General features: G+C 64.0%; 41 protein-coding genes (1 of these 41 running past the window's edge). 17 read left to right on the top strand and 24 right to left on the bottom strand.

Annotated features, from left to right (window positions below; all coding sequences use genetic code 11):
* Positions 1–3,038, bottom strand: partial view of an efflux RND transporter permease subunit gene (locus F4U95_RS00205; protein ID WP_120253016.1) — the 5' portion only. 115 nt of this gene lie to the left of the window's left edge; the window shows 3,038 of its 3,153 coding nt (coding positions 1–3,038); its start codon is at positions 3,036–3,038; its stop codon lies beyond the left edge, outside the window.
* A gap of 10 nt (positions 3,039–3,048) precedes the next feature.
* On the bottom strand, positions 3,049–4,179 hold the full coding sequence (locus F4U95_RS00200) for an efflux RND transporter periplasmic adaptor subunit (protein ID WP_172598871.1): 1,131 nt from the start codon (positions 4,177–4,179) through the stop codon (positions 3,049–3,051).
* 355 nt (positions 4,180–4,534) lie between these two features.
* On the opposite strand from F4U95_RS00200, the gene F4U95_RS00195 reads away from it, so the two are divergent.
* Together F4U95_RS00195 and F4U95_RS00190 are read left to right on the top strand one after the other, a co-directional pair.
* A complete protein-coding gene (locus F4U95_RS00195) occupies positions 4,535–5,266 on the top strand; it encodes a response regulator (protein WP_120253015.1) in 732 nt (243 codons plus the stop codon).
* Complete coding sequence (locus F4U95_RS00190) at positions 5,263–6,630, top strand: ATP-binding protein (RefSeq protein ID WP_120253014.1); 1,368 nt, start codon at positions 5,263–5,265, stop codon at positions 6,628–6,630. The genes F4U95_RS00195 and F4U95_RS00190 overlap by 4 nt, the downstream gene beginning before the upstream one ends.
* Here F4U95_RS00190 and F4U95_RS00185 read toward each other — a convergent pair.
* From F4U95_RS00185 to F4U95_RS00175, 3 genes are read right to left on the bottom strand one after another with little or no spacing between them, the layout of a single operon-like run.
* A complete protein-coding gene (locus F4U95_RS00185; RefSeq protein WP_120253013.1) occupies positions 6,627–6,947 on the bottom strand; it encodes a DUF3325 family protein in 321 nt (106 codons plus the stop codon). The two genes, F4U95_RS00190 and F4U95_RS00185, sit on opposite strands and share 4 nt — an antisense overlap.
* Positions 6,944–8,452 carry a PepSY-associated TM helix domain-containing protein gene (locus tag F4U95_RS00180; protein ID WP_120253012.1) on the bottom strand — a complete coding sequence of 503 codons (1,509 nt, stop codon included), beginning with the start codon at positions 8,450–8,452 and terminating at the stop codon, positions 6,944–6,946. Before F4U95_RS00180 ends, F4U95_RS00185 begins: the two co-directional genes overlap by 4 nt.
* A complete protein-coding gene (locus tag F4U95_RS00175) occupies positions 8,449–8,757 on the bottom strand; it encodes a ketohydroxyglutarate aldolase (RefSeq protein WP_120253011.1) in 309 nt (102 codons plus the stop codon). Before F4U95_RS00175 ends, F4U95_RS00180 begins: the two co-directional genes overlap by 4 nt.
* A gap of 245 nt (positions 8,758–9,002) precedes the next feature.
* On the opposite strand from F4U95_RS00175, the gene F4U95_RS00170 reads away from it, so the two are divergent.
* From F4U95_RS00170 to F4U95_RS00140, 7 genes are all read left to right on the top strand, one after another.
* Positions 9,003–10,481 carry a carboxylesterase/lipase family protein gene (locus F4U95_RS00170; RefSeq protein ID WP_120253010.1) on the top strand — a complete coding sequence of 493 codons (1,479 nt, stop codon included), beginning with the start codon at positions 9,003–9,005 and terminating at the stop codon, positions 10,479–10,481.
* Between the two features lie 12 nt (positions 10,482–10,493).
* On the top strand, positions 10,494–11,255 hold the full coding sequence (locus F4U95_RS00165) for an SDR family NAD(P)-dependent oxidoreductase (RefSeq protein ID WP_120253009.1): 762 nt from the start codon (positions 10,494–10,496) through the stop codon (positions 11,253–11,255).
* A gap of 278 nt (positions 11,256–11,533) precedes the next feature.
* Positions 11,534–13,618 (top strand): TonB-dependent receptor, encoded by a 2,085-nt coding sequence (locus tag F4U95_RS00160; RefSeq protein ID WP_232016230.1) that lies wholly within the window; start codon positions 11,534–11,536, stop codon positions 13,616–13,618.
* Between the two features lie 4 nt (positions 13,619–13,622).
* Complete coding sequence (locus tag F4U95_RS00155) at positions 13,623–15,026, top strand: FAD-binding oxidoreductase (RefSeq protein ID WP_120253008.1); 1,404 nt, start codon at positions 13,623–13,625, stop codon at positions 15,024–15,026.
* Between the two features lie 81 nt (positions 15,027–15,107).
* Positions 15,108–16,436, top strand: a complete 1,329-nt coding sequence (locus F4U95_RS00150; RefSeq protein WP_232016228.1) for an MFS transporter — start codon at positions 15,108–15,110, stop codon at positions 16,434–16,436.
* A 57-nt stretch (positions 16,437–16,493) separates the two neighbouring features.
* Positions 16,494–17,261 carry an AraC family transcriptional regulator gene (locus tag F4U95_RS00145; protein WP_120253546.1) on the top strand — a complete coding sequence of 256 codons (768 nt, stop codon included), beginning with the start codon at positions 16,494–16,496 and terminating at the stop codon, positions 17,259–17,261.
* Positions 17,258–17,977 carry a FadR/GntR family transcriptional regulator gene (locus tag F4U95_RS00140; RefSeq protein ID WP_120253007.1) on the top strand — a complete coding sequence of 240 codons (720 nt, stop codon included), beginning with the start codon at positions 17,258–17,260 and terminating at the stop codon, positions 17,975–17,977. The genes F4U95_RS00145 and F4U95_RS00140 overlap by 4 nt, the downstream gene beginning before the upstream one ends.
* 18 nt (positions 17,978–17,995) lie before the next feature.
* Here the strand turns inward: F4U95_RS00140 and F4U95_RS00135 are convergent, their stop codons facing one another.
* Entirely contained in the window at positions 17,996–19,111 is a 1,116-nt protein-coding gene (locus tag F4U95_RS00135; RefSeq protein WP_120253006.1) for an NAD(P)-dependent alcohol dehydrogenase, read from the bottom strand.
* A gap of 217 nt (positions 19,112–19,328) precedes the next feature.
* Positions 19,329–20,414 carry a helix-turn-helix transcriptional regulator gene (locus F4U95_RS00130; protein ID WP_150424406.1) on the bottom strand — a complete coding sequence of 362 codons (1,086 nt, stop codon included), beginning with the start codon at positions 20,412–20,414 and terminating at the stop codon, positions 19,329–19,331.
* Positions 20,415–20,500: 86 nt separating this feature from the next.
* On the opposite strand from F4U95_RS00130, the gene cysD reads away from it, so the two are divergent.
* From cysD to F4U95_RS00105, 5 genes are all read left to right on the top strand, one after another.
* Positions 20,501–21,412, top strand: coding sequence for a sulfate adenylyltransferase subunit CysD (cysD, locus tag F4U95_RS00125; RefSeq protein ID WP_150424388.1), 912 nt, complete (start codon positions 20,501–20,503; stop codon positions 21,410–21,412).
* Between the two features lie 129 nt (positions 21,413–21,541).
* Complete coding sequence (gene cysN / locus F4U95_RS00120) at positions 21,542–23,443, top strand: sulfate adenylyltransferase subunit CysN (RefSeq protein WP_150424387.1); 1,902 nt, start codon at positions 21,542–21,544, stop codon at positions 23,441–23,443.
* Positions 23,440–24,222: a 3'(2'),5'-bisphosphate nucleotidase CysQ gene (locus F4U95_RS00115; RefSeq protein WP_150424386.1), complete on the top strand. Its 783-nt coding sequence runs from the start codon at positions 23,440–23,442 to the stop codon at positions 24,220–24,222. Before cysN ends, F4U95_RS00115 begins: the two co-directional genes overlap by 4 nt.
* Before the next feature lie 103 nt (positions 24,223–24,325).
* Entirely contained in the window at positions 24,326–25,978 is a 1,653-nt protein-coding gene (locus F4U95_RS00110; RefSeq protein WP_150424385.1) for a M28 family metallopeptidase, read from the top strand.
* A gap of 93 nt (positions 25,979–26,071) precedes the next feature.
* Positions 26,072–27,970 carry a bifunctional sugar phosphate isomerase/epimerase/4-hydroxyphenylpyruvate dioxygenase family protein gene (locus F4U95_RS00105; RefSeq protein ID WP_150424384.1) on the top strand — a complete coding sequence of 633 codons (1,899 nt, stop codon included), beginning with the start codon at positions 26,072–26,074 and terminating at the stop codon, positions 27,968–27,970.
* Between the two features lie 143 nt (positions 27,971–28,113).
* On the opposite strand, the gene F4U95_RS00100 is transcribed toward F4U95_RS00105, so the two are convergent.
* From F4U95_RS00100 to F4U95_RS00060, 9 genes are all read right to left on the bottom strand, one after another.
* The gene (locus F4U95_RS00100) at positions 28,114–29,418 is read right to left on the bottom strand and encodes a carbohydrate porin (RefSeq protein ID WP_150424383.1); all 1,305 of its coding nucleotides are present in this window, start codon (positions 29,416–29,418) and stop codon (positions 28,114–28,116) included.
* Entirely contained in the window at positions 29,415–30,308 is an 894-nt protein-coding gene (locus tag F4U95_RS00095; protein ID WP_150424382.1) for a shikimate dehydrogenase, read from the bottom strand. The genes F4U95_RS00100 and F4U95_RS00095 overlap by 4 nt, the downstream gene beginning before the upstream one ends.
* Positions 30,309–30,333: 25 nt before the next feature.
* Positions 30,334–31,686 carry an MFS transporter gene (locus F4U95_RS00090; RefSeq protein ID WP_150424381.1) on the bottom strand — a complete coding sequence of 451 codons (1,353 nt, stop codon included), beginning with the start codon at positions 31,684–31,686 and terminating at the stop codon, positions 30,334–30,336.
* Between the two features lie 153 nt (positions 31,687–31,839).
* Positions 31,840–32,742: a LysR family transcriptional regulator gene (locus F4U95_RS00085; RefSeq protein WP_150424380.1), complete on the bottom strand. Its 903-nt coding sequence runs from the start codon at positions 32,740–32,742 to the stop codon at positions 31,840–31,842.
* Between the two features lie 137 nt (positions 32,743–32,879).
* Positions 32,880–35,021 (bottom strand): TonB-dependent receptor, encoded by a 2,142-nt coding sequence (locus F4U95_RS00080; RefSeq protein WP_150424379.1) that lies wholly within the window; start codon positions 35,019–35,021, stop codon positions 32,880–32,882.
* Positions 35,022–35,127: 106 nt separating this feature from the next.
* Positions 35,128–36,279, bottom strand: coding sequence for a hybrid sensor histidine kinase/response regulator (locus F4U95_RS00075; protein ID WP_150424378.1), 1,152 nt, complete (start codon positions 36,277–36,279; stop codon positions 35,128–35,130).
* Positions 36,276–36,851, bottom strand: a complete 576-nt coding sequence (locus tag F4U95_RS00070) for a chemotaxis protein CheB (RefSeq protein ID WP_150424377.1) — start codon at positions 36,849–36,851, stop codon at positions 36,276–36,278. The genes F4U95_RS00075 and F4U95_RS00070 overlap by 4 nt, the downstream gene beginning before the upstream one ends.
* A complete protein-coding gene (locus F4U95_RS00065) occupies positions 36,848–37,702 on the bottom strand; it encodes a CheR family methyltransferase (RefSeq protein ID WP_211363923.1) in 855 nt (284 codons plus the stop codon). The genes F4U95_RS00070 and F4U95_RS00065 overlap by 4 nt, the downstream gene beginning before the upstream one ends.
* On the bottom strand, positions 37,687–41,130 hold the full coding sequence (locus F4U95_RS00060) for a response regulator (RefSeq protein WP_150424376.1): 3,444 nt from the start codon (positions 41,128–41,130) through the stop codon (positions 37,687–37,689). The genes F4U95_RS00065 and F4U95_RS00060 overlap by 16 nt, the downstream gene beginning before the upstream one ends.
* Positions 41,131–41,360: 230 nt before the next feature.
* On the opposite strand from F4U95_RS00060, the gene F4U95_RS00055 reads away from it, so the two are divergent.
* Entirely contained in the window at positions 41,361–43,478 is a 2,118-nt protein-coding gene (locus F4U95_RS00055) for an ATP-binding protein (RefSeq protein WP_150424375.1), read from the top strand.
* Here the strand turns inward: F4U95_RS00055 and maiA are convergent.
* Together maiA and F4U95_RS00045 are read right to left on the bottom strand one after the other, a co-directional pair.
* Positions 43,475–44,128, bottom strand: coding sequence for a maleylacetoacetate isomerase (gene maiA / locus F4U95_RS00050; protein ID WP_150424374.1), 654 nt, complete (start codon positions 44,126–44,128; stop codon positions 43,475–43,477). The two genes, F4U95_RS00055 and maiA, sit on opposite strands and share 4 nt — an antisense overlap.
* A 43-nt stretch (positions 44,129–44,171) precedes the next feature.
* The gene (locus tag F4U95_RS00045) at positions 44,172–45,251 is read right to left on the bottom strand and encodes a CaiB/BaiF CoA transferase family protein (protein ID WP_281347224.1); all 1,080 of its coding nucleotides are present in this window, start codon (positions 45,249–45,251) and stop codon (positions 44,172–44,174) included.
* A 69-nt stretch (positions 45,252–45,320) separates the two neighbouring features.
* On the opposite strand from F4U95_RS00045, the gene ppk2 reads away from it, so the two are divergent.
* Positions 45,321–46,349: a polyphosphate kinase 2 gene (ppk2, locus tag F4U95_RS00040; protein ID WP_246171453.1), complete on the top strand. Its 1,029-nt coding sequence runs from the start codon at positions 45,321–45,323 to the stop codon at positions 46,347–46,349.
* 25 nt (positions 46,350–46,374) lie between these two features.
* Here ppk2 and F4U95_RS00035 read toward each other — a convergent pair whose 3' ends face one another.
* Together F4U95_RS00035 and F4U95_RS00030 are read right to left on the bottom strand one after the other, a co-directional pair.
* On the bottom strand, positions 46,375–46,821 hold the full coding sequence (locus F4U95_RS00035) for an Lrp/AsnC family transcriptional regulator (RefSeq protein WP_150424371.1): 447 nt from the start codon (positions 46,819–46,821) through the stop codon (positions 46,375–46,377).
* Positions 46,822–48,744 carry an isoaspartyl peptidase/L-asparaginase gene (locus F4U95_RS00030; protein WP_150424370.1) on the bottom strand — a complete coding sequence of 641 codons (1,923 nt, stop codon included), beginning with the start codon at positions 48,742–48,744 and terminating at the stop codon, positions 46,822–46,824.
* A gap of 168 nt (positions 48,745–48,912) precedes the next feature.
* Between F4U95_RS00030 and F4U95_RS00025 the strand changes: the two genes are divergently transcribed.
* Positions 48,913–51,705, top strand: a complete 2,793-nt coding sequence (locus tag F4U95_RS00025; RefSeq protein WP_150424369.1) for a TonB-dependent receptor plug domain-containing protein — start codon at positions 48,913–48,915, stop codon at positions 51,703–51,705.
* A 21-nt stretch (positions 51,706–51,726) separates the two neighbouring features.
* Here F4U95_RS00025 and F4U95_RS00020 read toward each other — a convergent pair whose 3' ends face one another.
* From F4U95_RS00020 to F4U95_RS00005, 4 genes are all read right to left on the bottom strand, one after another.
* Positions 51,727–52,710: a transporter gene (locus tag F4U95_RS00020; RefSeq protein ID WP_246171452.1), complete on the bottom strand. Its 984-nt coding sequence runs from the start codon at positions 52,708–52,710 to the stop codon at positions 51,727–51,729.
* Positions 52,711–52,758: 48 nt separating this feature from the next.
* A complete protein-coding gene (locus F4U95_RS00015) occupies positions 52,759–54,363 on the bottom strand; it encodes an inorganic phosphate transporter (RefSeq protein ID WP_150424368.1) in 1,605 nt (534 codons plus the stop codon).
* A 125-nt stretch (positions 54,364–54,488) separates the two neighbouring features.
* Positions 54,489–54,983 carry a Csu type fimbrial protein gene (locus tag F4U95_RS00010; RefSeq protein WP_120252987.1) on the bottom strand — a complete coding sequence of 165 codons (495 nt, stop codon included), beginning with the start codon at positions 54,981–54,983 and terminating at the stop codon, positions 54,489–54,491.
* Between the two features lie 11 nt (positions 54,984–54,994).
* Positions 54,995–57,301, bottom strand: a complete 2,307-nt coding sequence (locus tag F4U95_RS00005) for a fimbria/pilus outer membrane usher protein (RefSeq protein ID WP_246171451.1) — start codon at positions 57,299–57,301, stop codon at positions 54,995–54,997.
* Positions 57,302–57,671 lie beyond the last annotated feature (370 nt).

Genomic DNA, 57,671 nt, shown 5'->3' with positions numbered 1-57,671 from the left:
ACCGTCGCGGTCGTCATGCCGCCGATCACCGCCGTGCCGATCGCGACGCGACTCTGGGCGCCGGCGCCAGTGGCGATCGCCAGCGGGATGACGCCGGCGATGAAGGCCAGCGACGTCATCAGGATCGGGCGGAAGCGCAGTCGCGCCGCCTCCAGCGCGGATGTCCACGCATCCTTGCCCTGTTTGTGGGCCAGTTCGGCAAATTCGACGATCAGGATCGCGTTCTTTGCGGCCAGCCCCATGGTGGTCAGCAGACCGACCTGGAAGAAGATATTATTCTCCAGGCCTCGCGCCCATACGGCCAATACCGCGCCGATCAGACCCAAGGGAATGACCAGCAGGACGGCGAGCGGGATCGACCAGCTTTCATAAAGGGCAGCGAGGCAGAGGAAGACCACCAGCACCGACAGGCCGTAGAGAAGGGGTGCCTGACCACCGGATAGTTGCTCCTGATAGGACAGGCCGCTCCAGGCGTAGCTGGTGCCGGCAGGCAGTTGCTTTTGCAGTTCGACGATCCGGTCCATCGCGTCGCCGGAACTGGCGCCTGCACCTGCTTGTCCCTGTATTTCGAAGGAGGACAGGCCATTGAAACGCGACATCGTGCTTGGCCCCATGGTCCAGTGCGTCGTCGCAAAGGCGGAGAAGGGCACCATTTCGCCGGTGCCGGTCGATCGCACCATCCAATTGTCGATATCGGTGGGCAACGCACGATAGGGCGCATCGGCCTGCATATAGACGCGCTTCACGCGGCCGCGATCGACGAAGTCGTTGACATAAGTGCTGCCCCAGGCGGAGCTGAGGACCGCATCGACATTGGCCTGGGTCAGGCCCAGCACGGCCAGCTTCTCATTGTCGATATCGACCTTGAGCTGCGGCGTATCCTCCAGCGAGGCGGCACGGACGCCTGCCAGCATCGGATCTTTCGATGCCGCTTCGATCAGCTGGTTGCGCAACTCCAGGAAGCGTGCGCGGCTGAGGCTGCCATTATTGAGCAGTTCGAAGGTGAAGCCGTTCGACTGGCCGAGGCCGCGAATGGCCGGCGGGGTCATGCCCAGCACCTTGGCATCGCGGATCGCCGCCAGTTGCTTGGTGGCGCGGCCGGCAATCGCCGTCGCATTGTTCGCCGCCCCCTTGCGATCGTCCCAGGGCGACAGGTTGATGAAGCCTTGCCCCACATTCTCACCCTGACCCTGGAAGCTGAAGCCGGTCATGATGAAGGCGAAGGCGACATTGTCCTTTTCGTCATTCAGGAAATAATTCTGCACCTGGTCGATGACGGCAGCGGTGCGGCTGGACTTGGCACCAGCGGGCAGGGTGACCTGCACCATGACCTGTCCCTGATCCTCGACCGGCAGGAAGCTGGACGGCAGGCGCACGAAGACCAGCACCAGCAGGCCCAATATCAGGATATAGACGCCCCAGAACAGCTTGCGCCGGCCCATCACCTGCTCGGTGCGGCGGACATAGCCGTTCGTCATCCGCTCGAACCAGCGATTGAACTTGCCGGCCCATCCCTTGTCGCGATGCTCCTCGCTCGCGGGTTTGAGGAGGGTGGCGCAGAGCGCGGGCGACAGGATCAGCGCGACGACCACCGAGAGCAGCATGGACGACACGATGGTGATGGAGAATTGGCGGTAGATGACGCCGGTCGACCCACCGAAAAAGGCCATGGGCAGCAGCACGGCGGACAGGACCAGAGCGATGCCGACCAGCGCGCTGCCGATCTCCTCCATCGACTTGATCGTCGCCTCGCGCGGGGAAAGCCCTTCCTCCTCCATGATGCGCTCGACATTTTCGACCACGACGATCGCGTCGTCGACCAGCAGGCCGATGGACAGCACCATGCCGAACAGCGTCAATGTGTTGATCGAATAGCCGAACAAAGCGAGGATGCCGAAGGTGCCGAGAAGCACCACCGGCACGGCGATGGCGGGCACCAAGGTCGCGCGCCAGCTTTGCAGGAAGACGAACATCACCACCACGACCAGCGCGACCGCTTCGAGCAGGGTCTTGATGACCTCCTCGACCGACAGCTTGATGAAGGGGGTGGTGTCGCGCGGATAGACGACCTTGTAGCCATGCGGCAGGCTGGACGAGAGTTCGGCAACCTTGGCCTTGACCAGTTCGGCGGTCTTGAGCGCGTCGGCGCCCGGCGCCAGCTGCAACGCGACGCCCGAGGCCGGATGGCCGTTCAGCCGCGCCGCCGTGCTGTAGCTTTCATTGCCCAGTTCCACCCGCGCCACATCGGACAGATGGACGATCGACCCGTCGGTCTGCGTCTTGACGATGATATTGCGGAATTGCTCCGGCGTCTGGAGGCGTGCCCGCGCCGTCACCGTGGCGTTGATCTGCTGGTTGGCGGGTGCGGGGTCGGCGCCGATCTGGCCGGCGGACACTTCGACATTCTGTGCGCGGATCGCGGTTTGGACGTCGGACGGCATCAGCTTGACGGCGGCCAGCTTATAGGGGTCCAGCCACACCCGCATCGCATATTGCGACCCGAAAATCTGGGTCGCGCCGATGCCGTCGATACGCGCGATCGGATCCTGGAAATTATTGACCAGATAGTCGGCGATGTCCGCCTGCGTCGCGCTATCCGTCTCGTCATAGAGGCCGACCAGCATCAGGAAGTCGGTCTGCTGCTTGGTGACGGACAGGCCCTGCTGCTGCACCGCATTGGGCAGGCGGCTCAATGCCTGCTGCACCCGGTTCTGCACCTGCACCTGCGCGGTGTCTGGATCGGTGCCCTTCTGGAAGGTGACGGTGATGCGCGCCTGCCCCGTCGCGGTGGACGAGGAAGAGAAATACATCAGGCCGTCAATGCCGGTCAGTTGCTGTTCCAGCACCTGCGTGACGCTGGTTTCCACGGTTTCGGCCGACGCGCCGGGATAGGTCGCGCTGATGCCGACGCCGGGTGGGGCAATATCGGGATATTGGGCGATCGGCAGCGACAGCATCGCCCCCAGGCCCGCCAGCATGATGCCGATGGCGATGACCCAGGCGAAGATCGGACGTTCGATGAAATAGCGGCTCAACAAGGGACGGCTCCTACTTCGTCGACTTGACGGCGACGGGCTTGACGACGGCGTCGGGCTGCACTTTGTCGGTGCCCTCCACGATCAGCCGGTCGCCGGCCTTGAGGCCCGCCGTGATCAGCCATTTGTCGCCGATCGCCTGTGCGGCGGTGACGGTGCGGCGTTCGACCTTATTCGCCTTGTTCACGACCAGCGCGGTGGCGTTGCCCTTGGGATCGCGGCTGATACCCTGTTGCGGGGCGAGAATCGCGCCGGGCACCACCGATTGCGGCGCGACCACGCGCACGAACATGCCGGGCATCAGCAGGCCGTCGGGATTCGGAAAGCGGGCACGCAATGTCACCGTGCCGCTGTTCACGTCCACGATCGGTTCGGCAAATTCCATCCGGCCTTCCTGCGGATAGTCGCTGCCATCGTCCAGCTTCAGCCGGATGGTCGCGCTGGCCGGCAAGGTCTTGCCCGCCGCCAGCGATCGGCGCAGCGCCAATATCTGCGAACTGGACTGGGTCACGTCGACATAGATGGGGTCGAGTTGCTGGATCGTGGTCAGCGGATCGGCCTGGCTGGTCGTCACCAACGCGCCGGGCGTGAAGAGCGTGCGGCCGATGCGTCCGCTGATCGGCGCACGCACCAGCGTGAAGTCCAGGTTGACGCTGTTCGTCTGAAGGCTGGCGCGGGCCTGCTGTACCGCGGCCTGCGCCTGCCGCGCGGTGGCGATCACATCGTCGCGATCCTGCGCGCTGACCGCTTCGGTGTCGCCCAGCGTGCGATAGCGCTGCGCCTTCGCCTGAGCCGCCACGGCGGTTGCCTGCGCGCTCGCCAGACTGGCCTGCGCCTCGTCCCGCGATGCGCGATAAAGACGCGCGTCGATCTGATAGAGCGGCTGGCCGGCGGTCACCATCGCGCCTTCGGTAAAGAAGCGCTTCTGGATCAGGCCCGCCACCTGCGGACGCACTTCCGACATCATGGTGGACACGGTGCGGCCGGGCAGTTCGCTCGACACCGTGGTGTTCTGCGCCGTCAGCGTCACGACGCCTACTTCCACCGGCCCCTTTTCCGGCGGCTTTTGCTGTCCGCATGCCGCAAGGCTGAACGCCAGAGCGATGGGAGCGACCCGAAGAATATGCAGGGTGGCGATAGGCATGGCTGAACGTTCATCCTCGTCGACGGGTCTGACTGGCCCCTGCGATGCCCACCGGCGCAACGGTGAAACCGTCCCGGACGCACAAGGGGGAGGGAGGGGATGTGCGCGATCGGGCGGCCCGCTGTACCGGATCCCGACCAAGATGGCAGGGACAGGCATCGCAAGGACTCTCTTGTGTCGGCGGGGGAGGCCGACAGCGTCCTCATCGCGGCTTTGTCCGTCACATGATAGAGCGAGTTATTTTCCAATTGCCACGATAAGTTGCCGATCCGCACTTCTGCGTATCGCTTTGTATCGGCCTGTATCAGCGGCGAAGAGGCGCAGACTTTTAAAGGATCGCGCGTTAGGACGGGGCATGGCCGATGCATCCTCCTTCCGTCCCGCCACCGTACTGGTGGTCGATGACGACGCCGATATTCGCGACCTGATCGTGGGCCAGTTGCGGCAGGAAAATTACCGGCTGCTGGCCGCCGCCAACCTTGCCGAACTGCGCCAGACGCTGCGCGACGAGGATGTCGACCTGATCGTCCTCGACCTCAACCTGCCCGATGGCGACGGCCTTTCGCTATGCCGCGAACTGCGGGCGGACGGGTCGGACGTGCAGATCATCATGGTGACGGCGCGGGGCAGTGCGATCGACCGGGTATTGGGGCTGGAATTGGGCGCGGACGACTATCTGACCAAGCCGTTCGAGCCGCGCGAATTGCTGGTCCGCATCCGCAATCTGCTGCGCCGGGCGCGAACAGGCCCGACCACACGCCCCGCCGCGACCATGCGCTACGCCCATATCGGCCCGTGGCGGGTCGATATGGTACAGCGGCGGCTGATCGCGCCGGACGACCGGCTGGTGATGCTGTCTTCTGCCGAATTTCGCTTGCTCAGCCGCTTCATCGATGAACCCAATATCGTGCTGGACCGGGAGACGCTGCTCCCCGAACGCCGCGCCACCGCCGCGTTCGACCGGTCGATCGACCTTCAGATCAGCCGGCTGCGGCACAAGCTGGCGACGCTGCCGGGTGGCGAAGACCTGATCCTGACGGTGCGTGGCGAAGGCTATGTCCTGGCCTGCACGGTGGACCATTCATGATCCGGACGGCGATCGGGCGCGCCCGCAGCTTCTTCCGATCGATGGCGGGGCAGATTTTCCTGATCCTGACGCTGGGCATGTCGGTCGCGGCGATCGTGGCTCTGCTGGTGGCGGAACAGACCCGGCATCATGATTTCGAGCGCATCCGTCGCCAGCGCGTGCTGGCCAGCGCGCTCGATGTCGCGGAGCGCTTTCGCCGTGATCCACGGCGGATCGAGACGATGATGGCCACGCATAATATCATCGGCGCCTCCCCAGCGCCGGAAGGCATCAGCCTGAACGAACAGGATGCCGACCTCGAAACCCTGCTGCAATCGCGCCTGGGACCGCAATCGCAACCCGAAGCGGGGCAGGTGCCGATCGGCCTTTGCTATCCCGATCGCTACAAGACGAAGGAGTTGCTGGCCGGGCTGGTCGACGCGCCGCGTCCGGACTGTTGGGTCATCCGCTATACCGACGGGATCGGACAAAGGCGGGCGATCGCGCTCAGCTTCCCGCGCATGGCGAAGCCGCCCAGCACCGTCTTCAATCCGCTCTATCTGATCGTCATCATCGCATCGTCGGCGGGGCTGGCCATATTGGTGGGTCGTATCGTGTCGAAACCGCTTCGCCGTCTGGAGCAGGCGGCGGAAGCATTTTCCGTGTCGCTCGATCCGGAGGAAATTCCGGAGAAGGGGCCGGAGGAAGTGCGCGCGGCGCTTTCCACCTTCAACCTGATGCAGCGCCGCGCTCGCGCAGGCTTTGCCGAACGCACGCAATTGCTGGCCGCGATCAGCCATGATCTCCAGACACCGCTTACCCGGCTGCGGTTGCGGCTGGAACTGGTGGAGAATGAGGAGTTGCGCGCGCGCCTGCTGGCCGATCATCAGGCGATGCAGACGCTGGTGCGCGAAGGGCTGGATCTGGCCAGCAGCATAGAGGCTCGAGAGGAATGGTCTTCGCTCGACATCGATTCCCTGCTGACCAGCATAGCCGAGGATGCCGAGGAACTGGGTGCGCCGGTGCGCTTCCTGACCGGATGCGGCGGCACCGTGCGGGTGAAGCCCAATGCGCTGACCCGCTGCATCGCCAATCTGGTCGATAACGCCGTCAGATATGGCGGCAGCGCGGAAATCAGTTGCGCCCGAACCGGTGGACGGCTGTTGATCCATGTGCGCGATCATGGCCCCGGCATTCCCGCCGACCAGCTCGACCAGATGTTCGAACCCTTCACGCGCGGACCCAGCAGCCAGCCGGGTGGCCGCCATGGTACCGGTATTGGCCTCACCATCAGCCGGTCGCTGGCGATGAGTTTCGAGGCGTCCGTGCGGCTGCGCAACGCCGAGGATGGCGGCCTTATCGCCACCATCGACATGAAGGGTTAGACCAGCAGACCCGCGACCAGCAGCAGGCCGGCAATCGGGACACCGGCGCGGGGGATCGCCGGGCGATAGGTCATGCCCAGCAACAGGATCCCGCCGAGCAGCGGCAGCAATCCGATCCAGGCGACCAGCGCCATGCCGCTATCCTGCCACAAACACAGGCTGAGCAGCGACAAGCCGAACAAGGTCCAGCCTGCCAGTTCCAGATGGGCGACGAAGGGCCGTTTCTGCCATGTCGTCAGTAGAAGCGGGCGATGCCGCTGCATCCGCGCCGCCAGCGCGAACAGGGATAGATAGAGCAGGCCGGCGGTCAGCATCATGCTGGCACCACCCTGCGGCGAACCGGGGTGGGCGCACTGCGGCGGCGGATATGTTTCCACACCAGCAGACCGAGCGCCACCGCCGTCGCCATCAGCATAGCGTTGCCTGTCACCAGCATGACATCGCTCGCCCAGATCGGCGCCAGAAAGGCGGCCAGCACGCAGAGCAGCGACAACAGGCCGAGCAGCAACGGCCAGCCCAGCTTCGGCGTGAGGGCAAGGCCCAGCAACAGCGCCGCGCCTGCGCTCCACAAGGCAACCGATACTTCGGCTTCGGCCCGCGCGGTCATGCCCAAAGGCAGCAGGCGATTGGCGACGAGGAAGGCCACCATGCCGATCGGGACGCCCACAAGGCCACCGACGTTCAGCCGTTCCAGCATCCGGTTGCCGATCGACAATGGCGCCCGCTCGCGCCGCTTGACGATCCATAGAACCATCCCGCTCGCAACCGCCAACGTCAGCATCGCGCCGCCCAGGAAATAGAGCCAGCGGGTCAGGAGCGGCGCGAAATGCGCCATGTGCAGGCCGTATATGGTCTGGTAGGTGCGGATGGCCGGGCGTTGCTCCGTCCAGGCCTTCAGCACTGTGCCCGTAGCGCCGTCGAAGCTGATTTCGGCAGGCAGATAGCCGATCGACGCGGTTTCGACCGGATAGACGGTCACCACCGCACCTGTGTCACCCGGATTGAAGATATAGACCCGGCCCACCGGTGCGCCGGCGAAATGGCGCTGCGCTTGCGCCAGCATCGGGCCGATAGGGGCGAGCGGCGCCTTGGTTCCGGTCGGCGCCTTCGTTACCGCGCCGGGGGTCAGGTCGCTGTAGAGCGCCATGAGATTCTCGCCATAGCCCGCCGTCATGCCCCAGGGCATGTTGAGCGACGCCAGCGTCAACAGACCGGTAAAGGTGATCATGATGTGGAAGGGCAGGGACAGGACGCCCAGCGCATTATGGCCGTCCAGCCAGGAGCGTTGCCCCTTGGCCGGGCGGAAGGTGAAGATATCCTTGAAGAAACGCTTATGCGCGATGATGCCGGTAATGATGGCCACCAGCATCAGCATCGCCGCCAGCGACGCGAGCAACCGGCCCCAGGGATAGGGCAGTTCCAGTTCGAAATGCAGGCGATAGAAAAATTCGCCACCCAGCGTGTCGCGCGCGACGGGGGCACCGCTCAGCGGATCGAGCGCGCGGCTGAAATAGGCGCCGCCGCTGTCATAGGTCGCCTCCACCACGTTCGAGCGGCCATCGGGCGCGGCCAGATACCAGCCGGCCGACCCCGTCGTATTCGCCGACAGCCAGTTGGTCGCGGCGTTGATGGCGCGGATCGGATCAGACTGCCCGCTGACTTCCGGGCGCATCCAGCGACTGATTTCCGGCCTGAACACGCTGAGCGTGCCGGCAAGGCACATGATGAAGAGGATATGGCCGAGCAGCAACCCGGTCCAGCCATGCAGCCACGCCATCGCCTGCCGCGCCCCGTCGCGGATCATGGCGCTCGTTCCGCTCATGCCGGCTGTCCTGCGATCCAGCCGACGCCGCCCAGCAGCAGCGCCGCAATCCCCACGCCGGCTAGCGCGCGCCATGGTCCGCGCGCCAGAAAGGCCCAGATGGTAACGGCGGGCGCCACCAGATAGGCGATCAGTGTCGCGATCGTCACCGCCTCCACCCGCGCCATCGGCAGGGTTCGGGCCAATGCCGCCGCCGTCAACGCCGCCACGCCATAGGCGCCGACCGTCCCGGCCAGCGTGCGCAGCGCGACATTGGCGCGATAGCGCCAGCCGCTGCGCACAGGACGGGCGGCTGCCTTGCTCAACCCGCCAGGGTCCAGAATGTGGCCGGAATGGATCGGACAGAAGCGGGCATGCAGACGATTTCCATGGGTGCTTCGGCCGGGTAGCCGAGCAGCCCGATGCAAGTCAATTGCATTAGCGAAGGAGCAGCCACCGTCTTCGCCGCATCCGCTGAGCAGCGTCGCCGTGCCGCGCGGCAAAGCTATTTCGCTCCTCCATGCGTTGGTCCCGCTTTAAACTGCGCCCCAAAGCGAAGAGGAGCGGATGGATGGACATGATCGTGCCCACGGTGGCTGGGCCGGTGCGGGGCGCCGTTCATGACGGCGTTGCCCGCTTCCTGAGTGTCCCCTATGCGGCGCCCCCGGTCGGCGATCGTCGCTTCGCCCTGCCGCAACCGGTGCCGGCGTGGAGCGGTGTGCGGGATGCGCTGGAGCCGGGCGCCACCGCGCCGCAACGCGTGCGCGCGGTACCTGGCGTCGATGTCGAGGCACTGGTGGGCAATGGCTGGAACCCGGGCGACGATTATCTGACGCTCAATATCTGGAAGCCCGCCGGCGATATGACGGGCCTGCCGGTCATGGTCTTCATCCATGGCGGCGGCTTCGTGGTCGGCAGCAAGGATGCGCCGGTGCAGGATGGCAGCGCCTTTGCGCGCGACGGCGTTCTGCTGGTGGCGATCAATTACCGGCTCGGCGTCGAAGGCTTTCTGCCCATTCCCGGCATCCCCACCAACCTTGGCCTGCGCGACCAGATTTTCGCGCTGCAATGGGTGCGTGACAATATCGCGGCCTTTGGCGGCGATCCGGCCAATGTCACCGTCTTCGGCGAATCCGCCGGGGCCATGTCGGTCGCCAATCTCGTCACCTCGCCACTGGCGAAAGGCTTGTTTCGCCGGGCCATCGTGCAAAGCGGCCATGGCGCGATGACGCGCGATATCGGTGTGGCGCAGCGGTTGGTCAAAGCGCTGGCAAAGCGGCTGCGAATCTCGCCGGACGCAGACGGCTTCCGATCGATCGCGCCCGGCGATATGCTGGATGCGATCGAGAAGGTCAGCCAGCCGACGGCGCGGGTCGACCTGCGCGACAAGGATGGGCGCGAGCCGGTGTTCGGCATCAGTCGCTTCATCCCGGTCCATGGCGACGATGTACTGCCGCATAAGGCGCTCGCCGCATTGAAGGTCGGTGTGGGGGCGGAGGTCGACCTGCTGATCGGCACCAATGCAGAGGAGATGAACCTTTATTTCATCCCTACCGGTGTTCGGGAAAAGATCGGCCGGCTGCTCGCCACCTGGTTCGTGCACAAGCATCAGCCGCATGCGCGCAAGCTGCTCAGGGCCTATGGCATGGGGGCGGCTGGCAAGAAGCCCGGCCATGCCTTTACCGATGCGATGCACGATCTCGTCTTTCGCTGGCCCGCTCGCCGCTTTGCCGAGGAGCATCGCGGGCGCACCCATATGTATGAGTTCGCATGGCGATCGCCGCTCTTCGGTGGTCTGGGCGCGGCCCATGCCATGGAACTGCCCTTCGTCTTCGGTACGCTGGCCAGCGTGACCGGGCCGGAGGGGATGTGCGGGGAGGCGCCGCCGCAGGCGCTGGCGGATAGCGTGCATCGCATATGGGTCGATTTCGCCACCGACGGCCGCCTGCCTTGGGCGCCGTTCACCCAAGACGACCGGCTGGTCTATCAACTCGCGGCGGGGGAGGCGGTGCAGGAAGCGCCCATGCCCGCCGCGCCCTACATGCCCTGAAGGACTGACCCCATGTATCTGGAACGATTGAAACTGGATGGACGACGCGCACTCGTGACCGGCGGGGCGAGCGGCATCGGCCTGGCCTGCGTCGAGGCGTTGGGTGAAATGGGCGCGGCGGTGACGATCGCAGACCTGAAGCTGGAGCAGATCGACGCGGCAATCGCGAGCCTGCGGACAAAAGGGCTGGATGCCGAAAGCGTCGTGATGGACGTGATCGACAGCGAGGCGGTAACGGGTATCGCAGACCGGATGGGCGCGATCGACATCCTCGTCAACAATGCCGGCATCGCGCGCAGCGACACGCCAGCGGAGGCGGTCGCGGATGACCATTGGCGAAACGTGCTGGACGTCAATCTGAACGGCACCTTCTGGTGCGCCCGTGCCTTTGGTCGGCACATGCTCAAGCGGGGGCGGGGCAGCATCGTCAATGTGGGGTCGATGAGCGGCTTCATCGTCAACCGGCCGCAACCGCAAAGCTATTATAATGCGTCCAAGGCAGCGGTGCATCAACTGACCAAGAGCCTGGCGGCGGAATGGGCCGACCGGGGCGTGCGGGTCAATGCGGTGGCGCCCACCTATATCCGCACGCCGCTCAACGAGTTCGCAGACAAGGAAGGGCCTATGTATCGGCGCTGGATCGATTCGACGCCGATGGGCCGGCTGGGCGAGGTGGAGGAAGTGGCGTCGGTCGTCGCCTTCCTCGCGTCCGACGCGGCCAGCCTGATGACCGGCAGCATCGTATTGGCGGATGGCGGCTATAGCTGCTGGTAACGTTGCGTACCTAGCTTTCGTCATTGCGAGCGCAGCGAAGCAATCCACATAGCGCTACGTGGATTGCTTCGCTGCGCTCGCAATGACGATGTGCAAGAAATGCCGGGCAACCAATGCGACAGCGAGTTGGACAGATAAAAGCTCGATCCGATCCGCGAAGCGATCGACCCGAACGGCATAATCGACTATCTCCCCAAACCTATCTGAAAGCTGTACCTATCAGATAAGCCCAGATAAGATCCGAAGGACATGATTCCCTCGGGCAGCGGGAGGAGAGAATGATGAAGTTGAAGGCTATGCTATTTGCCGGTGTCGCGATCGCCGCGTCCCTGCCCGCCGCAGCCCAGGCGCAGGGCGCGCCAGCCGCCACGGCAGATGGCAATTCCGATATCATCGTCACCGCGCGCAAGCGACAGGAAACGCTGCTGGACGTGCCGGTCGCGGTGACCGCGATCAGCGGCGACACCCTTGCACGGCAGAATATCAACAGTGTCCGTGAAGCCGCTGCTTTGTCGCCCGGCCTCAATATCTCCAGCGATGGTGCGGGACGCGCCTTCGTGTCGATCCGCGGCGTCGGCGTCACGCTGGTGCAGACGGTGCAGCCGGGCGTGGGCCTGTTTATCGACGGCATCTATCGGCCCAACACCGCCTATCTCAACAACCCGCTGCTCGATGTCGAGCGGATCGAGGTGCTGCGCGGGCCGCAGGGGACGCTTTATGGCAAGAATACGCTGGGCGGCGCGATCAACGTCATCACCCGCCAGCCCGGCAATGATTTCGAGGCGCGCGGCGCGGCCAGCTATGCCGGCCCGGACAATAGCTGGCTGGTGTCCGGCTCCGTGTCCGCCCCGATCGTACAGGACAAGCTGGCCATCCGCATCGGCGGCGCCCATCGCCAGCAGGACGGCTTCATCCGCAACACCACCGTGGGCGGGCACAGCAACAGCCTGAACACGGATTCGGTCAGCGGTACGCTGCGCTTCACGCCGGGCAATGAGGTGGTGGTCGCGGTCAACGGCTATTATGACTGGATCAAGGGCCACAACGTCCCCTATGCTTGGGTCAGCGGCCCGACCGATTATTCCCGCAACAATAATTTCAACACGACCGGCATCACCACCTATAAATATCGCGGCGTCAATGCCCGGATCGAGGCGCCGATCGAGGCGATCGATACCCGCGTCACGCTGCTCGCCGCTTATGATGCGCGCGACACCAATTCACCCGACAGCGACGGCGATTTCGGCCCGGCCAATGTCGTCCGTTCGAGCGGCAAGGATCAATTGCGCACAAAGACGGTGGAACTGCGGTTCGACACCACGCTGAATGAGCAACTCTCGACGTTGTTCGGCCTGTTCTACAGCCGCGAAACGTTCGACGCGGCGGGCGCCAACACCATCGTGCCCTTCGGCCTGGTGCTGCCGTCGTCCGACCATCGGGTCGGGGACACTTATGCGGCCTTCGGCACCGTCTTCTGGAAGCCAACCAGCGATTGGGAAGTCGCGCTCGGCATGCGTTACGATCATGAGAGCCGCCGGGCATTGGGCGCGCCGCGCCTGAAATCAAACGAGGTGGAACCGCGCCTGTCGATCACCCGGCACTGGAACCCCAGCCTGATGACCTACGCCTCGGTCGCGCGCGGCTATCGCGGTGGCGGCTTCAATGCGCCCACGGCCCCGGTCCGTACTTATCAAGGGGATAGCGCCTGGACTTATGAAGTGGGCACAAAATATGCGACGTCCGCCTTCAGCCTGTCGGGTGACATCTTCTTCAGCGATTACAAACATTATATCGGCCTGAACAGCGTCGCGCCGAGCAGCACCGGCGGGCTGGTGACGGTCGATCTCAATGCCGGCCATGTCCATAGCTATGGCGCGGAGCTGGAAGCGCGGGTGCGGCCGACCGACAATTGGACCATCTCCAGCGGCCTGACCTATATGCACGCCCGGCTGGTCGACTCCTCGGAATATACCGACGTCACCAACCGGACCTTGTCGAGCGACCATCTGACCTTCCAGCCCGACTGGCTCTATAATATCAGCAGCGACTATGTCGTGCCGCTGGGCGACAACAAGCTGACCTTCAACGCCAGTCTGAACGGCAAAAGCAAGCGGCTGGCCGCGACGCTGAATCAGACCACGCCGACTTTCCTGAAGGGCTATGCCGTGGTCAACGGTTCCATCACCTTCGCCACGGCGAAGGGCATCGAATTCGCGGTGTTCGGGAACAACCTGTTCAACAAGAAATATTTCGACTCCTATATCGAAAAGACGACGTTGCAGCTGGCCGGCCTGCCGGCATCGGACCTGGGCATTATCGGCGATCTGCGCCGCTATGGCGTCCGCGCCAGCTTCAAGTTCTGATCCGATGAGCGCCCACACGCCCCTGCTGCCGCGCAAGCCCCTGCCGGACGGTTTCCTCGATCGGGTCGGGGCCCTTGTCGGGGACCGGCTGGCCACGGGGGAGGCGATCCGCCTGCAACATGGCCAGAGCGAAGCCCATTTCGAGCCGGTGCTGCCCGATGCGGTGGTCTTCGCCGCGACGACCGAGGAAGTGGCGGCCCTCGTCAAGCTGTGCGTGGGGGCGGGGGTGCCGATCATCCCCTTCGGCGCGGGTACCTCGATCGAGGGTAACACGATCCCGGTCATGGGCGGAATCACCATCGATCTCAGCCGGATGGACGCCATTATTGAGGTCAATCAGGAGGATTTCGACTGTACCGTGCAGGCGGGCGTGCGGCGCGAACAATTGAACGAGCATCTGCGCGATCAGGGCCTGTTCTTCCCGATCGATCCGGGGGCCAACGCCACCATCGGCGGCATGGCGGCCACGCGAGCTTCAGGAACGAATGCCGTGCGTTACGGGACGATGCGCGAAGCCATTCTGAGCCTGAAGGTGGTGACGCTGGACGGCAAGATCATCCGGACGGCGCGGCGCGCGCGCAAGTCTGCGGCCGGCTATGACCTGACCCGGTTGATGATCGGCAGCGAAGGGACGCTGGGCATCATCACCGAAGTGACGTTGCGCCTGCATGCCATCCCCGAAGCGATATCTTCGGCCGTATGCAGTTTCGACAGCTTGCAGGGCGCGGTCGACACGGTGGTGCAGTCGATCCAGATCGGCGTGCCGCTGGCGCGAGTGGAGATATTGGACGATGCGCAGATGCGCGCGGTCAATCGCTGGTCGAAGCTCGACTATCCGGAGCTGACCACCCTGTTCTTCGAGTTCCACGGGTCGCAATCCTATGTGGACGAGCAGGTTCGGACAGTGGAAGAAATCGCCGCCATGAATGGCGGGGGTGAATTTCGCTGGTCGAACCTGCCCGAACAACGCTCCAAATTATGGAAGGCCCGGCACGAGGCCTATTATGCCGCCGTCAACATGCGGCCCGGCGCGATCGGATGGGCGACGGACGTGTGCGTACCGATCAGCCGGCTCGCCGAATGCATCACTCAAACGCGCGAGGATCTGGACAAGGCCAGCCTGCCCGCGACGATATTGGGCCATGTCGGCGACGGCAATTTCCACGTCATCTTCTCCATCGATCCCAACGCGCCGGAAGAGATGGTGGAGGTTGAAGCGATCAACCAGCGGCTGGTCGACCGGGCGCTGGCGATGGACGGCACCTGCACCGGCGAACATGGCATCGGCCTTGGCAAACAACATTGCCTGGTGGATGAACTGGGTGAGGCGGTCGACCTGATGCGCGTCATCAAGCGGGCCTTGGACCCGCAGAATCTGTTCAATCCGGGCAAGATTTTCACCTTCTGAGACAGGCATGTTTAGCCGGGGGGCTAAACTGCCCGGCCGCGCCGGTTCCCCTTGGCGCGGCCGGGCATCACAGGAAAAAGGATGGCCATGACCAGTCTGCCGCTCGTCGATCCGGCGCTTCGCCCCATGTCGGGCGCCCACAGTCCATCCTTCCTGCGCATCCTGCCATCCTTGCTGATCCTGGCGCTGGCGATGGCGGCCGGCTTCACCATGATGGGATCGTTCAGCATGGTGCAGGAGGGCGCGAAGGCGGAAATGGCGCTCAGCGACTTTCAACTGTCGCTGGTGCAGGGCGTTGCCGCCGCCGTGCCGCTGCTGCTCTTTTCCATACCCATCGGGTTATTGGTGGATCGCACCAACCGGCTGCGGCTGTTCATCGGCCTGGCTATGGTCTGGACGGTCGGCACCTTCCTGACCGCCACGGCCCAGAACGTCGCCATGCTCTTTCTTGCGCGCATGCTGGCGGGCATCGGCACCACCGGCGCGCTGACTGCTGCGTTGTCGCTCTGCGCCGACTTCTGTCCGCCGCATCAGCGGGGCAGGGCGCTGCTGATCGTGACCCTGGGCAAGGCATTGGGGCAGGCGGGGGCCTTCGCGCTGGCCGGTTGGCTGCTCAGCCTGTTCCTGCATCGCGCCGCCGGGGCCCTGTTCGCCGACGTCGCCCCCTGGCGCGCCACCCATTATGCGCTGGCCGCGATCAGCGCCGCGCTGGTCCTGCCGATGTTCCTGCTGCGTGAACCTGCACGGCGCGAAGTGGCGGCGGGCATCCATGCCCCCTGGCGTGTCGTGGTCGCCGAACTTTGGTCGCGTCGCGCCTTCCTCGCCCCGCTGTTCATCGGGCAGGTCAGCGTGGTGATGGCCGATGCCGCCGCCGCCATCTGGGCCTCGCCGGTCCTGTCGCGCAGCTATGGCCTCGCCCCGCCCGATTTTGCCGGATGGATGGGCAGCCTCATCTTCCTGACCGGGGTGGTCGGATCGGTCCTGGGCGGCGTCGCGGCCGATATCGGGCAGAAGAGCGGCCGAAAGGGCGGCCTGCTGATCGGGGCGGTGATTGCCGCTGGCCTCGGCATTCCCGCCGCGCTCTTTCCGATCATGCCGGGTATCCCCAGCTTTGCCGTGGCTCTGGGCGCGCTGATGCTGTGCGGCACGATTACCGGCCTCATCACGTCGGTCGCGCTAACGGTGATGTTGCCCAATGAGGTGCGCGGCCTGTGTATCGGTGCCTTCATCGCGCTGGCCGGGCTGATCGGTTTCGGCGTTGCGCCCACGCTGGTCACTGCGATCAGCGGGCTGCTGGGTGGGGAGGCGCATCTGGGTGAGGGGCTGGCGGCGGTAGGCGTGACCGTCAGCTGCATATCGCTCGGCGCCTTCTGGCTGGCCATGCGGCGATCTCCCGTCAAACCTATCTGATAGCTATTGCCGAAAGCTATCAGATAGGTCATGATGCTGGATAAGGAGAGGATGTTCATGGACCGAATCATCATATCGCCCGAAATGATCGCGCTGATTGGGCCGGGAATGGCGACGCCATCGAATGACGCCGGCCTGACCACCGCCTTCATCCTGGGCTTTGGCGCGGTGGGGCAGGCGGCATCCTTCCGACTGGTCGATCGGCCCACGCTTGACGATCTGAATGACGATCGGGGCAATCGCCTGATCCTGCTGGTATCGCCCGATGCCTGTGCGCGGGTGGCGGATGGGGCCGTGCCGATGCTGCCGGGCGTGGCTTATTATCTGCCGGCACCGCTGCGCGCCATCGCGCTCGCCATTCGCGATTGCACCCTGCATGAGGCCGCCGCCACCCCCTATCGCCTGGCCAAGAGTATCGAGTTGCTCTGCGACCTGCTGCGGATCGGACGGGAGGAGGGCTATGTCCCGATCGGTCAGGATGCGCTGCTGTCCCGCGCGGATAGCGAGCGGTTGCTGAGCGCGCGCCGCATGATCGAGGATCGCTGGGCGGAAAAACTGACGCTGGACGGCATCGCGCGCGCCTGCGGCCTCAATCGCGCCAAGCTGACGCGCGGCTTTCGCGATATGTTCGGTTGCACCGTGGCGGATGCGATCATGGCCCAGCGGCTCGACCGGGCGGGCGCCATGCTGATCGCCACCGAATTGCCGATATCGTCGGTCGGCTATCGTTGCGGCTATCTCAACAATGCCAGCTTCACCCGTGCCTTCGCCCGCCATTTCGGCGTTGCGCCGACGCAATATCGTGCCCACAGGCTGGCCGCATGATGGCGACGCGGGCGGTCCAAACAAACGGGGGCGAAGATGGCGGCTCCCTGGTCAACCGGGCCATCCAGGCCGTGCGCGACCATATTCGCGACCATGGGATGAAGGTGGGCGACACGCTGCCGGGCGAGGGCAGCTTCGCCGCCGATCTGGGCGTCAGCCGCGCGGTGATGCGGGAAGCCTTTGGCGCGCTGGCTGCATTACGCCTGATCGACGTCGGCAATGGCCGGCGCGCGCGGGTAGGGGCGATCGACGGGTCGGTGATGGGCGCCTCGCTCGACCATGCCGTGTCGACCGAACAGGTCAGCGTCGCCGATGTGTGGGATGTGCGACGCACGCTGGAACTGCGCATCGCTGCCCTTGCTGCGGAGCGCCGCACGGATGAGCAGGCGGCCCATATCCTGTCGATCGCGCAGGCGATGGCGGATGGCCAGCATGATATGGCGCAGGTGACGCGGCAGGATATCGCGCTGCACACCGCCATTGCCGAGGCCGCGTCAAACCTGCTGTTTGCGCAGATCATGCGATCTTTCGAACCGCTAATGGAAACGGCGGTGCCGCGCGCTTGGGAAACGCGACAGACCGATACGCAGCGGCAGGATATCCTGGCCTGTCACATGGATCTGGCGCAGGCGATCGCCCGGCGCGATCCCGCTGGGGCAGCAGCGGCGATCGACCGGCATTTCGATACATCCATCGGTCAGATGCTCGGCTCCTGAAACGGAGCCGAGCGCCCGTCATTCCTCCGATATGCGCAGCACCGGCTTGACCACCTGACCGCTTTCGCTGGCGGCGATCGCTTCGTTGATGGCGTCGAACGGGAAATGGCCGATCAGACGGTCGAAGGGGAAGCGGCCCGCCCGATAATGGTCCATCAATTCGGGCAGGAAAGCCTGCAAGTCGCTGTCGCCGCCCAATATGCCCATGATCCGGCGGCCGCCGCCCATCAGCGCGGCTTCGTTGAAGCTCACCATATCGGCCGGGCCGGACGCACCGACCAGCCCGGCGATACCCATCGGCGCCAGCAGCGACACCGCCTGTTCGATCAGCCGGTTGATCCCGGTCGTGTCGAAGGCATAGCCAAGCCCCGCCGGGCACAGGTCGCGGATGCGGGCGGCGACATCATCCTTGCCGTTGATCACATGGGTCGCGCCCAGTTCCTGCGCCAGCGTCAGACGCGATTCATGCACGTCGATGGCGATGATGGGGTCAGCGCCGGCAATTTTCGCTGCCATGATTGCGGCCATGCCGACCGTTCCGGCGCCCCATATTGCGATCGGCAAGCCCGCGCGCACCTTCATCGCCCGCAGCACGGCGCCGGCTCCAGTCATCAGGCCGCAGCCGATCGGCGCCAATATGTCCAGCGGCACGCCATCCATCGTGTCGGGCACGCGCACGACATTGCGTTCATGCGCGATGGCATGGGTGGCGAAGGCGGACTGGCCGAAGAAGTGGCCGTTCAGTGGCTGGCCGTCCTGAAACAGGGTGGGGCTGCCGTCGGCGCGCGTGCCCGACCAGTTATGCGGGAAGAATTCGTAGCAATAGGTCGGCGCATCGACCGCACAGCTGGGGCAATGGCCGCAACTGTTGAAGCTCATCACCACCCGGTCGCCGGGCTTTACGGCCGTCACGGCGCTGCCGACCGCCTCCACGATGCCGGCGCCTTCATGGCCCAGCACGATGGGCAACGGGACCGGCAATTGCGCATCGCGCACCGCCAGATCGGTATGGCATATGCCGCAGGCGACGATCCGGACGCGCAGTTCGTCCGGCCGCAACGCGTCAAGCTGCACGTCGGCGATGGCGAATGGCTGGCTGCTGCCGTGGCATATGGCGGCTCTGGCGGTGGTCATGCGGCATCCTCTCAATTTATAACGATCATTAGGATGATGACCGGCAAGGCCGGAATTTGTAAGGCCTTTTCGCGATCGGCGGTGTTTTCTGGTGAAAAATCGCCGGCTGGCCTTACGCGGAAGCGATCTCCATATAATCGATAATATATATTATGTTAAACTCCACCACATCCCGACAGCATTACCACTGTCCAACTCGCTGTCTCATGTCATCCCGTCAGGCGATCGCCAGTACGCTACTCAGAATGATCCGCACCAGTTCCGCCTGACCCCGCGCACCCATCTTGGCGTAGATCTTCTTGGAATAATTGCGGGCCGTCTCGACGGTGAGGTTCAGGTTCGCGGCAGCTTCCGCGATCGGGATGCCCTGCGCGATCTCCCAGGCAAGCCGCGCCTCGCTCGGCAACAGGCCGAACAGTTCGACCAACTGCTCGCATCGGTCCGCCTGCGACGATCGGTCGCCGCTCAGGTAGACGATCGCCGCCGGCGCATTGCCCGCCGCGACGGATCCGCCCCGGAACGGCGCCACCAACATGTCCATGCGTGGATCGCGGCTGAGGTTGACCGCATGCGGCCGCGCATCGGCATCCTGCGCGAACCGTTTGACCAACGCGGTCAGTTCCCGGTCCAGATCTGGCGATGCCGGGGTCAAGCGATCATAACGGCCGCGTCGCAGCAGGCCGTTGCGCTGAAACAACTGATCGACATGGGCTGTCATGTCCAGGATGCGGCACTGCGCATCCAGCGTCAACCAGCCGAAGTTCAAGCGACCAAAAGCTTCCGATGCCAGACTGGACCGCAGCCTTTCCCGCTCAAGCGCCACGAACCCACGCATCGCGATGCGCAGATGCGGCGCCAGCGCAGTCAGCAAGGATGTGGCGGAGGATGACAGATGCCGTCCTCCGCAGCAAAGCCATGCGTTGACGCCGCTCTCCTCTGCGACCCGAACCGCCCGCAAATCTTCTATGCCGATCGGTAGAAGTTCTTCTTCACGCCAGGCGTTACGCGCGGCGTCATCCGGATCGATCAGTTCGCCTAGGGCATAGACCCGCCCTTCCCGCATCGGCCGTCGCGGCTTGGATGATTGAAGATCATTGTCCGTGAAAATATTACCTAGATTCAATGATGTTACTGGCCCGGCATGCAGCGCGACCAACCCGGTTTCATGGGGTGGATCAAAGGTCAGACCGGCATAGAGCACCTGCAAACGGCCGCGTAATCGCTCCAGAAAATCATGCCATAGCGGCTGCTGAAACATGCCGTCATGCAGGCTGGCCAACAAGCTGGAATCGTCCAATCGCATGGACAGCGGCATAGACCCTCCCATATGGGAGGTCCAATGATTGTTGCCGGGTGGCAATGGAACGCGCAAGAAGATTGCGAGGATAGATGGTGGACGCGAAGACCCTGACCCATTTGGAGCGGCTGGAAGCCGAGAGCATCCATATTCTGCGCGAAGTGGTGGCCGAAGCCGAAAAGCCGGTCATGCTCTATTCGGTGGGCAAGGACAGCGCCGTGATGCTGCATCTGGCGCGCAAGGCCTTTTACCCCTCGCCCCCGCCTTTCCCGCTGCTGCATGTCGATACGACCTGGAAATTCCAGGAAATGTACAAGCTGCGCGACCGGATGGCGCAGGAAAGCGGCATGGAACTGCTGGTCTACCAGAATCCCGAAGCGGCCGAGCGCGGTATCAACCCGTTCGACCATGGCCCGCTGCACACCGACATGTGGAAGACGGAGGGATTGAAGCAGGCGCTCAACCTCTACGGGTTCGACGCGGCCTTTGGCGGTGCGCGCCGCGACGAGGAAAAGAGCCGGGCGAAGGAGCGTATCTTCTCCTTCCGCACCGCGTCGCATGGTTGGGATCCCAAGAACCAGCGGCCCGAACTGTGGAACCTCTATAACGCCCGCAAGAACAAGGGCGAGAGCATCCGCATCTTCCCGATCAGCAATTGGACCGAGCTGGATATCTGGCAATATATCCACCTGAACGACGTGCCGATCGTGCCGCTTTATTTCGCGGACGAACGCCCGACGGTGGAGCGCGACGGCATGTTGCTGATGGTCGATGATGATCGCTTCCCGCTGCAACCGGGCGAAGAACCGGTGATGCGCTCCATCCGGTTCCGCACGCTGGGCTGCTATCCGCTGACCGGCGCGGTCGAGAGCACGGCCAAGACGCTGCCCGACGTGATCCAGGAAACGCTGCTGACCACCACGTCGGAGCGTCAGGGCCGCGCGATCGACAAGGATGCGGGCGGCGCCGGCATGGAGAAGAAGAAACAAGAGGGTTACTTTTGACGCGCCACGTCATCCGCGAGCGGGTGACGAAGCGTCAACCCCAGCGCAGGCTGGGGTCGCGTGCTATCCGGCACAACCTTCCCAAGATCAACGCGATCCCAGTTTCCGCTGGGATGACGGGATGAACATATGACCGACCCCATCTACAAGACAGACGCTCTCATCGCGCAGGATATCGACCAGTATCTCAAGGTCCATGAGCATAAGACGATGCTGCGGTTCATCACCTGCGGGTCGGTGGACGATGGCAAGTCGACACTGATCGGCCGCCTGCTATACGACAGCAAGATGATCTTCGAGGATCAACTTGCCGCGCTGGAGGCGGACAGCAAGAAGGTCGGCACGCAGGGGCAGGAGATCGACTTCGCGCTCCTCGTCGATGGGCTTGCCGCCGAGCGTGAACAGGGCATCACCATCGACGTCGCCTATCGCTTCTTCGCGACCGAAAAGCGCAAGTTCATCGTCGCCGACACGCCCGGCCACGAACAATATACCCGCAATATGGTCACCGGCGCATCGACCGCCGACCTCGCCGTCATCCTGATCGACGCGCGCAAGGGCATCCTGACCCAGACCCGTCGGCACAGCTATCTCGCCCACTTGATCGGTATCCGCAACATCGTCCTGGCGGTGAACAAGATGGATCTGGTCGGTTATGATCAGGCGGTGTTCGACAAGATCGTGGCCGACTATGCCGCGTTCGCCCGTTCGATCGGCATCACGTCTTTCACCCCCATGCCGATCTCTGGTTTCAAGGGCGACAATATCACTGGCCCCAGCGCGAACACGCCCTGGTATAAGGGGCCGGCGCTGATCGAGCATCTGGAAACGGTGGAGGTCAACAGCGCAGCCGACGCGGACAAGCCGTTCCGCATGGCCGTCCAATGGGTCAACCGCCCCAATCTGGATTTCCGCGGCTTTTCCGGCCAGATCGCGACGGGCAGCGTCAAGCCGGGTGACGCCATCCGCGTCCTGCCGTCGGGCAAGACCAGCACGATCACCCGCATCGTCACGCTGGACGGCGATCTGGATGAGGCCGTCGCTGGCCAGTCGGTCACGCTCTGCTTTGCGGACGAGGTCGATTGCTCGCGCGGGGATGTGATCGCCGCGTCGGACAACCCGCCCCAGGCCGCCGACCAGTTCGAGGCGACGATCGTGTGGATGGCGGACGAGGAAATGCTGCCGGGCCGCTCCTATTGGCTCAAGATCGGCACCCAAATGGTGACGGCCACGATCCAGCAGCCCAAATATCAAGTCAACGTCAATACGATGGAGCATCTGGCGGCCAAGACGCTGGAGTTGAACGCCATCGGCGTCGCCAACCTGTCGACCGACAAGCAGATCGTGTTCGAACCCTATGCGGCCAATCGGACGCTGGGCGGCTTCATCCTGATCGACAAGCTGACCAATGCGACGGTGGCGGCAGGCATGCTCCACTTCAGCCTGCGTCGCGCGCAGAATGTCCATTGGCAGGCGACCGACATCAGCCGCGATTTCCATGCGGGCCTGAAGAACCAGAAGCCGGCCGTGCTGTGGTTCACCGGGCTGTCGGGTGCGGGCAAGTCGACCATCGCCAATCTGGTGGAAAAGAAGCTGGCGCGGATGAACCGCCACACCTTCCTGCTGGATGGCGACAATGTGCGTCATGGCCTGAACAAGGATCTGGGCTTTACCGATGCTGACCGGGTGGAGAATATCCGCCGCGTGGGCGAAGTGGCCAAGCTGATGACGGACGCCGGCCTGATCGTCATCACGGCATTCATCTCCCCCTTCCGCGCCGAGCGCGACATGGTGCGGAGCATGATGCAGCCCGGCGAGTTCATCGAGGTGCATATCGACACGACGCTGGCCGATGCGGAAGCGCGGGACGTCAAGGGCCTCTACAAGAAAGCTCGATCGGGCCAGCTCAAGAATTTCACCGGCATCGACAGCCCCTATGAAGCGCCCGAAGACCCGGAAATCCGCATAGACACGGCGGCCATGACGGCGGAGGAAGCCGCCGACGCAATCGTCGCCAGGCTGATCCCGTGAGCGAGGCGCCGTCTGACAGGGCCGTAGCCGACGCAACGCTGGCTGCCCATCTGGCCCAAATAGCCGGGCGCCTGCTGCTCGACGTCCGCGCCTCCGCTTTGTTCAGCCCCAAGGCGCTGGGCAAGGCGGGGGATCAGACCGCCAACCAGTTCCTCTGCCACGCCCTGCGCGAACAGCGACCCGAAGACGGGCTGCTGTCGGAGGAGGAAAAGGACAATGAAGAGCGCTTAGCCAAGAGCCGTGTGTGGATCGTCGATCCGGTGGACGGCACGCGCGAATATGGCGAGGAGCGGACCGACTGGGCCGTGCATGTGGGCCTGGCCATCGACGGCATCCCCAGCATTGGCGCAGTGGCGCTGCCGGGCCTGGAGGGGGGCATCGTTCTGCGTACCGATCAAGTTCGGACCGTCCCCCCCGCGCCCGAAAAGCTGCGCATGGTCGTCAGCCGCACCCGGCCCGCCGCCGAAGCGCTGGCGGTTGCGGCGGCGATCGACGCGGAACTGGTACCGATGGGGTCTGCGGGCGCCAAGGCGATGGCGATCATCCTGGGGCAGGCCGATATCTATCTGCACAGCGGCGGGCAATATGAATGGGACAGCATGGCCCCTGTCGCGGTCGCGCGTGCGCATGGCCTGCATTGCTCGCGCATCGACGGGTCGCCGCTCGTCTATAACCGGGCGGACGTCTATCTGCCCGACCTGCTGATCTGCCGGCGGGAACATGCCGACGATGTGCTGCGGCAGGTGGCGCGCTATAATCAGAGCGTTGCAAGGGCCTGAACAGGCCCCCTTCCCTGCAAGCTGTAATAAAGCCGGTCGACATTGGCCGTCCGATCGGCATGATCCCGACTCGCCCGCGCAGTCCTGCGCCAAGGAGTTGATTATGTTGCCCTCTTTATCGTTTGTCCGCCCCCTGATGCTGGCTGGCCTGCTCTCCACGTCGGCCATCGCATTGGCGGCGCCGCCCAGTTTCGATGTCGCCCGTGTCAGCGCCGACATCAAGACTCTGGCCAGCGACGCATTTGAAGGGCGCGGCCCGGCGACCCGTGCCGAGGTGAAGACGATCGACTATATTTCGGCGCAGATGAAGGCGGCGGGGCTGAAGCCGGCCGGCCCCAAGGGCAGCTGGTTCCAGGACGTCCCGCTGCGCATGTCCAACATCACCGGAACGCCGACCCTGTCGATGACGATCGGCGGCGCTTCGCAACCCTTGGCGCAAGGGAGCGAGATCGCCGTGCGCGCGGCCGAGACAGGCCAGACGGCGGTCAAGTTCGCCAACCTGCCTCTGGTCTTCGTCGGCTATGGCGTGAAGGCGCCGGAGCGCGGCTGGGATGACTTCAAGGGCGTCGACCTCAAGGGCAAGATCATGGTCGTGCTGGTCAACGACCCGGATTTCGAGGGCGGCGAAGGCGATTTCGGCGGCAAGCTGATGACCTATTATGGCCGCTGGACCTATAAATATGAGGAAGCCGCGCGGCAGGGTGCGGCCGGCGTTCTGGTCGTGCATGAAAGCGAGCCGGCCTCCTATGGCTGGGCCACGGTCAAGAACAGCAACACCAACACCATGTTCGACATCGTCCGCGCCGATCCCAAGGCGGCGCATACGCAGATGGAAGGTTGGGTGCAGAAGGATCTGGCCGCCAAGTTGCTGGCCGCGTCCGGCGTAGATTTCGAAGCGGCCAAGGCAGCGGCGCGCAAGAAGGATTTCAAGCCCATTCCGCTCAAAGCCACGATGAGCGCCGACTATGCGGTGAAGTCCGAGATCATCACATCGCACAATGTCGCGGGCCTGGTGCAGGGCAGCAAATATCCCGACGAGACGGTGATCTATTCGGCACATTGGGATCATCTGGGCATCGGCGCGCCCGATGCAAAGGGCGACACCATCTATAATGGCGCGAAGGATAATGCGTCGGGCACGGCGGCGCTGCTGGAACTGGCGCGCGCCTATGCCAAGGGGCCGAAGCCCGAGCGGACCGTCCTGTTCCTGGCGGTGACGGCCGAGGAAAAAGGGCTGCTGGGGTCCGAATATTATGCCGACAATCCGCTGCGGCCGCTGGCGACCACAGCGGGCGTCGTCAATATGGACGGGCCGTTCGGGATCGAGAAGACCAGCAATTTCAGCATTTCGGGCGCAGCCAAGCTGGACCTGCTGACCACGTTGACGCAGGAAGGCGAGAAATTGGGTCGCCATTATACGCCGGATGCGCGGCCGGAGGCGGGCAGCTTCTATCGGTCGGATCACTTCCCGATGGCCAAGCGCGGCGTACCGGCCATTTCCTTCAATCCGGGGCGCGAACTGGTCAATGGCGGGGCCGAGCGCGGCAAGCTGTTGCAGGACGCCTATACCAAGGATCGCTATCACCAACCGGCCGACGAATATGACGCCAACTGGGATACGAGCAGCTGGGTCGGCGACCTGACCCTGCTCTACAATGTCGGGCGGCGCGTGGCCGACAGCCATGACTGGCCCAACTGGTCGGCGGATAGCGAATTCCGCGCGACCCGCGATGCGACGACGGCGCAGCGGAAATAGGATGGTATAACCATAAGCTATGCCCCGGTCAGTTCGGCCCGATTGCCGATGCTGACCGGGGAGAGGAATATGGCGGCCTGCTGAGGAGCCGCCATGACCATCTCTCAATCCCTGAACGCCATCGCCACCGTATCGCTGCGCGGAACGCTGGAGGAGAAGCTGAAGGCCGCCGCTGCTGCGGGCTTTGCCGGGGTCGAGATTTTCGAGAATGACCTGATCGGGTCGGCGCTTTCGCCTAGGGACGTGCGGGCGATGCTGGACGATCTGGGGCTGGCCTGCATGCTCTATCAACCCTTCCGCGATTTCGAAGGGTTGCCGGGCGACCTGCGCCGCCGCGCCTTCGACCGGGCGCGAGCCAAGTTCGACCTGATGGAAGAGCTGGGGACCGACCGCATCCTCTTCTGCTCCAGTTGCCATCCCGCCGCGCTGGGCGAGCGGGCGCGGATCGTCGATGATTTCCGCGAGCTGGGCGGTATCGCGCAGGAACGCGGCATCATCGTGGGCTATGAGGCGCTGGCCTGGGGCCGGCATGTCAACGACCATCGCGACGCCTGGGCCATCGTGGAGGCGGTCGATCATCCGAATATCGGCATCATCCTGGACAGCTATCATTCGCTGTCGCGCCAGATACCGAGCGAGAGCATCCGGGCGATACCGGGCGACAAGATCGCTTTCGTGCAACTGGCCGACGCGCCGTTGCTGGATATGGACCTGCTCTATTGGAGCCGGCATTTCCGCAATCTGCCAGGACAGGGCGGGCTGGACGTCGCGGGTTTCGTGGCGGAGATATTGCGTACCGGCTATGACGGGCCATTGAGCCTCGAAATCTTCAACGATCGCTTCCGGTCCAACGCCGCACGGCTGGTGGCGGAGGATGGGCATCGTTCGCTCGACTATGTGCGCGATGCCGCGCAACGGCTGATCGACCAGCCCACCGCCATGCCTGCACCTCAGCCGGTGCTGGGTTGCGAATTCGTGGAGTTCACTGCCGATGGCAGCGATGCCGCGCGGCTGGGCAGCAGCTTTGCGTCGTTGGGCTTCACGCTGGTGGGCGAGCATCGCCACAAGAAGGTGACGCGGTGGCGGCAGGGCGGCGTCAACCTGATCGTCAATGCCGAACCCAAGGGCTTTGCCAGCGCCTATCGCGCGACGCAGGGCACATCCATCTGCGCCATCGGGGTGCGGGTGAAGGACAAAGCGGCGGTGCTGGCCCGCGCCGCCGCGCTGGGCATCAAGGCCTATAGTCCCGAAGGACGACCGGGACGGATGGCGATGCCCGCGCTGCGCGGGGTCGGGGGCAGCCTCATCTACCTGATCGACGATCATGAGGTGGAAGGGCTGTGGGCTCGCGAGTTCGACGCGGTTGAAATGGATGCGGATGCCATCGGTGCCGATGTGCGCAGCATCGACCATCTGGCCGCCGTGGTCCATAATGATGAATTCCTGTCCTGGCAGCTGTACTGGCGATCGCTGTTCGGGCTGGAGGCGCGGGCGGCGCAAGATGTGATCGACCCGTCGGGGCTGGTCCATAGCCAGGCCTTGCAGTCGGCGGACGGGGCGTTTCGGGTCACGATCAACGCGTCCGATGCGCGGGAGACCCTGTCGTCCCGCTTCCTCGACCATGGCTTCGGCGGTGGGTATCAGCATGTCGCGCTGACCACCGACGACATTTTCGCGACGGCCAAGGGCTTGCAGGACAATGGCGCCGCGATGCTGGAGATACCGGCCAATTATCATGCCGACCTTGCCGCGCGTTTCGACCTGGACGAGGTGCTGGCGGCGCGGATGGCGGATGACGGCGTCCTTTATGACGAGGATGGCGAAGGCGCCGGCTTCTGGCAGATGTATAGCCGGGCCTTCGACAAGCTGTTCTTCTTCGAATTCGTCCAGCGGGCCAAAGGCTATGGCGGCTATGGCGCGCCGAATGCCGGGGTGCGGTTGGCGGCACAGAACCGGTTCCGGCCGGATGCGATACCGGCGGCGACCTTGTAGGAATATGGGCGCTTAACTTCGCACATTTCCCGCTGATCGCGACATTTACGAACAGATGTTGGAAATAATAGGATTCACTTACTCCCATTCTCTCGAAGCGAGCGGAATAGCATTTGTAAGACGCTGTAGGACAGCGCCCTGCCCTACAGGATCACCTTGATCGTCGCGCCTGCCACCAGCGCGTCGGGATAGCGGTCGGTCGCGCCGACGCGGTGGATATATTGAAGGTTAGGGCGCAGCAGCAAGCGGCGGGTTGCCTGCCAGCCATAGAAGATTTCGCCGCTCATCTCATGGGTTTGCACCGCGACATTCTGACCCAGTGACAGCTGATCGCGCTGGCGGTCCGCAATGCGCGGATTGACGCGGGCATAGACGAGGCCGAGGCCGAAATTATCCCTGGGCCGGCTATCCCACAGGCCGCGCGCGACGAAGCCGCCGCTGATGAAGGTCGGCACCCGCGCAGTGTGGCGATCCGACAGGGTCAGCGTACCGAACAGGCTGAGGCCGCGATCGCCCGGACCGAACCGGACGATCATCTGTTCGCCCATCGCCCAGGCGCTCCACCGTTCCTGCCGCATCGCGGGCAAGAGGCCGGACAGGACATAGGAATCGCCATTGATATCGTCGCGCACATCGGCGCGATCGGTAGTATCGACCAGCGCGCCGATGCGCAGCAGGCCCGGTAATCCGCCTGGCTTCTGCCCGGTCTTCAACCCCAGCTCGACCGGAAAGACGAAGCTGTCGAAGCGGGGGGCGAGTTTCCACCCTGCCCCGGTCTGGGCGCGGAAGGCGTTGACCTCGAAGCCTGCCACCGTGACGCTGAGATTGGGCGCTATCTCCTGCCGCACGCGCAGGCCCCAGCGGGGGATCGGGAAGCCGGAAAAGCCGCTATTGTAGAAGAGCGTGGTCGGGCGCGGGCAGAAGGCGAAATTCTGGAACTGGCAACCGCTGGGCAAGGTCGCGAAATCGTCGCCCGTATGGTAGAGACCGAATTTCAACGCGGTCTTGCCGCCGTTCAACTTCTGTTCGTAGCTGAGTTCGGCCGGGCGCAGATCCTGGCCGCCACCGAACAATTCCTGCACTTCGAACAGGTTGCCGAGGCGGGTTGCGGTCAGATCCTCACCCTTGCGGTGGATGATCGTGGCGATCAGTTTGCCGCCGTCGAGGCCGAAGGCCTTGCCCGTGTCGATCGAGGCGGAGGCGAGCAATTGCTGGGTATAGGCCGCGCCGCCATCCCGCCCGCCGGTGAGGCTGGCCGCGCTTTCGGAGACATAGGAGAAGGTGAGATCGACGCCCTTGTCCTTCAGCCGCGTGCGCCAGCCGGGCTTGTCGGCCGGGGCGGCTGGCGGCGGCGTCTGGGGGCCGGCGGATGGCCCCTGTAACTGCGCGGCCTTCGCCAGCACCACCGGGGCAGGCACGACGATGGCAGGGGGCGTGTCGGCGATCATGCGGCGGATCCTGCGCTGGCGCGGTCGAAATCGCGGAGCATCCGCGCGGAATCGGGTTCGGTTCCCGTGAAGAGGGCGAAGGCATGGGCGGCCTGCATCACCGCCATGCCGCCTCCGGTCAGCGTCGCGCAGCCCTTCGCCTGCGCGGCGGCAAGCAAGGCGGTCTGAAGCGGGAAATAGATGATGTCCGACACCCATTGATCGGCCGTCAGCCAATCGGGATCGAAGGGCAGGCCCGGATGGCTGAGCATGCCGATGGGCGAAGTCTGAACCACGCCATCGGCGTCGCTGATGGCAGCCTGCGCCGTAGGGGCGGCCGTCACCTGCGCGGCGGGGAAGAGCGCGGCGAGGCGATCGGCCAGCGCCTGCGCACGATCCTGTGCGGGATCGAACAGGGTCAGGCGGGTGGCACCAAGGTCGAGATGGGCATAGCCCACCGCCGCCGCCGCGCCGCCTGCGCCGATCATCGCGACATGGGCGCGCTTGTGCTGGCCAAGGCCGGCCAGGAAATGCGCGCGGTAGCCCGACCAGTCGGTATTGTCGCCATAGGCCTGGCCGTTTTCGAACAGGATGGTGTTGACCGCGCCCAGCGCCTTCGCCGCAGGGGACAGGCTGTCGAGCAACGGCATGACGTCCTGCTTGAAAGGATGAGTGACGTTGATGCCGTCAAAGCCCATCGCCGCCAGCATGGGGATGAGGCGCGGCAAGCCAGAGGCGTCATAGTCCATCACTGCGCCATCGAGGATGCGATAGACCATGGGCAGGCTAAGCGCGCGGGCTTCGCCTTCGTGCATTTGCGGGCTGCGCGATCCGGCGATGCCGCTACCGATCAGGCCGCAGAGTATGGACGCGACCGGTCGGCCCGTATCCGATACGGGGGTCTGGAACATGGGATTTGTCCTTGGTCGAGAGGGTTCAGGCGGCCTTGGGCAGGCGAATGAGTGAGGCGCACAGGCCGGCCAGCACCACCGGCACCGCGAAGATGCCGAAGATCACCGGCAGCGATACCTTCGCCGCGAGCAGGAAGCCGCCCAGCATCGGGCCGATCACCGCGCCGATCCGGCCGACGCCCATGGCCCAGCCGATGCCGGTGCCGCGCGCTTCGGGCGGATAGAGACTGGCGGCGAGCGGGTAGCAGCCGTTGAAGCCGCCCTGTACGAAGACGCCGATCAGGAAGGCGGTACCCAGTGTCGCGGCGAGCGGCATGGCCACCGATCCGAAGATGGTGAGCGCGGCGGCGGCCAGCGCCATATAGACCAGGATCAGGCGGCGCAGGTCGAAGCGCATCGCGACCAAGCCGATCGAGGAAGTGCCGATGAAGGCCCCGACATTGTAGATGGCGCCGGCATAGATGGCATCCTTTGCCGGCAGGCCGGCCTCGACCGCCAGCTTGGGAATCCAGCTGATCACGAAATAAAGGGTCATGAAGCTGAAGGTGATGGCCAGCCAGAGCAGGATGGTGCTCGGCGCGCGGCCTTCGCTCAGCAGGCCGCGCACGCCGGCATTGCGGGCTTCGCGCTGTGCAAGCGGCGGCAGCGTGTCGAGTTGCGGCTGACCGATCGAGGCGAGCAGCTTGTTCGCCTTTTGCAGCGCGCCTTTCGGCTGGCGGCTGAGCAGGAAGGCGATGGATTCGGGCAGCAGCAGCCACACCAGCGGAATGGCGGCGGCGCACAGGAAGGCGGCGCCCAGCAGCATCGCCTGCCAGCCATGGGTGGTGACATGGCTGGCGACGACGAAGCCGGTGATGGTCGCGCCGACCGGATAGCCCGCCTGCAGGAAGCCGACCGCGAAGGTGCGATGCTTTTCGGGCGCATATTCGGCGGTGAGCGCAGCCATGCTGGCCAGCACGGTGCCGATGCCGATGCCGACCACGAAGCGGCTGGCGATCAGTTCGGGGATGGAGGTGGCGATGCCCGACGCGAACATGGCGACGGCCATCATGATGAGCGAAGCCAGGATCAGTTTGCGCCGGCCGAAGCGGTCGGCCAGCGGCGCGATCAGCAGGCCGCCGGCGGCCATGCCGGCCAGCCCCGCGCTGAACACGACGCCCAGGCTTTCGGGGCTGACCTGCCAGTCGGACGACAGCGCGGGCGCGATGTAGGAGAGGATCAGCACGTCCATGCCGTCGAGCATGTTGAGGATGAAGCAGGTCGCAACGACCAGAATCTGGCGCGCGGTCCAATTGCTGTCGGACGGCCGGGCCGAGACATTGTCTACGGTCACATAGGGCCGCACGGACACGGTGCCGCTGGCGGAATAACTGGCCATCTTGGAAACGCCTTTCATCCTCTCGGGAGCCACCGGCCCCTTCACATCAACCAACCCGGTGTCCTATCTGGTTCTATTCTGCGGGTCGGACCGCTATGTTGCGAACGATCCTTGCTTTCCATCATGCCAAACGCGCTTTGTCATGCCTTTATGTTATGGCTTCGGTCGTGGGAGGGCGAGGAGTACCGAGCGTGATATCTCCTCGAACGTCTCGCCGATGATGGCGCGCGGCGATTCCAGATTGCGGTTCATGTAGACGGGCAGCACGCCCGGCTCTTCGAACTCCAGGAAGCGTACCGTTTCGGCATGGGCCTGCATCGCGGTGAAGCTGTCAACCAGCGCCACGCCCATGCCATTGGCGACGAAGGCGACAGCCGTTTCGGCAAAACGGATATAGGTCGCGACCTCCAGTTCCTGCCCTGCCCGCGCGAACATGTCGGCGATGATCCGGCCGTGCGGCGTATCGGGGCGGAAGGATTGCAGTTGCTCGCCGGCGATGTCCGCCACGCTGATCCGGTTCCGGTCGGCGAGCGGGTGGCTGGAGGGGACGGCGCAGACCATACGTCCAGCGCCGATGCGGCTGGACAGGATGTTGGGATGGTCGAGCGGAAAGGCGGTCAGCGCATAGTCGCCACGCTGGAGCGCCAGATAATCGGCCGCCTGCTCTACCGAAAGAATATCGAACTGGATTGTGAGGCCAGGATAGTTGGCGGTGAGGCGGGCCAGCATTTGCGGCACGACCGAATGGCCGAGCGAGGGCGAGGCGCCGACGCGGAAGGTGCGGTCTTCCCCCTTGGCCAGACGCTTGATGACATGGTTGAGGTCTTCGAACCCCTTATAGACATGCTCGATCTCGTCGAACAGGACGCGCGCTTCATGGGTGGGGACCAGCCGGCCGCGCGTGCGGTCGAACAGGCGGAAGCGTAGCTTGTCCTCCATATGGCCGAGCATGCGGCTGAGGCCGGGCTGCGACGTGCCGAGCATCTGCGCGGCGGCGCTGACCGTCTTGGCGATCATGATGGCGCGAAAAATCTCGATCTGGCGCAGGGTGAGCATGGCGCCCCTTAGAGCATTCTGAAGTCGGCTGGAACAGCCGCAGCTCGCAGAATGCGGTCAACACACATAATCAGAGCATCATTTGCGCGCCTGTTGATATGGGATCGCGAGGCCCCTGCCCCCGATCCCATATCGATTCAGAACCGATAGTCCCAGGACAGGGTGAAGTTACGCCCCCGCCCGGCGAAATAATGGGCGTTGTCGTTGGGGCGGACCGTCTGACTGTAATAGTCGATATAGAAGGTATCGAAGATGTTCTGCGCCGCCAGCGTGAGTGCGCCAAAGCCGGTTTGGTAGCGCAGCGACAGGTCGGTCACGTCATAGCCGTCGAACCGGTAGAGCGGGTTGTAATTGCCCGGCGTGCGTTCGAACTGGCGGGCGAGGAAGAATTGGGTCTGGATGCGCGCCGAGATCGGACCATGTGCATAGCTGGCGGCGACGTTCAAACGATCGGGCGAGATGTTGGCGCCATCCAGGTCGCGATCGACCACATCGACGCCATTGTCCGACCCGTCGGTGCGGCCGATCAGATGGGCGTAACCGGTGGACAGGGTCAGGCCCGGCAGCGGTATCTTGACGCTCAGATTGAGTTCCAGGCCCTGAATTTCCACGCGCTGCCGCTGGATTTCGAACGGCGCGCCGATCGCGGTCTGGACCAGCAGCGAACCATTTTTGCTGGTCGACCAGAAATAGGCGGCACTGGCGTCGAGCGGCCCGCGCTTCACTTCCATGCCGATTTCGCGATTGTTGGACACGATCGGTTCGATATTCACATAATCGTCGATATCCACGCCCGGCGTGCCGACAGCGCGGGCGATGCGACCGACGTCCGGCACGGTATAGCCTTCGGCATAGCTGGCATAGGCCCGGATGCCGGTCCAGGGTTCCAGGATGACGCCGCCGTTGACCAGCGTATCGCTGAAGCGCGGCGTGCCGCCCGATACGGCAAAGCCGCCATAGCTGGCGAGCGTGGTATAATCGTCTATGCCGATCTTCACATCTTCATGACGGACGCCAGCGGCGATGCGCAGCTTCTTGTCGAACAGGGCCAGGTTCGCCTGCGCGAAGGGGGCGATGCTGCGATAGTCGGTCGGCGGCACCCAGGTGCGACCGGTGGCGATCAGCCGCTGTTCGGTTAGGTCGTAAAGCGCATCGACGCCGACGATGGCGGTCAGCGCCTCGAAACCGGGGATGGTGCGTTCATAGCTGAGCTTGCCGCCATATTTGCGGCTGCGATTCTGCGACTGATCGAACAATGTGCCGCCGGGCACAATCTGGAAGGTCGCGATCGGGGCGATTTCGCCGCCATAGGTGTCGCGCGAACGGTTGAAGAAGATTTGCGCGATCAGGTTGCCGCCGGCCAGATCGGTGTCGGTCAGGGTCAGCGCCGCGCTTTCCGTCCGGCTGGTGGCCGGTACGCCGGGCGGGGTGCCGCGCACGGATGTCGTCGGCAGGTCGATGCGATAATTGCCGTTGGAAGCGATATAATCGCCCTCCCCCTTCAACTGGAAACGGCTCATGGTCAGGTCGATGCGCGCGGTGTCGCTGAGCGCATAGCCGAAGCGGCCGAACAGCGACCAGCTGCGGCTGTCCTGCGTTTCGCCCTGGGTCAGGTCGGTGCCGACGCGATTGCCATGGCCGTCATAGAAGGTGCCACGCTTTTCATAGGCCGCGCCGACCATCGCATCCCAGCGGCCACCGCGCCAGGCGAGCAGGCCCGCGACCTTGCCGCCGATGCCGTCGCCATGGAAGCCGGTGTCGGCATTGCCCTGCACCAGCATGCGGCCGGAGAGGCCATCGCTCTTGGCAGGGGCTGCCGTCACCTGATTGACGATACCGCCGGTGCCGCCAATGCCCTGCAAGGCGTTGGAGCCGTAGATGAGTTCGACCCGATCGACGAAGAAGGGATCGATGGTGAAGCCGTCGCGCGCGCCGTCGCGCAGCGGCGCGGTCTGCGGGATGCCGTTGATGGCGTAGAGCGGCGATCGACCGCGCAGCGTTTCGCCGGCGCCCGACAATTTCTGACGCGTGGGCGAGAAGGAAGGGGTGAGCGTGGAGACGGCATCGACGATCGATCCGCCGATCGCCACCTGCTGATTGAGCGTTTCCTGATCGATGACGTCGATGGTCAGCGGCAACGCATTGGCCGGCAGGACCGAACGGGCTGCGGTGACGACGATATCGTCCGCTTCGGCGGCCTGGGCGAGCGGCGCGCCGGCAGCGAGGCTGGCCAGGGACAGCATCGTCGTGTTGAACAGCATGGCGGCGCGACTCTTCATATTTCCCCCTAACGGATGCGCCGGTCCGCTAGAGAAGTATCAAGGCTGTTGCAAGTCATTAGCACTGGAAGCAACAATAGAAGCGGCAGAGTGTTGCCGAAAAGGATCAGGCGACCAGTGCCTCCACCGTGGGAAGGCGCACCTGGAAGATGCTCCCCTCGCCCGGCACGCTCCGCTTGAGCGAGAGCGCACCGCCATGTAGCGCGACCAGTTGCCGCACCAGTGCGAGGCCGATGCCAAGGCCCTCCTGCTGATCGCCATTGGGTTTCTTCACCTGGGCGAACAGGTCGAAGATGCGGGCCTGCATATCGGCAGGGATGCCGATGCCGGTATCCGCCACCTCTATCTCCGCCCAGCCATCGACCACCCGCGCGGTCAGGCGTACTTCACCGCCCGCCGGCGTATATTTGGCCGCATTGTTGAGCAGGTTCGAGGCGATCTGGACGATGCGGGCATAATCGGCGTCCAGCCAGACGGGCTGGTCGGTGATGTCGAGGACGAGCCGATGCTGCGCGGCCTCGATTGCCGGCTGGCACGCCTCCACCGCGAAGCCGAGCGCATCCTGGAGCGAAATGCGCTGCGTCTTGAGCGATATCTTGCCCTGATCGATGCGGGCGATGTCCAGAATATCCTCGATCAGGCGGGCGAGATGCTGGACATGGCGGTCCATGCGGCCGCGTATCTCCCGCGCGGCGTCGGTGCCTTCGCGCCGTTCCAGCAGGTGCAGGCCGGCGGCGAGCGCGGCGATGGGATTGCGCAGTTCGTGGCCAAGGATGGCGAGAAATTCATTCTTGCGTCGGTCGGCCGACTGCAAAGCGGCGGCAAGCTTCGCCATTTCGTCGCGCTGCGCCACGATCTGGCGCCGCTGATCATGCAGGTCGAAGAAGACGGCGGCTTTCGACCGCAATATGTCCGCTTCGATCGGCTTTTGGATGAAGTCCACGGCGCCCGCCTCATAGCCGCGGAAACGGCGTTGCAGGTCGGTGGTGCCGGCGGTCACGAAGATGATCGGGACATGGCGGGCGCGTTCGTTGCCGCGCATATATTCGGCCAGTTCGAAACCATCCATGCCGGGCATCTGGACGTCGAGTAGGGCCAGCGCGACGTCATGGACCAGCAGCAGTTCCAGCGCCTCCTCCCCCGACCGCGCCTTGAGGCAGACAAGACCGTCGCGCTGAAGCAGCGCCTCCAGCGCGAGCAGATTTTCCGCCAGATCGTCGACCAGCAGGCAGTAGATGGGGTGCGTCTCGCTCGTCATGTCGCCGCCAGTGTCAGAAGATAGGGGATAAGATCGTCCAGGGTCATCACACGCGCGGACGGACAGGCCGTCAGCGCCGCTTCGGGCATGGTGGCGACCTGCGCATCGGCGAAATCCTGCACGATGGCGGTGCCGCCGGCGGCGCATACGGCCTTCAGCCCCGCCGCACCGTCATGATTGGCGCCGGTCAGGACGATGGCGGCCAGCGCCGGACCATAGGCATCGGCCGCGCTTTCCAGCAGCACGTCGATGGCGGGGCGGCTGTGATTGACCGGTTCGTCCATCGACAATGACAGCGACCGGTCCGCCTCCACCAGCAGATGATAGTCGGATGGCGCGAAATAGACGGTGCCGGGCAGGATCGGCTCCTTGTCCTCCGCTTCCCGCACGGCAATTTGGCATTTCGCCGCGAACAGGGACACCAGCGCATTGCTGCGATCGGGCGGCACATGGACGACGATGAACAAGGGGATCGGATAATCGGCAGGCAGCGCGGGCAATATGCGCAGCAACGCCTGAACCGCACCTGCCGACGCGCCGATGGCGATCGCTTCGACGCCCTCTGCGCTCATGCGTCCTGCCTCTGGTAGATTTTCTCTTCGCGTACGAAATCGGCAAAGGCGGGGGCGTGGGCGGAAAAGCGCAGGCTTTCCTTCGAGCCAAGGCCAAGGAAACCCTTGCGCGCGAGGGAATCACGGAACAGGCCGAGCGCCCGGTCCTGCAACGCGCGATCGAAATAAATGAGCACGTTGCGGCAGGAAATCAGGTGCATTTCGGCGAAGACCGCATCGGTCACGAGGCTATGGTCGGAAAACACCACTTGCGAGCGCAGGCTCTTGTCGAAGACGGCGCGGCCATAATCGGCGGTATAATAGTCGGACAGCGACGATCGCGCGCCCGACTTCTGATGGTTCTCGGTGAACTTACGGATCTGGTCGAGCGGATAGACACCGGCCTCCGCCGCCCGAAGAGCGTCGGGATTGATATCCGTCGCATAGAAAAGCGTGCGCTGGTCCAGCCCCTCTTCCCTGAAGAGGATGGAGAGGGAATAAAGCTCCTCGCCATGGCTGCATCCGGCGACCCAGACCTTCAGCGAGGGATAGGTGCGCAGGTGCGGGATCACCTTTTCCCGTAGCGCACGGAAATAGGAGGGGTCGCGAAACATCTCGCTGACCTGCACGGTCAGATAGTTGAGCAGGCGCGGCAGCGTGGCGGGATCATGCAGAAGGTGATCCTGCATCGCGGAAAAGCTGGCAAAACCAAGCTGGCTGCGCGCCTGAAGCAAGCGGCGCTTAATCGAGGCGCGCGCATAATGGCGGAAATCATAATGATATCGTTGATATAGCGCCTCCAGCAGAAGCTGGATTTCGATATCCTCGACCCCATTCTGCATCGAACCGTCGGGCATCAGCGCGGCATCCATACGCGCACCAGCGAGAGGAGTTTGTCCACATCGATGGGCTTTGCCATATAGTCGTTTGCCCCCGCCTCCAGACACCGTTGCTGGTCGTCAGGCATAGCCTTGGCCGTCAGCATGAGGATCGGTAACGCAGACCAGCGCATGTCGTTCCGGATCGTGCGCGTGGCGGTGAGGCCGTCCATCACCGGCATCATCACGTCCATCAGGACGAGGTCGATCGTCTTGGCCGGATCGTCCGACGCGTCGGCGAGCGCATCTAGCGCCTCCTGCCCGTTGCGGGCGATCTGCACCGCCGCGCCGCGCGGTTCCAGCACGCTGGTCAGCGAATAGACGTTGCGCACGTCATCCTCCACGATGAGGATGCGGCGGCCCTCCAGCGCGGCGTCGCGGTTACGCGCCTTCTGGATCATCTTGCGCTGTTCGGGTGGCAATTCCGACACGACCTGATGCAGGAAGAGGGACACCTCATCCAGCAGCCGCTCGGGCGACTTCGCGCCCTTGATAATGATCGAACTGGAATAGCGGCGCAGGCGCTGCTCGTCGTCGGGCGACAGGTCGTGGCCGGTATAGACGATCACCGGCGGGAAGCCATGATCGCCCTCCTCACTCAGCGTTTCCAGCAGCTTGAAGCCGGAGGTGTCGGGCAAGGTCAGGTCCAGCACCATGCAATCGAACGTCTGCTGGCGCAGTTGCTCCAGACATTCGGCTGCGCTGCCGACGCCGATCGTTTCGACATCGTCGGTCAGCAACAGGCGGGCGACGGCGTCGCGCTGGACCGGATCATCCTCCACGATGAGGACGCGGCGCACGCGGGTCGCAAGCTTGTCCTGCAAACCCTGAAGCACTTCGGCCAGCTGCTCGCGCTTGACCGGTTTCACCAGATAGCCGACCGCGCCCAGCGACAGTGCCGCCTGACTATGATCCGAAGCGGAGACGACATGGATCGGGATGTGCCGGGTCGCATCGTCATGCTTCAGGCGGTCCAGCACGGTCAGGCCCGACTGGTCGGGCAGGCCGAGGTCGAGGACGACGGCGCTGGGCATATAGTCGCGCGCCAGACGCACCGCTTCTTCGGCCGTGCCGGCGATGATGCACTGGAACCCCATGTCGCGGGACAGATCGCGCACGATCGAGGCAAAGACATCGTCATCCTCGATCACCAGCAACAGGCGGCGGCCTTCGGCAATCGCGGCGCGATCATCCTCCAGCGTCCAGTCCGATGCCGGCGTGACGCGGACAGGCGACGGGCTGGCTGTGGGCACCGGCGCAGCAGCCTCCACGCGGGCCGGCGCCGGGACTTCGCGCGACGCGACGGTGGCGGGATCGATCGCCAGCGGTACAGTGAGGGTGAAGAGACTGCCCTTGCCCGGTTCGCTTTCCAGCGTGATGGCGCCGCCCAGCAGGCGGGCCAGCTGGCGCGAGATGGAGAGGCCAAGGCCGGTGCCGCCGTAGCGACGGCTGATCGTGCCATCGGCCTGATGGAAAGCTTCGAAAATATGGCCCTGCTGTTCGGGCGACATGCCGATGCCGGTATCCCGCACCGCCAGCGCCAGACGACCATCTTCCGCCGGGGACAGGGTCAGGCTGACCTTGCCCTGCTCGGTGAATTTGAAGGCGTTGGACAGGAGGTTCTTGAGGATCTGTTCGATCCGCATCCGGTCCGTCTCGATCGCGCGAGGGCAGTCGGGCGCCATCTCGATCTCGAAAGCCAGTTCGCGGCTTTCGGCGATCGGCTGGAACATCTGGCGAATGTCGCCGGCCAGTCTTTGCAATGGCACGGTTTCGGGCTGGACCTGAATATGGCCGGCCTCGATCTTCGACAGGTCGAGAATGTCGTTGATGAGGGTCAGAAGATCGTTGCCCGAGGACTCGATCGTGCGGGCAAATTTGACCTGATCGGCGCTCATATTGCCGTCGGGATTGTCGCCCAACAGCTTGGAGAGGATCAGCAGCGAATTGAGCGGCGTGCGCAATTCGTGCGACATGTTGGCCAGGAAGTCGGACTTGTACTGGCTGGCCTGTTCCAGCTCGCGCGCCTTGACGGTGAGGTTGGCGGCGCCGCGCTCCAGCTCGTCGCGCTGATTTTCCAGCGTCTGGGCCTGTTCCTCCAGCTGGCTGTTGGTCTGTTCCAGTTCGACCTGCTGCTGTTCCAGACGGACCTGCGATTCCTTGAGCGCGCGGCCCTGCTCCTCCAGTTCCTCGTTTGAGACGCGCAATTCTTCGCTCTGCGCCTGCAATTCACCTGACTGACGCTGGGTTTCCTCCAGCGCGTCCTGCAACCGGGCGCGGAAGCGGGCGGATCGCAGGGCGATCCCGATCGCGGGGGCAGCCTGTTCCAGCAAGGTCAAGGTTGCGCTGTCGACCGGCTGGAAAAAGCCCAGTTCCATGACGGCGTTGACCACCTCGTCCGCGGTCGCCGGCACGATGACCAGATGGCGGGGCCGGTCGCGACCCAGCGCCGAACCGATGGTGAGATAGCCATCGGGAATATCCTGAAGGACAAGCGCCCGGCCCTCTGCCGCGACCTGACCCAACAGCCCTTCCTTGACCAGAAAACCGTCGGGCAGATGCGCATCGGACGGGATGCCGATCGTGGCGGCGCGCTGAAAACGGCCGCCTTCGCCCTTGAACAAAGCGCCGCCCTGAAAGCCGAGATAGCGAGCGAAGAAGGTGAGGATCGCCTCACCCAGTTCCTCGATCGACTTTTCGCCGCGCATGGCGGCGGACAGGCCCAATTGCCCGGCCTGCAGCCATTGCTGACGGATGCGCGACCGACTGGCGATGCGCATCAGGATGAAAATGGCAAGGGTCAGGCCCGCGCCGATCAGGCTGGTCACGATACCGCTGGTGATCGCAGTCTGCGATGCGACCGTCATATCCTCCAGCCGAATGGCGCGCAGGCGCAATTCTTCCTGCGCCATATTGTTTAGTTGGGCACGGATCGCGTCCATCTCAATCTTGCCGCGATCGGTGGTCACGACCTCCAGCGCGGCAGCGATGCCCCTGCTGCGGCGCAGATCGACCGTTTCGCGCAGCTCGGCCAGTTTCGCATCGACATGACGCTTCAATACCGTGACATTGGCTTGCTGTGCGGGATTGTCCTGCGTCAGCGTGACGACGCTCTCCATCCGTGCGGCCAACGCCGCGACGGCACTATTATAGGGTTCCAGATAGGCTTGAGTACCGGTCAATAGATAGCCGCGCTGCCCGGTTTCGGCATCCTGCGCGGTCGAAAGAAGCTCGTCGAGCGCGATGAGGACGCTGTGCGTATGCCGCACCGCCGTATCGCTCTCCCGCAGCGTCTGGATGTTGCGATAGGCGATCGTGCCGCTCACCGCGAAAAAGCCGAGGCCGATCAGTAATCCGAGAATCGACCAGACCGAGCCACGCGTCAGCGAGAGCGAACCGAAAGCTGTTTTTATCGTTGCCATGGGCCTCTCGCCTATACTGGTGTCGGGCACCCGACTAGCGATTGTTGCGCTTGCAGTGCAAGAACTGTCCTGCACGGACGATATGATCCTGATCTGCATTAATGCGATTTGTCGCACTTGCCCGTCGAAACGGCTGGGCGTTTAAATTCCATTATCCCCATGGCGTTATAAAGCTTTGCAGATCGCCTTTTCCGACAGAAGTCGATAGAAGAGCGTGAACGGGAGTGCATATGCTGGATGGATCGCCATCGTCGGACCGGGATGTATCCAACGCGCAAAGCTTTCTGATCGAGGCGAGCGAGCGGCTGGCTGCGGCTCGGTCCATGGCGGAAGTCGTGGAAGTGCTGCGCCAGACCGCCCGGTCCGCGATCGGGGCGGAAGGCATTGCTGTCGTCCTGAAGGATGGCGACCTTTGCCATTATGTCGCCGAAGATGCGATCGGGCCGCTTTGGTCCGGCTCTCGCTTCCCCGCCACAAGCTGCGTGTCGGGGTGGGCGATGCACCATGGCGAGACGGTGGTCATCCCCGACGTCGCACTCGACGATCGCGTGCCGCAGGATGCCTATCGCCCGACTTTCGTGCGCAGCCTGATGATGGCGCCGATCGGCCGGCCGTCCCCCGTCGCGGCGCTGGGCGCCTATTGGTCGAAAGCCGGCGCGCATGATCAGGCGACGATCGATCGGCTGGAGGGACTGGCGCGCCTGTCGGCGATCGCGGTGGAAAACGCCCGGCTGATCCACGAGATGGAGGAAAGCGGGCGGCAGCGATCGCTGATCCTGACGGCGGGGCGGATGGGCGCGTGGACCTATGACATGGCGACCGGGGAACTGGATGCCTCTGCTCTGTGCCGCCGCAATTTCGGTCGCGATCCCGAACAGCCATTCAGCTATGCCGATTTGCAGGCCGCGATCCATCCTGACGATCGCGAGCGGGTGAATGCCGCCATCCGCGAGAGCCTGAACAGCGGTTGCGTTTATGACATCGAATATCGGGTGCTGACGCCCGAGGGCGAGGTCCGCTGGATCGCGGTGCAGGCGCAGCCGGCGCGGCTGGCGGATGGGGCGACCACCGGCCTTGCCGGGATTTCGATCGACATGACCGATCGCAAGCGGATGGAGGATGCGCTGCGCACGTCCGCCGCGACGCTGGAACATCTGGTCGAGGAACGGACGCGCGAACTGGTGCAGACGCAGGATGCCCTGCGCCAGTCGCAGAAGCTGGAGGCGATGGGCCAGTTGACTGGCGGCGTCGCGCATGACTTCAACAATTTGCTGACCCCGATCATCGGCAGCCTGGACCTGTTGCATCGGCGGCAGGTGGGCGGTGAGCGCGAGCAGCGGCTGATCAGCGGCGCGCTGGATTCCGCCGACCGGGCACGGACCTTGGTGCAGCGCCTGCTGGCCTTTGCGCGACGGCAGCCGCTGAAACCCGAGCCTGTCGATCTGGCGGCGCTGATCCTGGGGATGGCCGAACTGGTCGGCACGACTTTGGGGCCGCAGGTGCAGGTGCGGCTGGATCTGGCGGCGGACCTGCCATCGGCACTGGCCGACGCGCACCAGGTGGAAATGGCGTTGCTCAATCTGGCCGTGAACGCCCGCGACGCCATGCCGATCGGCGGCGAGTTCGTGATATCGGCGCAGCTCACAGAGCAACTCAAGAAGCAGGCCGATGGCGTGAAGCCGGGCCGTTATGTCGTGGTGAAAGTCGCGGACACCGGCACCGGCATGGATGCCGATACGCGGCGGCGTGCGATCGAACCCTTTTTCTCGACCAAGGGTGTGGGTCGTGGCACCGGGCTAGGCCTGTCGATGGCGCATGGGTTGGCGCTGCAATTGGGCGGCGCGCTCAGGATCGAGAGCGAGCCGGGGCATGGAACGTCGGTGGCGCTGTGGTTGCCGGTCAGCGAAAAGGATGCCGTCGCCTCGTCCGACAACGTGCCTGCGCAAGGCGCCTTCAGCGGCACGGCCCTGTTGGTGGATGACGAGGATGTGGTGCGGGCCAGTACGGCGGATATGCTGGCCGATCTGGGCTTCAAGGTGCTGGAGGCGCGATCGGGTACGGAGGCCATCGACCAGTTGCGGCTGGCGGGGCATGTCGACATCATCGTCACCGACCATATCATGCCGAATATGACCGGCGTGGAACTGGCGCAGGAAGTGGCGTTGATCAACCCGACATTACCGGTGTTGATCGTGTCGGGCTATTCCGACGCGGTCGGCCTTGCGGCAGGACTGCCAAGGCTGGGCAAGCCGTTCCGACAGGCCGACCTGGCCAGCGCGCTGGCAAGCCTGCGTACAAATCCGCTGTTCGCGCCACTCAGCATCGCTGCCGAACCACGCGAAAATTAACCTGCGTCCACCTGCCTGTCCGGGTGAGCCGCGGCGACCGGCGGTTCCGCGCGCAGGCGTTCAACCGTTTCGACCAATCGGGGAAAGTCGCTTAAATCGACGCCGAAACGCTCCGCCGAATAGAGTTGCGGCACGATATGGCAATCCGCCAGCGTCAGCGCGTCGCCAAAGCAGAAGCGTCCGCCATGGTCCGCCACCAGCCTTTCGAGAGCGCCAAAACCCTGAGCGATCCAATGGGCGATCCAGCCCTTCACAACCTCCGGCGAAGCGCCAAGATCGTCGCGCAGGCGGTTGAGAACGCGGATATTGTTGAGTGGATGGATGTCGCAGGCAACGAGCATCGCCATGCTGCGGACCACCGCCCGGTCGATCGCTCCCCTCGGTAGCAGCGGTGGATCGGGATAGCGTTCGTCCAGCCATTCCATGATCGCGCTGGATTGGATGAGAACATGGCCCTCTACCTCCAGCGCGGGGACCAGCCCCTGCGGATTGAGCGCCAGATAATCGGGCGCGCGCTGCGCACCCGTGCGCAGGTCGTGGCTGACCTGATCATAGCGCAGACCCTTGATATTCAGGGCGATCCGGGTGCGGTAGCTGGTCCCAGAACGCCAATAACCGTGCAGGATCAAGGCGGGGTCGTGCGTCTCCATGGATGGACGATAGCCGCTGACCGGCCTGGCGCCAAGCGGAGGATCAGGTCCGCCATGCCGGGTCGATCGCATCCAGCCCGACTTCGGTCGCCGGCGGCGGGCTGGCGATCGCGCCGGGTGTTCTGCTGAAGCGGGGCGCGGGCATGGGTTGCAGGACGCCGCCGGGTCGGCCGAACATGCCACGCGCCTGCGCCTGGGGGTGCTCCGCCGCCTCGTCCGGTGAGAGGACCGGGGTGACGCAGGCGTCGCGTCCGGCAAACACCGCCACCCATTCGTCCCGCGTGCGGCCGGCGAATATGGACGTGAAGCGCGCCTTCGTCCGGGGCCAGGCGTCGCGATCATGCTGGGCCGGCAGATCCGAGGGGTCGATGCCCAATCCTGCGATCAATTCGGCATAGAAAGCGGGCTCTATCGCACCGACCGCCATGAATTGGCCGTCCGCCGTGCGATATATGTCATAGAAAGGCGCGCCGCCGTCCAGCAGATTGTCGCCGCGCCGGTCGCTCCACAGGTTCATCGCGCGAAAGCCATGGATCATCGTGGACAGCAGCGCCGTCCCTTCGATCATGGCGGCATCGACCACTTGGCCCTGCCCGCTTTGGCGCACCTCCAGCAGGGCACAGACGATACCGAAGGCCATCATCATGCCGCCGCCGCCCATATCGGCAACCATGTTGAGGTTCGGTCGAGGATTTTCATCCCCTGGTCCGCAGAGCATCAGGCTGCCCGACATGGCGAAATAATTGATATCGTGGCCGGCCAGATGCGCCATCGGACCGTCCTGCCCCCAACCGGTCATACGCGCATAGACGAGCGCGGGATTGCGGGCGAGGCATATGTCGGGGCCAAGACCCAGCCGTTCCATGACGCCGGGCCGATAGCCCTCCAGCAGCACATCGGCCGTTTCGACCAGAGACAGGAGTTGCGCGGCACCCGCCGGCGTCTTGAGATCGAGGCCGATCATTTCCCGTCCGCGATGGAGCAGATTTTTCTCCGGGTCGATCGGTGGAACCATGGGCGGTGCCCCGGCCCGTTCCACCCGCAGGACGGTCGCGCCCATGTCCGCCAGCATCATCCCGCAAAAAGGACCGGGGCCCACGCCCGCGACTTCCAGAATCTTCACTCCAACGAGCGGCCCGCGTCTGTCCATCCCCATCCCATCCTCTTCCCGTTTCGCTGCCATGCTATAAGCGTGCCCGCCGGCGGATCGCAGCGTTTTTCCGTCGTCGGCGACCGCACCGTCAACACATTGTCATCCCCCGATGCGAGGAAGGCGCATTGCCATCGCAGCGAGAGTGCCATCATGACCTTCGACGACCCCAGCTTCGCCATGGACCGGATCAAGGCGGAAATTGCCGACAGTTTCGACGAGGAACTGGAAATGGAGATCGACGAGGACCGGCTGGAGACGATGCTCGCCGACATGGAGGAGCACCCCGATCGGGAGCAGTTGGAGCGGCGTACCTATTTCCGCGAGTTGTTCCGCCTGCAACATGAACTGATCCGGCTGCAGGATTGGGTGGTGCACAAGGGGCTGAAAGTCGTCGTCCTGTTCGAAGGGCGCGATTCAGCCGGCAAGGGTGGCGCGATCAAGCGTATCACCCAGCGACTGAACCCGCGCGTGTGCCGGGTGGCCGCCCTGCCCGCGCCCAACGAGCGCGAGCGGACCCAATGGTATTTCCAGCGCTATGCCGCCCATCTGCCGGCGGCGGGCGAAATCGTGCTGTTCGACCGCAGTTGGTATAATCGCGCCGGTGTGGAGCGCGTCATGGGCTTTTGTTCGGAGGAGGATGTCGAGGAATTCTTCCGATCGGTCCCGGAATTCGAGCGGATGCTGGTGCGGTCGGGCATCATCCTGGTCAAATATTGGTTTTCCATCACCGACGAAGAACAGCAGTTCCGCTTTGCCATGCGCATCCATGATCCATTGAAGCAATGGAAGCTGTCGCCGATGGACGTGGAGTCGCGCCGTCGCTGGGAGGATTATACCCGCGCCAAGGAAACGATGCTGGAGCATACGCATATTCCCGAAGCCCCCTGGTGGGTGGTCGAGGCGGTCGACAAGAAGCGTGCCCGGCTCAACTGCATCGCCCATCTGCTGGAACAGATCCCTTATGAGGATGTACCCAAGGCGCCCGTGGTGCTGCCCGACCGGGTACGCAACGCAGACTATATTCGCCATCCGGTGCCGGACGACATGATCGTGCCGGATCGTTACTGATTGCAGAAGGCGACGGAGCGGAACGTCAGCGCTCCAGCTTCGTCGCCAGCAGCACCAGGGTGGTCGTCTTTTCGATGCCGTCCAGCTGACCGATATCGTCGATGATGTCGTTGAGTTCGGCCCCGCCCTCCGCCTCCAGCACGGCGATGATGTCATATTCGCCACTGATGGCGTGAATGGCCTGAACATCGTCGATGAGCATCAGGGCGCTTTCCACGTCGCGGCGATAGCGGGGAAGCGTCTTGATCATCATGTGCGCGCGCATGCGGCTGGCGGAAAATTGGGTGCCGAGGCGGATCGTGTAGCCCGCCACGATCCCCTCTTCTTCCAGCCGCGCGATGCGCGAATAAAGATGGCCGCGCGATACGCCCAATTCCTTGGCGAGTTGAGCGATAGGCTGGCGTGAATCCCGCCGCAGCAGCGCCAGCAGCCGCTCATCCACCTCGTCCAGGCGTGGGCCACCATGGGGCATTTAATTGCTCATGGCTTCATCCGCGAACATCGCGGTCTGGGGCGTCGTGCCCGCAGAAATGCGGCCACGATACATGCCAAGATCGTTGATGGCGAAGGTCGGAACACCATCGACGCCCATGGCGATGAGGCCGCCGTCTCCACCGATCGCGCCGACAGCGTCTATGGTCGATTGCGCGGCATCGGCCAGCGTCTGGCCATGCCAGGCGACGCGGTCACACAGCTGACGCGCAGCGCTTTCCCGTATGAAATATTCGCCCGATCCGGTGGCCGAGACCGCGCACTGGCCGTTCTTCGCATAGGTGCCCGCTCCAATGATGGGGGAGTCGCCGACCCGGCCCCAGCGCTTGCCGGTCATGCCGCCGGTCGATGTCGCCGCCGCCAGATTGCCCTGCTGGTCCAGCGCCACCGCGCCGACGGTGCCAAACAAATGGGTGCGATCAACCGCCGCTGCCTGTTTCTTGCGCCAAGCGAGCAGTTGCTGCCAGCGTTCGTCCGTCTTGAAATAAGCGGGGTCGACCTGTTCCAACCCCTGTTCGACCGAGAAGCGGTCGGCGCCCGGCCCGGCCAGCATGACATGGCGGCTCTTGTCCATCACCGCGCGGGCCAGATCCACCGGATGGCGGGTGCGGGTGACGCCGGCGACAGCGCCGGCCTTGAGCGTCGCGCCGTCCATGATCGCGGCGTCCAGTTCGTTGCGTCCCTCCGCCGTGAAGACCGCGCCACGACCGGCATTGAAGAGCGGGTTATCCTCCAGCACGCGCACCGCCGCTTCGACGGCATCGAGCGAAGTGCCGCCCTTGTTGAGGACCGCGCCACCGGCGCGGAGTGCAGAGTCCAGGCCAGCGCGATAGGCCTTTTCCTTTTCGGGCGAGAGGGTGGCGCGTTCGATCACGCCCGCCCCGCCATGGATGGCCAGCGACCAGCGAGGCGGCTGCGCCACCTTACCGCCCTGCGCGCTGTAGATACGCTCGAACAGAGGGCGATCGACCGTGCCCTGCGGCAGGTGCAGGACGGAGTTGGCGCCGATGCCCGTCACCTTTATGCGGGCGACGTTGAGCGGGCCTTTGGGATCGAGGCCGCGCAGGCTGCTGCCATCGACCAGCCAGACGCCGCCATCCGGCGCGGTGGCGTAGATATGGCTGCTGCCGTCCGGTTCGACGGCCAGCGCAGCGCTTTCATCGACGCCAAGGCCCAGCATGGCGGGCTGATCGGCGGGGCGGCCCGCCTGCGCCTTGGCGATGAAGGCGAAGAGGCGGCCGAGGCGATCGCGCTCCTTGAAATGGGTGTCAGTGACGATGCCCTTGAGCAGCGCGAGATGGAGGAAATCGCCCTCGATCGTGTTGGCGGGACCGAAGGGGGCGGCTAGCGCTGCCGGGCTGGTGATGCTGCCATCGTCCATCGCGCCGTAGAGTTTCTCGCCCAGCATGGCGAGACCGGCGCTGGTCCCGGCAATCGGCTTGCCCGCCGCGACATGGGCGTCGAGTAATTCGGCGACCGGCGTGCCCTTCCAGAAGCGGACATAGCGGGCCTGATCGCCGCCGGCGATGAAGATGCCGTCGGCCCGTTTCAGGCTGGCGAGGATCTTGGGATCGGTGGCGGCGGCGCGGTTGGTGAATACGAAGGTTTCGGCAGACTCGATGCCGCCCAGCTCGCGGAAAAATTCCTCGCCGATCTGCCCCTCCTGCGAGGCGCGCAGGATGACGATATGGCCATGGCCCGCCTTGGCGAAGAACCATTGCATGGCGTCGCGATTGCGATCGCCCCCGCCCATCAGCAGCAGCCCGCCCGACACCGGATCAGGCGTGGGCATGGTCAGTTTGCCAAGGCGATAATGGCGATAGCCCGCCTCCTTCGCCTGCGCTGTCACCATGGTGGTCGCCAGAGCGGCGAACGCGATCAAGGCCTTCAGCCTGCGCCGCATATCAATCTCCTTCACTCGATATGCGCATTTTCATGTCACATATTGTCCACAGCGCAAAACAATATGTTCCTGATGGCGATCAGTCTGATTGAAACGGAAAGCCATTTCTGTTGTAATATGCAGAAATATGGGGACATGCGGCATCACGGGCTGCGAACAGGGGGTTATATGGGGTTGTCGGGAACGGTACGTCTGGCGCTGGGGCTGGGATGCAGCCTGCCGGCGTTGATGGGCGGCGCGATGGCACAGACGGCAGCGGAGCCAAGCGGTGACAGCGAGATCATCGTCACCGGATCGCGCATTCCCCGCGCCGCGCAGGAAGGCCCTGCGCCGGTCACGACCATCACCGCCGACACGATCCGCGCCAACGGCTATACCAGCGTGCCCGACATATTGCGCGCCGTGACGCAAAATGGCGGGGAGACACAAAGCCAGCAATCGTTCAGCGGCGCCAGTTTCACGCCGGGTGCGCAGCAGGTCGACCTGCGCGGGCTTGGCCCCAATCATACGCTGGTGTTGGTCAACGGTCGACGTATCGCCGACTTCCCCCTGCCTTTCAACGGTCGCAGCAACTTCACCGACGTGTCCAACATTCCGCTGGGCCTGATCGAACAAGTCGAAGTGCTGAGTGGCAGCGCATCGGCCATTTACGGGTCGGACGCGATCGCGGGCGTCATCAATTTCAAGCTGAAGGACAAGGTCGACGGCACGACGCTCGACTATCGCCATGGCCGCACCGAACATGGCGGCGGCGCGTCGCACCGCATCACTGCGACGACGGGCTGGTCGAACGACCGCTTCCATATCGTCGCGGGCGCGGAATATCTGCTGCAAAAGCCTCTCTGGGCCTATCAGCGCAAGATTCAGGACAGCACGGCGGACAATCCCGATACCGCCGTGCCGCTCGCCCGCCGCACCTTCCTTCGGTACAATCCCGATGCTGACGAATATGTCGATCCGGGCGCGGCGACCTGTGGCGCTCTGTCCTATCTGAATGGCGGGTCCACCTATTATGCCTCGCGCCCGCGCTACGGCGCCTTTGACGATGCGCTCGATGATTATGGTCCGGGCTATTTCTGCGGCAGCAACACGTCGATCGGTTACGGCACGGTCATTTCCCGACGCGAAGGCTTCAACAGTTTTGCGTCGGCTGGCTATGAATTGTCGGACGCAGCGCAATTGTTCGTCGATGCGCAGTTCGGCATCAGCAAGGTGGCGTTGCTATCCGACGTGCTGAGCTGGGGTTACCAGAATAGTTCGGGCAGCAGCGACACGACCTTCTACAATAGTTTCGATGGGCAGCTGGACGATTGGTATCGCCAGTTCACGCCGGAGGAGTCGGGCGGCTTCGGCAATGTCATGACCCGCAACCGGCAGCAGACCTTCAGCATCACGCCGGGGATCAAGGGCAGCTTCGCCGACAAATGGTCCTATGAGCTGTCCTACAACCACAGCGAATATAAGGCGAAGGTCAAATTCCCGCAAATCATCGCGGCGAAGGCGAACGCCCTGTTCCTGGGCGCGCAGCAGGGCGTGGACGAGGATAGCGGCTATCCCATCTTCAACGCCGATCCGGCCCGGCTCTACACCCCGCTGACTAAGGCAGAATATGACAGTATCGCCGTCTACAGCGTCTATAATCCCAAAAGCTGGACCGATAACGTCTCCGCCACGCTGACCAGCACCGAATTGTTCAGCCTGCCGGCCGGCCCAGTCGGCTTTGCGGCGGTCGGGGAAATCGGCAAACAGGGGTACGACCTCAACCCCGATCCGCTGGCGCTGACCGACTATTATTATGGGCTGAAGGACAGCGCGGGCAAGGGCAAGCGCAGCCATTGGGCGCTGGGCGGGGAACTCCGCGTGCCAGTGACGAGCTTCCTCCAATTGTCGGGCGCGGCGCGGTTCGACCATTTCCGCTTTGCGGGCAATGGCATCGGCAAGTTCACCTATAATGGGGGCGCGGAATTGCGGCCGACCAGCACATTGTTGCTGAGGGCTGCTTACGGCACCAGCTTCCGCGCCCCCGACCTGCATTATGTCTTTACCGGGCCGGGTAACACCCATCCGTCGGCCACCGACTATTATAGCTGCCGCACCGAGGAGCCGGACGAGGATCTGGGCGATTGCAGCTATGCCGGCGAAGGCATCGTCGCCCAGCGCAACGGCAATCGCGCGTTGAAACCGGAAACGGCGAAGTCATTGAATGCCGGCATCGTCTGGTCGCCGTCGCGCCATTTCGACGTGTCGGTCGATTATTTCCGCGTGTCGCTCTCCAATCAGGTGCAGGATCTGGACATCGACACACTGTTGCGCGACGAAGCGGATTGCCGGATCGGCACGACCATGGGTGGTGCGGCGGTCGATATCAATTCGCCCACCTGCCAGGATGCGATCACCCGCGTCCATCGCTTCACCGGCGGCGTCAACGAAGGTTATCTGGATTCGGTGTCGATCAACCCGATCAACATCGCGCATGAAAAGACCAGCGGCATCGACATCGCCGTGCATGGCAGCGTGCCGACCGGCTTTGGCGAGTTCAGCCTGTCGGTGGCGCATACCCATGTATTCGACCACAAGTTCCGCCAATATCCGGGCGATGCGTCGATCAACAAGCTGGCCGCGACCAGCGGCTATTATATTCCGCGCGACAAGAGCACGGCCAGCATCACCTGGGCGGTCGAGGGGCTGAAATGGACGCTGGAAGGTCGGCGCTTGGGCAAGCTGCCCAATTATGACGAGAACGCCTATATCAAGGCGAGTTACCTGTTCAATTCGACGCTGCAATATGATTTCACCGATCATCTGCGCGGGTCGCTGTCGGTCACCAACCTGCTGGATCGCAAGCCGGTGAAGGACAGAACCTATGCCGCCTATCCCTATTATGACATCAGCTGGTTCGACAGTGTGGGTCGCAGCATGTTCATGCAGCTGACCTATAAGCTGGGTGGATCGGCGCTTTGATCTAGCGGAAGGATTTGGGGTTCATCTTCGCATGAACCCCATCTGCCGCAGCAGCCAATAGGTGACACCGGCCGCCCCGCCGGCGATAAGGGTCGCTAGCAATGTGCCATGCGGCCCTTCCGCCAGCGGCATGCCGCCGGTGTTCATGCCGAAAAGGCCCGTCACCAATGTCGCGGGCAGCATCAGCGCGGTGACGATGGAGAGGATGTAGAGATTCTGGTTGGTGCGTTGCGCCGCCTGAATATCCACTTCGTCGCGGAGCAGGCGTAACTGCCCCTGTACACCCAATATGTCGGCGTCGACCGCCTGCAATCGCTGGGCCAGCTTCTCCACCGTGGGGAGCAGGATTTCAGGCAGTTCTTCATCCTCCTCCAGCCGCTGGAACACGCCACGCATGCCGGTCAGCAACCGGTGGATCTGGGCAAGACGGCGGCGGATGCGGATCAGGTCGCGTGGTTCGGGTGGGTGATGACCATCGAGAAAGGCATCCTCGGCGCTCTGAACATCATGGCTGAGCGTACGGGCGATCTCCGCAATATTGGCGGTCATCGCGCCAACCAGCAGGTCCAGCGCCTGACCGGGGCCGTTGACCGTCGCGCCACCGCCGCGCTCCAGCCGGCTGCGGGCGATATCGGCCGATCGCAAGGGATGCAGCCGCGTCGTCAGCATCAGCGCCGGCGTCAGCGCGATGCGCAGCGCGCCAATCCGGTCGGTATCGGCGACATCGAAATCGCGTTCGAAATCATGCAGGACGCAGCCTACGCTGTCCCCGTCCACCAGCGCGCGCTGGTGCGTATCGGGCGCCAGCAGCAGGTCGCGTATCTGCGGCGAAAGTTGATCGGCGGTGGCGATCCATTGTCGTGTGCCATGGTCGGCCAGGTTCAGGTGCAGCCAGCGAAACCGGCCGCCTGTCTCTGAATCGCAGCGGGCGACGGGGCTTGTGCTGCCGTCGCCCGCAAAGTCTAGTCCCCAGATCAGGCCAGGCCCCATGCCCTGGACGGGCACGGGAACCTGGAAAAGGGGATTGGGCTCGAATGTCGTATGCCGCTCCCGTCAGAAAATCTGGGAAAAGAGCATGTAGAGGCCGCCCGCCAGCGCGATCGACACCGGCAGGGTCAGCACCCAGGCCATCAGCAGGTTGCGGATGGTGCTCATTTGCAGACCCGACCGGTTGGCCGCCATCGTTCCGGCCACGCCGGACGAAAGGACATGGGTGGTCGACACCGGCAGGCCCAGATGGTCCGCACCGAAGATGGTGCCCATCGCGACCAGTTCGGCCGAAGCACCCTGCGCATAGGTGAGGTGCGACTTGCCGATCTTCTCACCCACTGTGACGACGATCCGCTTCCAGCCGACCATCGTGCCCAGCCCCAGCGCGAAGGCGACGGCGACCTTCACCCAGGTCGGGATGAAGCGAGTGCCGGCGTCGAGTGACTTTTTGTAGGTCGCCAGCGTTTCATTATTCGCGTCAGTCAGATGGGCTTCCTTGTCTTTGCCAAGCCGCTTGATCGCTTCTGACGCCATATACATGTCGTTGCGGATGTTGCTGACGGCGGCGGCGGGCACCTGCGCCAGCGAGCCATATTCCGCGACCTGACGATCGACATCGCGGATGACGGTAGCAAGGCCGGGAATGGTGGTGTCCGACAGTTTCTTGTCTGCGATATAGGTGGTGACGGCCTTGCGCGCGGCGACGATATCGCTGCCCCCGGCCGGGGCGGTACCCAACACATTGGCGGCGGCGACGCTGTTTTGATGGAATTCGATCGTATAGCGTTCCGGCACGGCCCGGTTGAGCGCATAGGCGGTGGGGACGGTGCCGATCAGGATCAGCATGATCAGGCCCATGCCCTTCTGTCCGTCATTGGAGCCATGGGCGAAGCTGACGCCGGTGCAGGTGAAGATGAGCAGCGCGCGGATCCACAGCGGCGGCGGCACGCCATCCTTGGGTTCCTGATACAGCTCTTCCTTGCGGATCAGAACCTTCATCGCGATGAACAGCAGAGCCGCGACGCCGAAGCCGATCAGCGGCGAGACGAGCAGCGCCTGGCCGATTTCGGTGGCCTTGCTCCAATCGACGCCGGCCGTGCCGCTCTTGCCATGCATCATGGCATTGGCGACGCCGACGCCGATGATCGAGCCGATCAGCGTGTGTGAGGAGGAGGAAGGGATGCCCAGCCACCAGGTGACGAGGTTCCACAGGATCGCCGCGATCAGCAGCGCGAACACCATGGCGAAGCCTGCGTTCGAGCCGACCTGAAGGATCAGTTCGACGGGCAGCAGCGACACGATGCCGAAAGCGACAGCGCCGGTCGACAGCAGCACGCCGAGGAAATTGAAGAAGCCGGACCACACCACAGCGACATTGGCGGGCATGGCGTTAGTGTAGATCACCGTCGCAACGGCGTTGGCGGTGTCGTGGAAACCGTTCACAAATTCGAAGCCCAAGGCGATCAGCAGGGCGATGAACAGGAGGATGAAGGGCAGATAGGTGGTCGCCTGCACCCCGGCCGAACTGGCGTCGGCATAGATGCTGTAGGCGACATAGATCAGTGCGGTCAGGATGGCGGCGCCGAAGCCGATGGTGCCGACCAGCCCCAATCCTTTATCGAGATCGGGCCTGCCGGGGCTGCCCTCCATGGCTATGGTCGCGTTCATCCGAATCGTCTCCCCCTGTTCGGGCAAAATGTGAATGAATTCTTGCTAGGCCGCGTCCGTGACAGCTTGGTTGCAGCGCACAGATGGATGGACAGGATAGTTGGGCCGGAGAAAGGCCGCAGAAATCAGAAAACGATCGTGACGAGGATGGTGTCGGCATAGCTGCCGGGCGCGACATTCTGACCCGCAGGCGCCCGTCCGTAGACGGTTGTGGTCTGATCGACGCCCAACAAGGCCGCAAATGTGTTGGTGACAGACAGTGAACCGCCGGTTCCGTCACCCCATATCTGGTTGCGCGCGTTGCTGGTGTAAAGGTTGTAATGCAGGGTCGATGCGCCGCTGGTCATCGTGCGCTGGGCGTAGGTGGGGGATGATCCCCGACTGAGCTGGATCGTGTAACTGCCAGCCAATGCCAGCACCAGACTGCAACGTACCCGCACAGTGCCCGAACTGTCATTATCCGTCACCGCGACCGGATTATAACTGCCGAAATCCACGCCGGTCGCCGACACGGTGCAGGTGCACAGGGCCAGTATATCACAGGCGGCCTGCGCCGGCGCCGGCATGGCCAATGCCGCAAACGGCAGCATGATGATGCTGAGATAGACCCGTATGCCCATCCTGTTCCTCCTCACCGCACGCATGGCAGCGGCCCTATAGTGGGTAGCACCTGATCGGGCAGGGCGTCGAGCCTGACATGGCAGGGGCCGCCGGCCGCATCCACGGTCAGGATCATGCCGGCGTGGAGATTTTGCAGGAAAACCTCCCCTTCGTTGCCGACGAAGGATTTTTCCGCACCGGACGACACGCCACTCCCCGCCTCCACCGGCTTGCCGTCGGGCATGACGACGATGATCGTGCCGGGATGCTCCTGGATCGCGACGAACCGCGCGTTGACCGCGCCGCGATAGCGCGGCACCACCAGCAGTTGATCCTCCGGCATGCGCACGTCGATAGGTATGTCCGCCGCGGAAATGCTGAGCCGATTGACTTCATAGGGGCGCAGGTCAGGAATGATCGCCGTGCCGCGCGCGTTGGTGCGCCCGACAAGCCGGTTTTCCTGATAGACGCGCACATCCGCCTGATCGGGCACGCGCACCACTGCAAAACCGCTTTCCATCTGGCGCGTCGGGAATAGGGCGCCGTCGGCAATCAGCAGGCCACCGCGCCCCGTGACGCGCATACCGGTCTGGCCGCCCGCGTGATCGACCTGAGCGGTCATTTCCCCCACATCGCCGCGCCACTGGGCCTCTGCCTGCTGGCGCCCGTTATTACCGGTGGAATTGGCGAGGCGATACCCCCAGCCTCCGCTGACCGGTGGTGTGCTGCGCACCTCGGCACGGGTGCCGTCCGTTCCTGCCTGAAGATAGGCGCTGCTTCGAGGGCCGAAGGGCACCGTCAGATTGAAGCCCAGGCTGGTATCGCGACCGGTTTCCGAAAAACGGCTGTGGATCGCATAGACGCTGACAAAGGCCCGGTCGCGCACCGAAAGGCTGTAATTGCCGGAGAGCACTTGTGCCCGTTGGCCGTCGGCATAAGTCAGGCTGGTATAGGATAGGCCTGCAGTGCCCATTCGTCCGAAGGTTATGCCGCCTGCGGCCTGTATCTGTTCGACGATCCGTTCGGATTCCCGTTCGACGCCGATTTCTCGATAGTCGCGGCTGGCGCGCTGATAGCTGAACGCCACATTCCAGGTCGGCCCATTGCGCGCGAAGGCGGCGCGATAGAGGAAGCCCTGCCCCTCCACGCCATGAGAACTGGCGGCGGCCAAGCTGAATTCGCCGAACGGTACCATCACCATGGTGATCCCCCCGCCCGCCATCTGCGTGTCGCCGCTCGCCTCCGCCCGCCCTTCGATAGTGATCCAGTCGGTCAGACCCCGGCGATAGGTGCCCGCAACGAAGGGGTCGGCATAGCGAAAGCTGCGCAAGCCGTAATCGCGCCGTTCAGCCCCGGCTTCAGCCGACCAGGCAGAGAGACCGGCCCGCAACAGACGGCTGCTGACATAATAAGAGGATTTGACCCGCCGCTCTATGCCCAGCGGATCGCGGATCACCAGCGTCACCTCCCCCGCGCCGGTGACGAGCGGCACCTGGTTGATCGAAAATGGACCCTGATCCACGTCGGTCTGGAAACGCTGGGTGCCGTTGACCAGCAGTTCCACATTGGACGGCACGGCAGCGCTGCCCGCCAATGAGGGCGTCGGGAAGGTGAGCAGGCTGGGCTGCAGCGCGAATTCGGTACCGATGCGCACGCCGCCGAAGCGGACCTGACGCGACCAGTCGCGCGCGTCGGTCACGCTGTCGCCTATCACCAGCCGCGTCAGATTGACCGGATCGTCGCGCATATAATAGCTGTCGAGCCGCGTCGCCCGACCGTAGACGGTGCCGTTGCCCAACAACATGCTGTTCGACACCACGCCCCAATCGTCGGACATGCCCGTTTCGACGAAGGCGCCGACCCGCATCTTGTCGACATAGTCGATCGACAGATTATAGTTGAAGAAGGCCGCAAAGGCACTGTCGGTCGGTTGGGGCAAGGCCTGCGCAGCCGTGACCCGGTTTGCGAGAAAGGCAGCGGGCGGCGCGATGAGTTTGAGGGATTGCTGCAATTCGTCGAACGCCACCGCCACGCCACCGACCGACGCCAGCGGCGCGAACCGCTCGCCATCCAGTGAAATCGGATCGACCGAGGGCAGACGAAGGCGCCACGCGGTCAGATCGTCGATGCGGACGAAAAAGGCGTCGCCGCGCCGCGCGACCAGATAGGTGTCGGGTTGCGGCTGGCCATTGATGCTGACGGACACGAGGAGCATGGCCAGCCCCGGATCAGATGTCTTGGGCAAGCCAGCGGGAGCGGGCTCCTCGGACCGGGCGATGCCGCCGGTGCCAAGGATGCCGAGCAATAGCAGCGCCGCCCTAACGGTCCCCGTCGCCATGCGATCCCGCCTGGCTGACGAGATTGACGGACAGTCGCTGCGTATCGCTGGTGGCGTCCAGCACCAGCTTCTCGCCGGCCCCGAGCATGCCGGTGGTGTCGAGCAGGAAGTTGCGGGTCGCGCCCGGCAGGATGTAGACGGATTCCTGTCGTGTGGTCAGCGCCGACCCATCCGCGCGCTTGATGTCGATCCGGTTGAGATGGACATGCGCGCCGCCCGTGTTGGCCCAGTCGGCCCGAAGCTGCGATTTTGGTCATCTTGGAGAACACGTCGGGAACGGGCTGGTTGTTGTTGACGATCGCCCATGCGAGGAACGACGTTCCGCTCCGATAAGGGAGCGGCGTTATGAGCCTTGGCGTTTCGAGTGGGG

This window comes from Sphingobium limneticum (genome assembly GCF_008710165.1).
In the GTDB taxonomy this organism is placed as follows: Bacteria; Pseudomonadota; Alphaproteobacteria; order Sphingomonadales; family Sphingomonadaceae; genus Sphingobium; species Sphingobium limneticum.
This window is presented reverse-complemented; position numbering and strand designations above follow the sequence as displayed.

Excerpts from the sequence above, each read along its gene's own strand:
- F4U95_RS00200 (WP_172598871.1), bottom strand. The coding sequence starts at position 4,179 with ATGCCTATCGCCACCCTGCATATTCTTCGGGTCGCTCCCATCGCTCTG.
- F4U95_RS00195 (WP_120253015.1), top strand. The coding sequence starts at position 4,535 with ATGGCCGATGCATCCTCCTTCCGTCCCGCCACCGTACTGGTGGTCGAT.
- F4U95_RS00190 (WP_120253014.1), top strand. The coding sequence starts at position 5,263 with ATGATCCGGACGGCGATCGGGCGCGCCCGCAGCTTCTTCCGATCGATG.
- F4U95_RS00185 (WP_120253013.1), bottom strand. The coding sequence starts at position 6,947 with ATGATGCTGACCGCCGGCCTGCTCTATCTATCCCTGTTCGCGCTGGCG.
- F4U95_RS00180 (WP_120253012.1), bottom strand. The coding sequence starts at position 8,452 with ATGAGCGGAACGAGCGCCATGATCCGCGACGGGGCGCGGCAGGCGATG.
- F4U95_RS00170 (WP_120253010.1), top strand. The coding sequence starts at position 9,003 with ATGGACATGATCGTGCCCACGGTGGCTGGGCCGGTGCGGGGCGCCGTT.
- F4U95_RS00165 (WP_120253009.1), top strand. The coding sequence starts at position 10,494 with ATGTATCTGGAACGATTGAAACTGGATGGACGACGCGCACTCGTGACC.
- F4U95_RS00160 (WP_232016230.1), top strand. The coding sequence starts at position 11,534 with ATGATGAAGTTGAAGGCTATGCTATTTGCCGGTGTCGCGATCGCCGCG.
- F4U95_RS00155 (WP_120253008.1), top strand. The coding sequence starts at position 13,623 with ATGAGCGCCCACACGCCCCTGCTGCCGCGCAAGCCCCTGCCGGACGGT.
- F4U95_RS00150 (WP_232016228.1), top strand. The coding sequence starts at position 15,108 with ATGGCCATGACCAGTCTGCCGCTCGTCGATCCGGCGCTTCGCCCCATG.
- F4U95_RS00145 (WP_120253546.1), top strand. The coding sequence starts at position 16,494 with ATGGACCGAATCATCATATCGCCCGAAATGATCGCGCTGATTGGGCCG.
- F4U95_RS00140 (WP_120253007.1), top strand. The coding sequence starts at position 17,258 with ATGATGGCGACGCGGGCGGTCCAAACAAACGGGGGCGAAGATGGCGGC.
- F4U95_RS00135 (WP_120253006.1), bottom strand. The coding sequence starts at position 19,111 with ATGACCACCGCCAGAGCCGCCATATGCCACGGCAGCAGCCAGCCATTC.
- F4U95_RS00130 (WP_150424406.1), bottom strand. The coding sequence starts at position 20,414 with ATGCGATTGGACGATTCCAGCTTGTTGGCCAGCCTGCATGACGGCATG.
- cysD (WP_150424388.1), top strand. The coding sequence starts at position 20,501 with ATGGTGGACGCGAAGACCCTGACCCATTTGGAGCGGCTGGAAGCCGAG.
- cysN (WP_150424387.1), top strand. The coding sequence starts at position 21,542 with ATGACCGACCCCATCTACAAGACAGACGCTCTCATCGCGCAGGATATC.
- F4U95_RS00110 (WP_150424385.1), top strand. The coding sequence starts at position 24,326 with ATGTTGCCCTCTTTATCGTTTGTCCGCCCCCTGATGCTGGCTGGCCTG.
- F4U95_RS00105 (WP_150424384.1), top strand. The coding sequence starts at position 26,072 with ATGACCATCTCTCAATCCCTGAACGCCATCGCCACCGTATCGCTGCGC.
- F4U95_RS00100 (WP_150424383.1), bottom strand. The coding sequence starts at position 29,418 with ATGATCGCCGACACGCCCCCTGCCATCGTCGTGCCTGCCCCGGTGGTG.
- F4U95_RS00095 (WP_150424382.1), bottom strand. The coding sequence starts at position 30,308 with ATGTTCCAGACCCCCGTATCGGATACGGGCCGACCGGTCGCGTCCATA.
- F4U95_RS00090 (WP_150424381.1), bottom strand. The coding sequence starts at position 31,686 with ATGGCCAGTTATTCCGCCAGCGGCACCGTGTCCGTGCGGCCCTATGTG.
- F4U95_RS00085 (WP_150424380.1), bottom strand. The coding sequence starts at position 32,742 with ATGCTCACCCTGCGCCAGATCGAGATTTTTCGCGCCATCATGATCGCC.
- F4U95_RS00080 (WP_150424379.1), bottom strand. The coding sequence starts at position 35,021 with ATGAAGAGTCGCGCCGCCATGCTGTTCAACACGACGATGCTGTCCCTG.
- F4U95_RS00075 (WP_150424378.1), bottom strand. The coding sequence starts at position 36,279 with ATGACGAGCGAGACGCACCCCATCTACTGCCTGCTGGTCGACGATCTG.
- F4U95_RS00070 (WP_150424377.1), bottom strand. The coding sequence starts at position 36,851 with ATGAGCGCAGAGGGCGTCGAAGCGATCGCCATCGGCGCGTCGGCAGGT.
- F4U95_RS00065 (WP_211363923.1), bottom strand. The coding sequence starts at position 37,702 with ATGGATGCCGCGCTGATGCCCGACGGTTCGATGCAGAATGGGGTCGAG.
- F4U95_RS00060 (WP_150424376.1), bottom strand. The coding sequence starts at position 41,130 with ATGGCAACGATAAAAACAGCTTTCGGTTCGCTCTCGCTGACGCGTGGC.
- F4U95_RS00055 (WP_150424375.1), top strand. The coding sequence starts at position 41,361 with ATGCTGGATGGATCGCCATCGTCGGACCGGGATGTATCCAACGCGCAA.
- maiA (WP_150424374.1), bottom strand. The coding sequence starts at position 44,128 with ATGGAGACGCACGACCCCGCCTTGATCCTGCACGGTTATTGGCGTTCT.
- F4U95_RS00035 (WP_150424371.1), bottom strand. The coding sequence starts at position 46,821 with ATGCCCCATGGTGGCCCACGCCTGGACGAGGTGGATGAGCGGCTGCTG.
- F4U95_RS00030 (WP_150424370.1), bottom strand. The coding sequence starts at position 48,744 with ATGCGGCGCAGGCTGAAGGCCTTGATCGCGTTCGCCGCTCTGGCGACC.
- F4U95_RS00025 (WP_150424369.1), top strand. The coding sequence starts at position 48,913 with ATGGGGTTGTCGGGAACGGTACGTCTGGCGCTGGGGCTGGGATGCAGC.
- F4U95_RS00015 (WP_150424368.1), bottom strand. The coding sequence starts at position 54,363 with ATGAACGCGACCATAGCCATGGAGGGCAGCCCCGGCAGGCCCGATCTC.
- F4U95_RS00010 (WP_120252987.1), bottom strand. The coding sequence starts at position 54,983 with ATGGGCATACGGGTCTATCTCAGCATCATCATGCTGCCGTTTGCGGCA.
- F4U95_RS00005 (WP_246171451.1), bottom strand. The coding sequence starts at position 57,301 with ATGGCGACGGGGACCGTTAGGGCGGCGCTGCTATTGCTCGGCATCCTT.